The sequence below is a fragment of the Halorubrum sp. B53 genome (genome assembly GCF_059752395.1).
On the sequence record NZ_MWTH01000015.1, the window covers coordinates 594,582 to 652,252 of the forward strand.

The following is a 57,671-nucleotide window of genomic DNA, read 5'->3' on the forward strand; positions in this document are numbered from 1 at the left end:
TAGCGTCTGGGTTCGGTCGTACGATGACCGCCCAGAAGCGAGAAGCGCGGGCAGTAGACGCATCACCGGTTCGCGGGGACCCCCCGGCGATAACGGGCGTCGGCATGACGGCGTTCGCGAGCGCCGACGACCGATCGCTCCTCGACCTGCTCCTCGTCGCGGCGGAACGCGCGCTCGGCGACGCCGACCGCGACTCCGCCGGCGTGGACTCGGTCCACGTCGGGAACATGGCCGCCGAGGCGTTCAACGCCCGGTCCGGGTTGGCGAACGCGCTCGTCGGCGGCCTCGGCATGACCGGCGTCACGGCCCGCCGGGTCGAGAACACCAGTGCGAGCGGCGCCAGCGCGTTTCAGAGTGCGGTCGCGGCGGTCGCGAGCGGCCGAAGCGAGCGGGCGCTGGCCGTCGGCGGCGAGAAGATGTCCGCCGCGGACACGGCGACGGCCACGGAGATCATCAGTCGGATCACGCACGACCGGGAGTACGAACAGGGGGTCACCCTGCCGTCGTTCGGCGGGCTGGCGGCGGCCGCCTACCTCCGCGAGACCGACGCGGACCGGCGCGACCTGTCGCGGGTCGCCGTGAAGAACCACGCCAACGCGTACGCGAACGAATACGCTCAGTTCAACAAGCGGATCGACGGCGATGACGTGCTCGCGTCGCCGGCGGTCGCCGAGCCGCTGCGCCTCTACGACTGCTGTCCGACCAGCGACGGGGCGGCCGCGGTCGTGGTCGAATCCGGGTCGGGGGCGACCGACGACGCGGTGACGATCGCCGCCTGCGAGAGCGCCACCGGGACGCACGCGGTCGCGGATCGGGCTGACCCGCTGGAGATCGCGAGCGTGCGGACGGCCGGCGAGCGCGCGTACGACGCGGCCGGCTTCGGGGCGGACGCGGTCGACCTCGCGTGCATCCACGACGCGTTCACGATCCTCGAGTGGCTGGAGATGGAGGAGCTGGGGCTCGCGCCGGCGGGGCGCGCGTGGGAGCGCACCCGCGACGGGAAGACGGACCTCGACGGGGAGCTCCCCGTCAATCCCGGCGGCGGGCTGAAGGCCCGCGGGCACCCGCTCGGCGCGACGGGGATCTCGCAGGTGATCGAGCTCGTGTGGCAGCTCCGCGGCGACCTGCCCGACGAACGGGCGGTCGAGGGCGCGTCCCGCGGCCTCGCCGTCAACGTCGCCGGGTTCGGGAACAACGCCGTCTGCACGCTGCTGGAGGGCGACGCGTGACCGAACTGCTCGAGTGTCGCGACTGCGGGCGCCGGACCTACTACGAGAAGCGCCGCTGCCCGGAGTGCGGCGGGGCGGCGTTCGACGCCGTTCCGGCCGGGACCGGCGAGCTGCTGTCGGTGACGACCGTCCACGTCACGCCGGACGGGGTCCGGGAGCCGAACGCGCTCGGGCTCGCCTCGTTCCCCGGCGGCGCGAACGTCATCGCTCAGCTCGACGGGGAGCTCTCGATCGGGGACGACGTGCGGCTAGTCGGGGAGAGAGCGCTCCGGGTCACAGAGGACGGGCCGCTGTGGGGGGTCCGCATCGTCGCCGCCGAGTGAGTCGCCGCGGGACCCGGCCGATCCGAACGGTCGGCTACGCGTCGTACCGGGCCAGCTCGACCAGATTGCCGTCGGGGTCGCGGACGTACACCGACTCCATCGGGCCGCGCGCACCGACCTTCTCGACGGGGCCGTGGACGACCTCGACGCCGCGGTCGCGGAGGTCCCGGCGGAGCGCGTCGAGGGAGTCGTCGACGACGAGACAGAGGTCCCCGCTGCCGGGCGTCGGCCGGTCGGCGTGGGGCGAGTAGACGGCCTCCGCCGGGTGGAAGTTGATCTTCTGGTCGCCGAACGAGACGGCTCGCCGACCGCCGTCGAACGTCTCGGCCGTGCCGCCGAGGGTCGTCGCGTAAAAATCGACGGCGCGGTCGACGTCCGCGACGGTCAACACGACGTGATCGAGCCCGGTGACGTGCATGCGCTCCGTGGGAGCGGCGAGTACAAAAGCGCTCGCCGGGACGAAGAGATCGCCGGGACGAAGCGCTCACCGGAGGCGACCGCCGCGGGAGCCGATCGCTGGCATAACACTATACGTCGGTTCGTCGTACGGGCCGTATGCGCGCCGTCCGCTTCCACGAACACGGAGACGAGAGCGTACTTGCCCTGGAGACCGTCGATCGCCCCGACCCCGGTCCGGGCGAGGCCCTCGTGCGGATCGAGGCGGCGAGCGTGAACCCGATAGACGAGTACGTCCGGGAGGGGAGCGTGAGCCCCCCGTCCGGGCTCCCGCACGTCGGCGGCTCCGACCTCGCCGGCGTCGTCGAGGCGGTCGGCGACGGCGTGACCGCGGTCGCACCGGGCGACCGCGTGTTCGCGACCGGGCTCGGCCTCTTCTCGCCCGGGACGTACGCGGAGTACACCGCGGCGCCGGTCGAACAGCTCGCGCCGCTCCCGGCGTCGGTCCCGTTTCGAGAGGGGGCGGCGGCCGCGATGGCGTTCGCGACCGCCTGGCGCGCGCTCGTGACCCGCGGCGACCTCCGACTGGGCGACCTCGCGCTGGTCCACGGCGCGTCCGGCGGCGTGGGTCACGCGGCGGTGCAGGTCGCCGCGGCGGCGGGGGCGACCGTCGTCGGCACCGCCCGCGACGGCGAGCCCGCGGCGTTCGCGCGGGGGCTCGGCGCCGACGCCGTCGTCGACTACCGGAGCGACGAGCTCGCGGAAGCCGTCAGGACGGCGGCCGACGGCCGCGAGGTCGACGTGGTGTTCGAACCGCAGGCGGACGCGCACCTCGCGGCGGACCTGGCCTGCCTGACGCGCGGCGGCCGGATCGTCGTCATCGGGGAGAACGAGACGATCGCCGTCGACGGCGGCACGTCGATGGCGGCGAAGCAGGCGGACGCCGACCTCCGGTTCATGTCGATCGTGGCCTCGGCGGGCGATCAGGCGGCGATCCTCGAACGGGTCGGCGAGCGCCTCGACGACGGGACGTTCACCGCGGCGGTCGACTCCGTGTTCGGTCTCGGTTCGGTGCCGGAAGCGCTGGCCGAACTGCGCTCCTCCGGGACGCTCGGGAAGGTCGTCCTCGACACGTCTCGCTGATCGCCGGCGCGCCGGTCAGGGCTCCGGGATCGCGCCGGCCTCGATCAGCTCGTCGATGCGGGCGTCGTCGTAGCCGGCCGCTTTCAGCACGCGCACCGTGTCCTCGCCGAGCAGCGGCGGCGCCTCCGAGAACCCCGAGTCGGCCCGCTCGTAGTTGAGCGGGTGTTCGATGACGGGGATCTCGCCCGCCGCGGGGTGGTCGATCGAGTCGACGACGCCGCGGGCGCGCACCTGCTCGTTGTCCAGCGCCTCGTCGACGTCGAACACCGGGCCCACGGGGAGCCCGCGCTCGTCGGCCAGCAGGTCGACCCACTCGTCGGTCGTCTTGGTCCGCAGGACCTCCGAGAGCTCCTTTTCGAGCGCGTCCATGTTGTTCACCCGCGCCGAGTTCGTGGCGAACCGCTCGTCCGTCGAGAGGTCCTCGCGGCCGATCGCCGCGCAGAACTCCTCCCAGAGCTTCTGGTTCCCGCAGGCGACGTTGAGGTGCCCGTCGGCGGTCGGGTACATCTGGTACGGCGCGAGCACCGGGTCCTTCGTCCCCATCCGGGACGTCTCCTCGCCGACGAAGCTCTTGCCCGCCTGCTTCGTGAGCCACGGGAGCGCGGCGTCGAGCATCCCGAGCTCGACGCGCTCGCCCTCGCCGGTCCGCTCGCGGTTGTACAGCGACGTGACGATCCCGAACGCCGACCACATCGCGGTGATGAGGTCCGTCTGCGGGAGCCCGACCTTCGCCGGCGGCGCGTCGGGGTAGCCCGTGACGCTCATCATGCCGCTCATCCCCTGCACAAGCAGGTCGTACCCGGGCCTGTCGCTCCACGGGCCCGTCTCGCCGAACGCCGAGATCGAACAGTAGACCAGGTCGTCGTTGTGCTCCTGCAGCGTCTCGTAGTCGACGCCGAGCCGCTCGGCGGTGCCCGGCCGGAAGTTCTCGACGACGACGTCCGCCTCGGCGACGACGTCGTACAGCGCCGTTAACCCCTCCTCGGTCTTCAGGTTCAGTTCGATGCTCTGCTTGCCGTAGTTCACCGTCCAGAAGTACGGCGACTCGCCCTCCTCGGACGCCGACTTGCCGGGGCCCTCGTACCCCTCGACGTCGACGAACGGCGGCCCCGAGTACCGGCTGTCGTCGCCGACCTCCGGGCGCTCCACCTTGATCACTTCCGCGCCCTGGTTCGCCAGCATCAACGTGGCGAACCCGCCGGTGACGAACGTCGTCAGGTCGACCACGACGATCTCCTCTAAGAGTCGCTGTCGCTTTTCGTCTGCGCTCATACCTCTACGTCCGACGACGAGAGCATAAAACTTGGGAGATTGCGGGGGTGCGCGGGGATCGTTACAGCCGCATCAACAGCAACACCGCGGCGCCGCCGAGTCCGGCGATCCCGGCGAGGAGGAAGAACAGCACGGCGCTCGTCGCGTGGGTGAGCACGAACCCCGCGAGCGACGCGCCGAGGGCGCCGACACCGAACATCGCGAGGTAGGTGAATCCGTACGAGAGTCCCTGCACGGCCTCGTCGGCGTTGTCGGCGACGACGACCTGATACACCGGCGCCGTGCCGTACACGAAGAATCCGAGCAGGAGGCAGATCCCGACGAGCGGGACGGTGCCGAGCCCTCGGACGAACGGGAACGCCGCAGCGAGGCCGGCCAGCACGGCGAAGAAGCCGAAGAAGGCGGTGGTGCTGGAGACGCGGTCGGTCAGCCGGCCGCCGACGTATTGGCCGCCGATGCCGACGGTCAAGAGGGCGGTGTACACGTACTGCGCCGGTTGGACGGTCTGATCGAGCAGCTGGAAGGGGCGGAGCGCCGGGGACTCGGCGAGGACGTCCGGCAGGAACGTCAACAGCCCGCGGTAGTACATCCCGTACAGCAGCACACCGACGAGCGCGACGGCGAACGCCGTCGCGAACAGAGTGCGGGAGTCGCGGGCGGTCTTGCGGAGCTCGTCGGCGATCGACCCCGTTTCGCCGGCGTCCTCGGCCGCGCCGATCTCGAACTCGATCCGCGTGCCGGCCAGCCCGACGAGCAGAGCGACGGCCGCCAGCGCGCCGGCCGCGAGTCGCCAGTCGACGAACATGAGCAGCAGCGCCGTGAGGAGCGGCCCGAACGCCGTGCCGACGTTGCCGCCCACCCCGTGGTACGCGAACACCGTGCCGCGGGCGTCCGCGGTGCGACTGATGAGCGAGAGCCCCGCGGGGTGGTAGACGCTCGCGAAACAGCCCCAAATCAGCACGGCGGCGGCGAGCGAGACCAGACCGCGCGAGAGCGCCACGATCCCGAACCCGATCCCCATCCCCCCGATCGAGGCCAGGATCAGTCGCCGAGAGCTGAACCGGTCGGAGAGGACGCCGCTCACCGGCGCGCCGAGACCGATGAACGCGTAGCCGGCGCCGATGACGGTCCCGATGACGGCCGCGGAGACGTCGAATTCGGCCATCCAGAGCCCGACGAAGAGCGGTATCGAGAGTTCGTAGGTATGAAACATCCCGTGGGCGAGAGAGGTAAATCGCACGAGGGACCGATCGTTCGCATTCATTGGGTTGACGAGCGCCGAGAAGCCTAATAAACTCTCGGGGGCCGGCGATCCTCACACGGAGTGTTCGATGTGGAGCTCCAGCTCGTTGACCGCGCCGAGGATCCGCTCGGGGAGCGATTCGGTGAAGCGGTCGCCGGTGATCCGGTTGGCGGGTCCGGAGACGCTCAGCGCCCCGATCACCTCGCCGTCGGCGGTCACGGGCGCGCCGACCGCGTGGACGCCCGCGGTCGTCTCCTGTCGGTTGAACGCGTAACCGCGGTCGCGGATCCGGTCGAGTTCCTCGAACAGCTCCTCGCGGGTCGCGATCGCGTCCTGGTCGGCGTCGAGTCCGCGGGCGTCGACGATCTCCTCGACCCGGTCCCGGTCGTACGCCGCGAGGATCGCCTTCCCCGCCGCGCTGGTGTGGATCGCGCCGCGCTTCCCGACGTGGGCGCCGGTCTGGACGGCGCTCTGGCCGACCTCGGTGTAGAGGTACACCCGCTGCCCGTTCTCCTCGACGATGAACTGCGCGCGCTCGCCCGTCTCGTCGGCGAGGGCGTCGACCTTCTCCTTGATCATGGGATAGGCGGTCACCCGGCGCTGGATCTGCCCGCCGACCGTCAGGAACTGGAGGCCGAGCGCGTACACGTCGCCGTCGCTGACGACGTACCCGTGCTTTTTCAGGGTCGCGAGGTGGCGGTGGACCGTGCTCGGGGCCAATCCGAGATGCTCGGATAGATCGTCGATCGTCATCCCGTCCGTCTCCCGCAGCGCGTCTACCACTCGTAACGACGTTTCAGTCGTCTTCGCGACCGATTTGAGCTCCTTTCCCATACAATCTCGATCACGCCTGAGTACTTAACTTCCCGAGTACTCGGATAATAAAGAATATTTGAGCGCTCTCAGTCGTCGAAACCGATCGAGGGTTCGCTGACCTGAGCCGCGATCTACGCTTATGAAACGGCTTGTACGGTAGTATGACGGCTAAACACGGCGAATTAGCGACGAAACGCGCTGTATCTTCGAAAAACATCGATCCGATTCTTTCGGATTTGTCGACCACTGCGGCAGTTCTCGTTACAGACCTACGACTGTAACGTCACGCCGGGACGGACGCAGACAGTCGACGCTCCGCCAGTGCCGCTCTCGGGTTTCGGTACCGCTTCCAGCTGTCGATACCGTTCCCGAGTGTCGATACCGCTTCCGGGCATCAGTCTCGTCTCGACCGTCGACCCCGGGACGGACCCCGTCGCGGCCCCCACGTTTATACCGGTCGAGCGGGACCGGTTCGCATGGACACTCTCGACGACCTCGTCGTGCCCGAGGCGACGGTGCTCGACGCGTGCGGCGCCCGACCGCTCCCGGACCTGGGGCTCATCGAGCGCAGGTGGGACACCGACCCCATCCCGAGCGAGCGCATCGAGGCCGCGGCCGCGGCGGCGGTGGCGTCGCTCGATTTCGACGGCGTACCCGACGGCGGCGAGGTCGCCGTCGGCGCCGGCAGCCGCGGGATCGCTAACCTCCCGGCGATCGTGGCCGGCGTCGTCGGTGCGGTTCGGGACGCCGGCTACGACCCCTTCGTGTTCCCGGCGATGGGGAGCCACGGCGGGGCGACCGCGGCGGGCCAGCGGGAGATGCTCGAATCCCTCGGGGTGACCCCGGACGCGATCGGCTGCGAGATCCGATCGAGCATGGAGGTCGTTCAGGTCGGCGAGACCCCGGACCGTGGCGTCCCCGTCTACGCGGACGCCCACGCCGCCGCCGCCGACGCGATCGTTCCGGTCAACCGGGTGAAGCCCCACACCGATTACGACGGCCCCGTCGAGAGCGGGCTCTCGAAGATGCTCGTCATCGGCATGGGGAAACAGCGCGGGGCGAAGACGGCCCACGAGTGGGCGGTCGACTGGAGCTTCCGGAACATGATCCCGGAGATCGCGGAGAAGCTGCTGGCCGAGCTCCCGGTCGCGGGCGGCGTCGCGATCGTCGAGGACCAGTTCGACGACACCGCCGTGATCGAGGGCGTCCCCCCGTCCGGGTTCCTCGACCGCGAGGCGGAGCTGTTGGAGCTCGCCTACGACCGCCTGCCGACGATCCCCTTCGATGACGTCGACGTGCTGATCCTCGACCGGCAGGGGAAAGACGTCAGCGGACAGGGGATGGACACGAACGTGATCGGTCGCCGCCCGTTCGCGATCAACGAGCCGGAGCCGGAGCTCCCCGACGTCAAGCGGATCTTCGTGCGGGGGCTGACCGAGACGACCCACGGCAACGCCATGGGGATGGGGTCCGCGGACTTCGTCCACCGGGACCTGGCCGCCGAGCTCGACAGCTCGACCACGCTCATCAACGCGATCACCGCGAGCACGACGCGGGGCGTCAGGCTGCCACCGGTCGTCGAGACGGACCGCGCCGGCCTCGTCGCGTCGCTGTCGACCGTCGGCGTCGTCGGCCCGGACGACGCCCGCGTGCTCCGAGCGACGGACACGATGCGGCTCGACCGGCTGTACGCCTCCCCTGCGCTCGTCGAAGCGGCCCGCGAGCGCGACGACCTGCGAGTCGTCGCGGAGCCGACACCGATCGAGTTCGACGACGGACAGTTCGCCGCGCCGACCCCGCACGAGACGGGAGGCGGCGAGTCGTAACGGCGGGCGCGCGGTGAGTCCGTAACGGCGGGCGCGCAGTGAGGCGCACCAGCGCGGCGGACCGACGCGCACCGGCGCGGCGGACCGACGCCTCGTCTGAGAGATAGACTTAAGAGCGTGAGAAAATTCATTAGCATAAATCGATGACTCAGACCTCTCAATCGGTCGTCCGCGTTGACGTCCGGAACGTGGGCGGCATCGACGAGGCGACCGTGACCCTCCCCGAGGGCGTCTCCGTGTTGGCCGGGCGGAACGCGACGAACCGGACCTCCTTCCTGCAGGCGCTGATGGCCGGGCTCGGGAGCCGGCGGAGCTCGCTGAAGGGCGACGCCGACGAGGGGTCGGTGACCCTCGAACTCGGGGACGAGACGTACACCCGAACGCTGACGCGGCGGGGCGATTCCGTCGCGTTCGGCGGCGACCCGTACCTCGACGACCCGGAGCTCGCGGACCTGTTCGCGTTCCTGCTGGAGAACAACGAGGCGCGTCGGGCCGTCGCGCGCGGCGACGACCTCCAAGAGATCATCATGCGGCCGATCGATACGGAGTCGATCGACGCCGAGATCCAAGAATGCAAGCGGGAACGGAGCGAGCTGGAAGACGAGATCGACCGGCTGGACGGGCTGGAACGCGAACTGCCCGACCTCGAGGCCGAGCGCCGGGAGAAGCGGGCGGAGCTCGACGACGCGGAGGCGGAGCTCGAGGCGGTCCGGGAGGAGTTGGCGGACCTCGACGCCGGCGTCGAGGAGAGCCGGACGCGCAAACAGGAGCTCGAGGACGCGTTCCAGCGGGTTCGCGACGCGCGCTCGGAGCTCGACGACCTCCAGTTCGACCTCGAGACGGAGCGGTCGACGCTGACGGAGCTGGAGTCGGAGCGCGACGAGCTCCGGGAGACGGTCGAGTCGACGCGGGAGCCCGACGAGAGCCCCGACGAGCTCGCGGGGCGCATCGACGAGCTGCGGCGTCGCCAGCGCGCGCTCGACGACGCGATCAACGAGCTCGGCAGCGTCATCAGCTTCAACGAGGACATGCTCGAGGGCACGGCGCCCGCCATCGACGTGGACCGGAGCGGCGGCGACGCGGTCGACGCCGCCGGCGCGTCTCAGCCCGACGACAGTCCGACCGACGCGCTGACCGGCGACGACCGGACGACGTGTTGGACCTGCGGCTCCGCGGTGGAGACCGGACAGATCGAGACGACGCTCGACCGCCTCCGGGACCTCCGGTCGGAGCGGCTCGACGAGCGCAGCGAGCTCCGCGCGGAGATCCAGGAGCTGACCGACAGGCAGTCCGCGCTCCGCGAGGCGCAGCGCGAGGCCGAGCGCGCCGAAGAGCGGCTCGACGCGGTCGAGACGGAGATCGCGTCGACCGAGTCGCGAATCGAGGAGCTGGAGGCGGCGATCGAGGCGAAGCGGACGGAGATCGAGGAGCTGGAGGCGGAGGCCGAATCGATCGACGTGGACGGCCACGAGGAGACGCTGGAGCGCCACCGCGAAGCCAACGAGATCGAGCTCCGGGTCGAGCGGCTCGAATCGGAGATCGAGGAACTCGACGCGGAGATCGACGAGCGGGAGGCCGCGATCGAACGGCGCGAGGAGTTGGAGGCGGAGCGCGAAGCGGTCGCGGAGCGGCTGACGGAGCTGCGCACCCGAGTCGATCGGTTGGAGGAGGGGGCCGTCGAGGAGTTCAACGAGCACATGGCGACGGTCCTCGACATTCTCGGGTACGAGAACCTCGACCGGATCTGGATCGAGCGCCGCGAGACCGACGTGCGCGAGGGGCGCCGGACCGTCACCCGAACGCGGTTCGATCTGCACATCGTCCGCTCGTCGCCCGACGGGGCGGCGTACGAGGACACCGTCGACCACCTCTCGGAGAGCGAGCGCGAGGTGACCGGACTGGTGTTCGCGCTGGCGGGATACCTGGTCCACGACGTCCACGAGACGGTGCCGTTCATCGTCCTCGACTCGCTGGAGGCGATCGACTCGGACCGCATCGCGCGCGTGGTCGACTACTTCCGCGACCACGCCGACTTCCTCGTCGCCGCCCTGCTGCCCGAGGACGCCGCCGCGCTCTCCGAGGAGTACACGTACGTCGAGCAGATCGACTGACCGAGCGACCGGCGCCGCGCGACTCGAAAGGGCGGCGTTCCACCGATACGCTTGTAACCTCGTCCCTCCATCGATCGGTATGACCGGCGAGGACGGACCGAACACGAAGGTCGGACGCGTGATCGAGACGTACGACCTCGACGAGCTCGGAGCGAGGCTCGAGGCCGCGTGGACGGGGGAAACGGGCGAACGCACGAGCCTGCGGGACCTCGCCGACGAGTTCAACGAGGCGGTGTTGGCGGCGGCGGTCCGCGAGACCGCCGGCTCGTCGCTCGACGTCGAGGCGTCGAGCACGTACGAGGCGCTGCGGAACGGGACCGGATCGGAGGCGACCCGGGCGCGACGACGCCTCGAACGCGAGGGGGTGGACGTCGACGAGCTGACCGCGGACTTCGTCACGCATCAGGCGGTCCACACGTACCTCACCGAGGACCGCGGGGCGAGCCTCCCGACCGACGAGACGGACCGCGCCGAGCGCAAGATCGAGACGATCGAGAAGCTGCAGGGCCGCCTCTCCGCGGTCACCGAGTCGGCGATCTCGTCACTCGCGAGCGCCGACGAGCTCGACCGTGACGACTACGACGTCCTCGTCGACGTGCGGGGCGTCTGTCCGCACTGCGGGGCGGACGCGTCGGTCGTCGACCTGATCCGGCGAGGCGGCTGCGGCTGCACGAGCGAGGACGAGTCGCCGAGCGACGACTGACCCGGACGCGGGCAGAACGCGGTTTCTCGAACATGTATAACTCTACTGTGATACCTGTATAAATTATACGTAGCGCGATCTCGGAGCCGCAGTCGACGAATCGTAACGATCTACTAATTACGCGGGATAGAATATTCATATAAATATAACGTTCGTTTTATTGCCACGGTGCGAATTCTGAGCGTGATTCCGGCCGACAGAGACGGATCTGTCGCAGTAACGCGTCGGACGGATGCCGCGGATCGAGGCCGTAGAGACGCGATCTCTGCAGGCGTGCACCCGCCGTAGACGTGCGAGTATATTTCAGAGAAGGAGTACATTTGGATATATTTATATACTTATGAATATTCTCCGGGCTGGGGCGGAGCAGGGCGGGGTCCGCGTGCCGAGGTGCTCGTCGGTCCGGCGGGAGAACCGCTTATTGTCCGCCGGCTTCACGGCCCCGTATGGACGAGGCGGCGGTGTTCGACCGGGTGGTGACCGCGCTCGACGAGCGGAACTACGAACCGCTGGTGCACGTGCCGGAGGCCCACAGCGAGACGTACGCGGACGTGCTCGACCGGTGTCGCCGCCACGAGATAACGATCCGGGGGCGGTACCCGGACGTGCTCGGCTTCACCGACGCGGACCGCGTGTTCGCGATCGAAGTGAAGGGATCGCGGAACCTCCTCCGCGGTATCGGGCAGGCGATGACCTACCAGCAGGGCGCGCACGTCTCGTACCTCGCGGGCGACGGCGAGGCCGTCGCGCCCCACGAGACCCTGCTCCGGTCGAAGGGCGTCGGCGTCATCGGCGTCGACGGTGACGGAGCGACCTCGTGGAGCGATCCGCCGAGCGCCGAATCGACCGAGGAGGTCGCGGACATCGAAGGGCAGTTGTCGGTGCGGCTCCGCAGGAACGAGTTCGGCGGCGATATCACGACGCTGAGCCTCGCGCAGCCGCTGAACTACCTCGCGCCGGTCGTCGCGGTCGACCGGTACGGGCCGCTCGCACGCGACGGGCTCGTCGACATCATCGCCGACGAGTACGGGTTCGGCGCCGGCGACGAGGCCGTCGCGAGCGCGCGGACGCTCGGCCTCCTCGCGCTCGGGTCGCCCCACGAGCTGACCTCGCAGGGGGAGTTGGCCGCGACGGTGCTCCGCGGCTACGGAGTCGAGGACCTCGACGACCTCCGCCTGACGAAAGCGGACGTCTCGCGGCGCACGGTCGCGGCGGTCCACCCGCCGCTCGCGGTGCTCCTCCGGAACTCGTTTTCCAGGCACCCGGAGTTCGGCCTGCTGCTCGACGCGCTCCGCAAGGAGGGGCCGCGCGTTCACTTCCTCGATCTCGTCAAGCGGCTGGTCCGCGAGTACCCGAACGTCTTCCTGAGCGCCTTCTGCACGACGCGTGGGGCCACGCGGGCGCGGAAGCTGATCGAGCGGGGGCGGACAGCTCGCCTCTATCGGGACCGTGCGGTGTGGACGGACGTGGTCCGCAACAACGTCCTCTTCAACTTCGTCCAGCAGCTGAAACACGTCGGCGTGCTCGCGCCGGAGACGCGGAGCCACAGCGGGGCGATCGACGAGTACGACCCGGACGAGAAGCCGTGGATCGTCGCCGATCTCGGATAGGTGGCCGAGACCGCGGCCGAGAGCGACGTCATCCCTCGCGAAAGACGCCGAGACGCCGCCTGTTCCTTTTTAAATTACCTATATTTCTTATGAATAAATATGGCGAGACGGCGGCCGCCAGAAGTAACTAATATCATTAACCATGTAGGTTAGCGTGGGATGGTATCACCAGACAGGATGCGCGAGCTGTACGCAGACATGGTAACGGCCCGGCACTACGAGGAACGCCTCCAAGAGGAGTATCTGGAGGGGAAGCAACCGGCGTTCGACATCTCCGCGGGACCGATTCCCGGTGAGCTCCACCTGGCGGCGGGCCAGGAGGCGGCCGCCGCGGGCGTCTGTCATCACCTCCGTCAGGAGGACACCGTGACGGCGCCGCATCGGCCCCACCACGTCGCCATCGCGAAGGGCGTCGACCTGAAGCGGATGACCGCCGAGATCTTCGGGCGGGAGACCGGTCTCGGAAAGGGGAAGGGCGGCCACATGCACCTGTTCGACCCCGACGTGAACTTCGCGTGTAGCGGGATCATCGCCGAGGGGTGTCCGCCGGCGGCCGGGGCGGCGTTGGCGGCGAAAAAGCGGAACGAGGACGCCGTCGCGGTCGCGTTCCTCGGCGAGGGGGCGATCGACCAGGGGGCGTTCCTCGAGTCGCTGAACTTCGCGAGCGTCCACGACCTGCCGGTCGTGTTCGTCGTCGAGGACAACGACTGGGCGATCAGCATGCCCAAGGAGCGCGTCACCGACGTGGAGGACGGGTCGGACAGGGCCGCCGGGTTCGACATGCCCGGCGTCCGCGTCGATCGGGACGACGCCCTCGCCGTCTACGAGGCGGCCGGCGAGGCGATCGGGCGGGCGCGAGACCGGAACGGGCCCACGCTCCTGGAGGTGCAGGTCCACCGCCGGATGGGTCACTTCATGGGCGACCCGCAGACGTACCGCTCCGACGAGGACGAGAACGCGGCGCTCGCCCGCGACTCGATCGACAGGCTCGAGTCCGAGCTCCGCGACCACGGCGTCGACGACGCCGAACTCGGGGCGATCCGCGACGACGCGGAGTCGCGGGTCGAGGAGGCGATCGCGTGGGCGAAAGAACAGCCGCAGCCCGACCCCGAGGACGCCTACGACGACGTCTTCGTGAACCCGCCCTCGGGCGTGACGACGGAGGAGCCGGAGTTCGACCTCGCGGAGGTGAGCGGCGATGAGTGAGACGGAGGGCGTCGTCGACCGCGAGCTGACGATGAGCCGGGCGATGGTCGAGTCGATCGCCCACGAGATGCGCGAGAACGAGGAGGTCTTCTACATGGGCGAGGACGTCGCCGACTACGGCGGCATCTTCGACAGCACCCAGGGGTTGCTCGACGAGTTCGGTCGCGACCGGATCATGGACGTGCCGATCAGCGAGACCGCGTACCTCGGAGCGGCGGTCGGCGCCGCGCAGGAGGGAATGCGCCCCATCGCGGAGCTGATGTTCGCGGACTTCTTCGGCGTCGCGATGGACCAGATCTACAATCAGCTCGCGAAGAACACCTACATGAGCGGCGGCAACGTGAACGTGCCGCTCGTGCTCACGGCCGCGGTGGGCGGGACGTACAACGACGCCGCCCAGCACTCACAGACGCTCTACGGGACGTTCGCGCACATTCCCGGGCTGAAGCTCGTCGTGCCGTCGACCGCCTACGACGCGAAGGGGCTGATGCACAACGCGATCCGCGACGACGACCCGGTGATGTACCTGTTCCACAAGCGGCTGATGGGGATCGGCTGGATGCCGGCGCCCGACGGCCCGAAGACCCCGGTCCCGGAGACCGACTACACGATTCCGTTCGGGTCGGCAGACGTCAAGCGCGAGGGCGCCGACGTCACGGTGGTCACGCTCGGGCTCCACGTCCACCGCGCCCTCGACGCGGCGAAGTCGCTCGCGGCGGAGGGGATCGACGTCGAGGTAATCGACCTCCGCACGCTGGTCCCGCTCGACACCGACACGGTCCTCGAATCGGTCCGGAAGACCGGGCGGCTCGTCGTCGTCGACGAGGACTACCGGTCCTTCGGCGTCACCGGAGAGATCGTCGCGAGCGTCGCCGACCGCGACCTCGGCGCGCTCGAGGCCGTCGAGCGGGTCGCCGTCCCCGACGTGCCGATCCCGTACGCCCGGCCGATGGAGAACGAGGTGATCCCGGACGCCGACGACATCGAAGCGCGCGTCCGGGCGGTCGCGTCCGAACAATGAGCGGCCGACGGGGCGCGACCGACGGCGGCTCGGGGATGCGGGTCGCGATCCGCGCGACCGGCGACTGGGAGGACGACGTCGACGAGACCGAGGGGATCCTCGTCGACTGGTTCGCCCGCGAAGGCCGGTCGGTCGAGGCGGGCGACACGCTCTGCGAGATTCAAGTCGAGAAGGTGAGCGTCGACGTGCGAGCGTCCGTGGCGGGGACGCTCGACGAGATCGTCGTCGGCGAGGACGACGCGTTCGAGATCGGCGACACGCTCGGGTGGCTCCGCACCGAGTGACGCCGCTCGCCCTCCTCCGCCATCCGCGGTTGCCCCCGAGTCGCTCCGCGACGGCGGCCGATCGACGCGACGGCCGTCGCGAGCGCCGTCAGCGGGCGCCGAGCAGCGAGGCGAGCCGCTCCGGGAGCGCCGCCCTGCTCGCCCGCTCGGTCGACACCGACGCGTCGCCGGCACCGAGCTCCTTGAATCCCGTCCCGGTCGGGACGAGGACGACGGCGTCGTCGACGGCGATCTCGCCGCGCTCCGACAGTCGGGTCGCGCCGGCGAGCGACGCCGCCGACGCCGGCTCGACGCAGAAGCCGCCGTCGACGGCGAACCGCCGCTTCGCCGCCCGGAGCTCGTCGTCGGTGACCGAGACGACGGCGCCGCCGGTGTCGCGGACCGCCGCGAGCGCGCGCCCGCCGCTCGGCGGGTCCGGGTTCCCGATCGAGTGGGCGATCGTCTCGCCGGTCTCGTCGGGCCCGAGTGGCGTCGGATCGGTCTCGCCGGCGTCGAACGCCCGCGTGATCGGGTCCGACGCGGCGGTCTGGACGAGGTGCAGCCGCGGCGGGTCGTCGAGCAGGCCGGCGGCCTCGAGGTCGCGGATCCCGCGCCAGATCCCCGAGGCGAACCCGCCGGAGCTCGTCGGCAGCACGATCGCGTCGGGGGCGTCGGGCACGTCGGGCGCGTCGAGCGCGAACGCCTCGCAGATCTCGAAGAGGGCGGTCTTGTAGCCGCTGATCCGGGCCGGGTCGTCGCTGACGAGGAACCGGACCGGGAGCGTCGCGGACAGCTCGAGCGCGTCGCCGTACAGCGCCCCGTAGTCGCCGTCGACCCGCACGATCGTCGGCTCGTACTGACCGATGAGCTCCAGTCGGACCGACGAGATGTCGTCGGGAACGAGCACGGCGCACTCCCGACCGAGGCTCGCGGCGTGCGCGGCGGTGCTCATCGCCATGTTCCCGTACGAGACGGTGCCGACGGCGCCGTCGCCCGCCGCGGTCGCGCGCGGGACGGCGACGGCGCTGCCCCGGTCCTTGTAGGCTCCGGTCGGGTGTTCGCCCTCGTCTTTGACGTACACGCGACAGCCCGCGGCGGCGTCGAGCCCCTCGCTCCTGACCAGCGGGGTACCGCCCGCGGCGCGAGCGAGCCCGGCGGGGCGGTCGATCGGCAGGAGCGGATCGTAGCGCCATACGCCGTCGCGCTCCCGACGGTCCGCCCAGGCGAATTCCGTCGCGTCGGTCTCGAACCAGAGCGGCTCCCCGCACTCACAGCGGACGCGGGTCGCGCCCTCGTACCGTTCCCCACACCGGTAACACCGCAACGCGGGAGACATAACGCGTGCTGTGGCGCGCGGCGACGTATACCCACCGACCGCGCGGTCGCTCCCGAAGACCCAGCGTATCAGTTGTCGTCCGAATCGTTTCGTTCCGGTACGGCGTCTCGATCAGACAGGGAGGTCTAAACGTAGGGGTTCAGTTGACGTCGACGATCTCGACGTCGAACGTCAGCGTCTCGCCGGCGAGTGCGGGGTTGAAATCCACCCGGACGACCTCCTCGTCGACGTGGACGACCTCGCCTTGTCTGCCGTTCTGGGCCTCGAGATAGGCGCCCTCTTCGGGCGTCTGGCCGCCGAGCATCTCGCGGAGCTCCTCGGTTGCGAACTCTTGGACCTGGTCGTCGCTGGGCTCGCCGTAGGCCTTCTCCGGCGGGATCGTCAGCGTGTCCGTCTCCCCGGCCTCGAGGCCGATGAGCCCCTCCTCCATCCCCTCGATGACCTGTTCGTCGCCGATTTCGACCGTCAGCGGCGCGTACTCTCGGTCCGGTTGGGCCTCGGCGAGGCCCGCCTCCTCGGCGACGGATTGCCGAGAAGTGTCGAACACCGTGTCGTCGTCCAGTCGTCCCGTGTACTCGAGCGTCACAGAATCGCCGGTATCTATCGTCATACGTATATAACGAGTGCCACACGGAAAGTCTATTCCATCGAGGGTGCGGTCAGTTCGACCGCGCCGCGAACACGCTCGCGACGAGGGACGCGTAGCCGACCGCCCCGAGGAGGGTGAGCCACCGCCCGAGAGCGGTCGCTCCGGCCGAAAGCGACGTCGCCACGGGGCCGAACGCGGTGGCCGCAGCGACGCCGAGGACCTCGATCGCGAGTCCGCAGGCGAGCGCGGCGATCGCGACGCTCGCCGACCGGTTCGACGACCCGGGAAACGCGCCCAGTCGGGGGGGATAGAACTGGAACGAGGTGCCGACGATCATCAGGCCGAGAAAGCCGAGCAGGTTGACCCTGAGGTGCGTCTCGATCAACGCCGGAGCGGCGCCGCCGACCGCGAAGAGCCCGCCGAACAGGACGCCGACGACGCCGAACGTCGCGCTCGGGACGAGGGCGTACAGCCCGATCCGCCGCGTATCCGACTGGAGCCACATTCGGAAGACGACGAGCGCGAAGCCGCCGACTCCGAACACCATCAGGGCGGCTCCGACCGGGAGCAGTCGCCGGTCGGCGAATCCCCCGGCGATGAACGCGGGGGCGGTCGCGGCCGCGGGCAGAACGAGCGCGGCCGACAGTCGCGTCGGGTGGGCGCCGAGGAACCGCGGCAGCAGTCGGAATCCGAGCGTGACCACGAGCAGCGCCGCGGAGCCGGCGGCCAAGAGGTGCGTCGCGGCGGCCTGTACGCCTATCAGCGGCGGGAACGCGCCGATCCGCAGGGCGGCGGTCTCGTAGGTGCCGGCGAGGAGATACAGGAGCACGACCGGCACGAAGCGGTTCGCGAACCGGTCGAGCGACCGGCGATCGGCGTTGTGGTCCCCGGTTCCGGTCGTCCCGCGGCGGAGCGGGCCGCCGATCGTCACCGCGATCGATCCGACGAACACGGCGACGCCGATCGCCCAGAGTCCACCGCCGAGAGCACCGAGATCGACGCGGAAACCGCGAGCGAGAAGCGGGTCGATCGCGAGACACGCCGCTCCCGCAGCGACGAAGGGGAACTGGACCGCCGGCGCGCGCTCGGAGACGAGATCGGCGTCGAAGTACGCCGGGACGAGGGCGTAGGCTTTGCCGAACACGACGTGGAACACGAACCCGTACACGGCCAGCGCGACCGTCGTGCGTCGCGGGAGACCGGCGACGGTGGCCACCTGCCAACAACAGAGCGCGATGGCTCCGGTGAGGACGTATCGGCGAGACCAGCGTGAGATTTCGGCGGCCATGTTTCCTTCGTAGCGATCGCGTGTCAATCGTAATAACGATCGTGTGTCGGGTGATCCGCCTGTCCGAGCGCGTCGGGGACCGCCGAGATCGACGATACGGATTTACCGTCCGGGCGTCTACGCCGAGCGATGGCACAACGATCTCTCCTCGTTCGGGCGCTGTGGTTCGTGTTCGTCGGCTGGTGGGTGACACCGATCGTCGTCAACACCGCGTGGCTGCTCAACGTCACGGTCGTCCTGCTCCCGCTCGGTATCAAGCTGATCAACCTCGTGCCGACGGCCCTCACGCTCGCGGAGCCGCGGTCGCTCTCGGAGCCCGAGTCGGCGCGCGGGCAACGATCGCTCGCCGTCCGAGCGATCTACTTCGTCCTCGTCGGCTGGTGGCTGAGCCTGCTGTGGGCGAACGCGGCGTCGTTCCTCGCGATCACGGTCGTCGGGCTCCCGGTCGCGATCTGGATGCTCAACCGGCTGCCGTACGTCACGTCGCTGTACCGGTTTCACGGGTGACCCCGGCGGTCGCTGTCCGATCAGCGATCGCCGAGGCGGACCCGCGAGTCGCCTCAGGGGGTCGGCGGGCGGTATGCTCGGCGCGAGGCACTCCCGACGCTCACGGCGAGGCGGACGTCCCCGTCCCGTCGAACAGCGCCTCGAAGAGTTTCTTCTCCGCTGCCCGGAGGTGCTGGGTGAACGTCGTCTGTGAGATGTCCATCATCGACGCGACCTCCTCGCCGCTGTGTTCGCGGGGCCAATCGAAGAACCCCGAGAAGTACGCGGTACGCGCCGCCTCTCGTTGGCGCTCCGTCAACACGGCCGTCAGCTGTTTCCGGAAGGCGGCTTCGGTCTGGACGTCCCGCTCGCGCTCCCGCTGCGCGACCAGCGTCAATCCGTCGTAGGTCGTCCGAAGCGCGTTGACGACGCTTCGGATGTCGTTCGAGCTGGCGACCCGCGCGACCAGCCGTCCGGTGGTTCCGGTGAGCGAGAACGACTCGATGCTGGCCCCGTACCGCGCTAACGTCGTGACGACCGACGGTCCGCCGACCGAGAGCCGGTACAGCGCGCGGTCGTCGTACGTGTAGACGTGCTGGACGGTCTCGATGCACTCGGCGTCGGCCCCGTACTCGGCGACGACGTCCGGATCGGGCTCGTCGACGGTAACGTACTGGATCTGATTCTCGTCGCCGTCGTCGACGACGTGCTCGACCGTGACGGTACAGTCGAGCCGCGCCGCCATCGTTGCCAGCGGCTCGTCGACTCCCGTCAGCCGGAACTCCAGCTCGGTGACGCTGTCGGAGATGAGCGTCTGCTTGCTCTCGACGGCGCTGATGGCGTCCGCGATCGTTCGACCGAGTTCGAGGAACACGTCCCGGTCGATCAGGTCGAACGCCTCCGGGTTGCGGGTGACGACGCCGAGGACGCCGTACTCCGCGTCGCGGTAGGCGAGCGGAACGACGACGCATCGCTTGTTGTCCCCTGACTCCGACCCGTCGTCCTCGACGTCGGTAAACACGGGATCCCCGCCCTCCAGTGCCCGTTCGACCGGAGTCGGATCGGCGCTACACATGGCTTCGATGTGGCTCTCGAGCGGTCCGCGGTCGCTGCCGGCCCACGACTGCGGGCTCACCGTGCCGTCGACGAGTCCGCGACTCCCGATCCAAGCCGCATCGAAGAGGTCCGACGAGGCGAACTGCTCGCAGACGGCGGCCTCGATCTCGTCGCGCGTCGACGCGGCGACGAGTTCGCGGTTGATATCGCGGAGCACTTCGTTCGTGTTGTTCAGGACCGTCAGGCGCTCGTTCTGGTCCTCGATGCGGAGTTCGCGCTCCTTTCGTTCGGTGACGTCGCGCTCGATCGCGACGAAGCGGTCCACGTCTTCGTCCTCGGTGATCGGGGCGATCGTCGCGTCTATCCACAGCAGCTCCCCCGACTTCCGACGGTTCGTGAGTTCGCCTTCCCAGACCGACCCAGACGTGATCTGCCCCCAGAGATCCGCGTAGAAGTCGTCGCCGTGTTTCCCGGACTGCCAGAGCCGGGGGTTCTCCCCGATCACCTCGTCCCGCTCGTACCCGGTGACCGACTCGACGGCCCGGTTCGCGTACTCGATAGTCCCGTCGGAGTCGGTGAGAAAGATCGCGTGTCCGGCGTGTTCGATCGCCTTCCGAAAGCTCCTGAGGCGCTCGTTTGCCGTCCGAAGTTCCGTCTTGAGGGCGTCTTCCTCGGTGACGTACTCCGAGAGGTAGTACACCGTCAGCAGGGTGAGCGCGCTCACGACGAGGCCGGGAAGCTCTTCGAGCCCGGTGCTCGCCGTCTGTGCGGTGAGCAGTTGCCGGAGCGTCATAAAGGAGAACAGCAGCGTCAGGAAGCCGAACCGGCGGTCGCGGGTGCGAGCGAGCAGCAGGACGGAGTACCCGACGCCCAGCAGCCGCAGTCCGATCGAGAGGGCGATAATCCAGTTCATGCGGTTCGCGGGGTCTTCCGACAGCGGAAAGACCCTCGGCCGGGGAGCGTTCGTCCACTTCGACTCGACCAACTCATACGCGGGTGTAACCGGTCTCTTCGAATAATCCCTGTGGTCGGGTCGTCGCCCGGGACGCGGGCCGACGTGGCCCCGATCGACCCCGATCCAAACAGTATTGGTACCCGCGATATGGGGTGTCTCTCCGGTTTCGGGGCGACTCAGAGTATATTGGTATCACCCTCTCCACGGGGGACCGCGTACGAATACGTGTATGACCTCCAGGACTAACCGGCCGACGCGGGGGAAACCCCTCGTCGACGGGACGAACGGTGGCGGGTGGTCGCGATGAGCGCCGCGGACGACGACGCGCTCCCGGGGATCCCGAACGTCGGGAAGGCCGACCTCGACGCGATGGTGGAGAACGAGCGACCCGATCCGCGGGAGGAGCTCGCGGACGTCGAGGCGGACACGGACCTCGGCGTCGCGATGGCCGACGACGCACAGCGCGTCGCACGCGGTGAACTCTCCGGCGACGAGTACTGGGAGAAGTACGACGAGGCCGCGGCCGCCGAGTTCGGCGAGGCGTATCGGGAGACGCCGAACCCGGCGGTCGACGCCGGCGACCAGACCGTCTCGACCGAGACGGCCGAGTCGCTGAGCTGCGCCGTCGGCTCGATGGACACGGTCTCGACGGAGTCGGCGCAGGTCGAGGGCGACGAGCCGGAGGGCGGGATCGGCGCGGGCGACCAGAAGTGGGGGATGGTGATCGACCTCCAGAAGTGCGTCGGCTGCGACTCGTGTACGGTCGCCTGCAAGTCCGAGAACCGGACGCCGCCGGGCGTCTCGTACAACGTCGTGATGGAGGAGGAACACGGCGAGTTCCCGAACGTCACGCGGACGAACGTGCCCCGGCCGTGCATGCAGTGCGACAACCCGCCCTGCGTGCAGGTGTGTCCGGTCTCGGCGACGTACAAGATGGACGACGGCGTGGTCAACATCGACTACGACCGCTGTATCGGCTGCCGGTACTGCAACATCGCCTGTCCGTACGGCGCGCGGTACTTCGACTTCGGCGAGAACTACGACGACGAGGTCGACGGGGCCGGCGAACTGACCAGCCCCGAGTACGGCGTCGATCGGGGGTCGCGCGAGGAGGGGAAGTCGCCGATCGGCAACATCCGCAAGTGCAGCTTCTGTACGCACCGGCTGGAGCGGGGCGAAGAGCCCGCGTGCGTCGAGACCTGCGTCGGCGACGCCCGGAACATGGGCGACCTCGAGAACCCCGACAGCGACGTCGCGAAGATGGCCGACTCGTCGCGCGCGTTCCAACTAAAAGAGGACGAGGGGACCGACCCCAACGTCTACTACCTCAAATAAGCCAATGGCGACACAGAGTTCACGCTTCGAGTTCGACCCGGGCTTCGAAGACGACCGGCTGCGCGTCGCCTGGTACGCGGTCGTCGGCGTCCTCGTCGCCGTCGGCGCGTACGCGACGTACCTCCGGATCACGGGGGGGATGGCGACCACCAACCTCACGAGCGTCGTCCCGTGGGGCGCGTGGGTCGCCTTCTACATCTACTTCGTCGGCCTCTCCGCCGGCGCGTTCCTCGTGAGCACGATGGCCAACGTCTTCGAGGTCGAGGGGATGCACCGGATCGACCGCGACGCGCTGTTCGCGGCCGTCATCAGCATGGCGGTGGCGCTGCTGTTCGTCTGGATCGACCTCGGACGGATGGACCGGATGTACTTCCCGTTCATCTGGCGCCAGCTGACCTCCGCGCTCTCGTGGGAAGTGCACGCCTACGTGGCCTACATCGGGATTCTGGTCACGGAGCTGTACTTCTCGATGCGGATCGACCTCGCGCGGGTCGCCGAGCGCACGTCGGGGCTCAAAAAGCGGTTCTACGCGGCGCTCGCGCTCGGCCGGCTGGACACGAGCGAGGGGTCCGAGGCGTTCGACCAGCGCTGGCTCAAGCGGGCCGGCATCGTCGGGATCCCGCTGGCGATCTTCATGGTCCACGGCGGGACCGGCGTGCTGTTCGCCGTCTCGAAGGCCCGTCCGTACTGGAACAGCGGGCTGTTCCCGGTGATCTTCGTCATCTCGGCGCTGCTCAGCGGGACTGCACTCGTGATGGTGATCTACGTGCTCCGGACCCGGCTGTTCGACGGCGACTCGGTCGACCCGGACCTGCTCGACCGGCTCGCACAGCTGCTGATCGGCTTCATTATCATCGACGCCGCTCTGACCGCCATCGAGACGTTCATCGCGATCGCCAGCGTCCACCCCCACGAGATCGAGACCTGGAACGTCATCATGTACGGTCCGATGTCGTGGTCGTTCTGGTGGTTCATGATCGGCTTCAGCTGGGTGTTCCCGATGGTCCTGCTGAGCAATCGGTCGTGGCGGCGCACGCCGGCGGTGATGGTGCTCGCCGGATTGAGCGTCGTCGTCGGGATCGTCGCGGTGCGGTTCAACATCGTCGTCCCGGCGCAGGTCATGCCGGTGATGGAGGGGCTTCCCCACGGGTCGTACTTCCCGACAGTAGTCGAGTGGGGGACGAGCGTCGGCATGATAGGCGTCGGACTGCTGCTGTACACGGTCGGCGCGGAGACGCTGCCGTTGACGCCGCTTACCGGAGGTGACCACGAATGAGTACCGACGATTCGGGCGATGACGGCGCGAGGGTCTCGCGCCGCGACTTCGTCAAGGCGGCCGGGAGTATCGGAGTCATCGCGGCGGCGAGCAACGCCGCGGTCGACGTGGACGTCGACGACCTGTGGACGGACGACGAACACCACTACGTCGGAGACGAGTACGGCGAGTACGGCGCGAGCGACGTGATACACACCACCTGCGGGCAGTGTAACACGTTCTGTCCGATCAAGGTCCAGCTCGCGGACGGGAGCGGGACCGGCGAGTACAGCTCGCTCGTCCGGAAGCTCGCCGGGAACCCGTACTCGTTCCTCAACACGCAGCCGTTCTCGCAGGTGCCCTACGAGAGCGACCCGGAGGACGTGGCGATGGGCGACGTCGAGGGGAGCGGCGACGTCGACACCGACCGCTGGTCGCTCTCGGGCGGCCGGATCTGTTTAAAAGGGCAGGCGGGCATTCAGACGGCGTTCGACAGCTACCGCGTCCGCCAGCCGATGAAACGGGTCGGCCCGCGCGGGTCGGGCGAGTGGAAGACCGTCTCGTGGGACCGGGCCATTCGTGACATCGTCGAGGGCGACGACGACCTCGGCCACCCCGGACTCGAAGACATCTGGGGGTACGCCCCGCAGGAGACGGTGATGAGCGACTGGGAGGCCGTCCAGAACGGCGAGCTGTCCAAGTCGGCGTTCGACGAGAAGTACGCGGACGACCTCATCGACACCGACCACCCCGACCTGGGACCGAAGTCCAACCAGATCGTCGACGTCGGCGGATTCCGGCGAAACTTCATCCGCAACCGGCTCTGGCATCAGGGGTTGGGGTCGATAAACAGCGTCCACCACGCCGGGACCTGCGGCGTCTCGAGCGTGATGGGCAACGTCCGCTCGCACGCCGCCAAGAAGAAGCGGCAGTACCCCGACATCGAGAACTGCGAGTACCTCATCGCGTGGGGGACCAACCCCATGGTCGCCAACAAGGGCCCGACGTGGCTCGCGCCGAAGCTGACGAACGCCATCGAGGACGGGATGCGGATGGACGTGGTCGACCCGCGGCTCTCGAAGACGGCCGAAAAGGCCGACACGTGGGTCCCCGTCGAACCCGGCGCGGACGGGGCGCTCGCGCTCGGGATGGCGCGGTGGATCATCGAGAACGACCGCCACGACCTGACGTACCTCCAGAATCCCTCGCGGTCGGCCGCGAGCGACGACGACGAGCCGACGTGGAGCGACGCGACGCACCTCGTCCTCGTCGACGAGTCGGCGGGGCCGAAGGCGCGCGCCGCCGACCTCGGGCTCGTTCCGGAGGGCGCCGAGACCGCCGGCGACTTCGTCGCCGTCGACGCCGCCACTGGCGAGCCGCGCCCCGCGAGCGAGGTCGACACGGCCGTTCTCGACGTCGACGTGACAATCGACGGGACGGCGGTCCGGAGCGTCTGGAACCAGTACCGCGAGCGTGTCTTCGAGCACACCGTCGAGGAGTACGCCGAGATGGCCGGCGTGCCGGCCGAGCAGATCGCGGAGATCGCCGACGAGTTCACCAGCCACGGCAAGCGCGCGGCGATCATGGCCTACCGCGGTCCGGCGAAGCACACGAACGGCTTCTACAACACGCGGGCGATCGCCACCCTCCAGCACCTCATCGGGAACTACGACTGGAAGGGCGGCCAGATCACGCCGTACGCCGGTTACGACACGATGTCCGGCCGGTACGAACTCGGTTCGGTACCCGACGGCCACTCGCCGTGGGGGATCCCCCTGCTCCGCGGCGGCGTCAACTACGAGGACACCTCGCTGTTCGACCGCGACGACGGCTACCCGGCAAAGCGGCCGTGGTTCCCCGTCGCACCGCCGCAGGCGACCCAGGAGCTCTACGGGAGCGCCGCGGACGAGTACCCGTACGGCGTCGAGGCGCTGTTCATCCGCCCGTACTCGAACAACCACGTCATGGCGGTCGCCGGCGGCGACGAGATCCCGGCGATCCTCAAGGACACGGAGACGATTCCGCTGATCGTCGCCTCGGACACGGTCATCGGCGACACGAGCCAGTACGCGGACTACATCCTGCCCGAGCCGACGTACCTCGAACGGTGGGAGAACTTCGGGACGTACCCGAACAAGCGGCTGGCCGACGAGAAGATCAGCCAGCCGGCCGTCTCCGTCGTCCCCGACGCGCGCCCGTTCGAGGACGTGCTCATCGAGCTGTGGTCGGAGATGGACCTGCCGGGCGTCGGCGAGGAGGCCATCCCGGACGCGGACGGCGACCTGTGGCCGCTCGAGCAGGCCGAGGACTTCTACCTGAAGCTCGCGGCCAACATCGCGCACGGTCGCGATCCGGTCGCGGACGCGAGCGAGGACGAGCTCCGGGTGTTCCGCGAGAGCCACGAGAACGGGCTCGGCGATCAGTTCGACCTCGACCGCTGGAAGGCGGCGGTCACCGACGAGGAGTGGCCGAAGGTCGTCACGGTGTTGAACCGGGGCGGCCGCTTCGAGGAGCCGACCGAGGGCTACGAGGAGGCGTTCGCCGAGCACGGTCACGGGTACGACTACGCCGAGCGCGAGGACGACTCGAACGCCTACGACGGCGAGCACATGCGGTACAAGCTCGAATCGCGCGTCGACTTCTACAGCGAGGTCGTCCCGAAGGGGAAACACTCCTTCACCGGCGAGCGGTTCGACCCGCTTCCGCGGGTCGACGACGTCGAGCACTACGACGGAACCGTTCAGGCCGCGGTGAGCGGCGACGACGACCGGGAGCGCCCCCTCCGGCTGATCAACTGGAAACCCCGGACGCAGGGGATGCACCGCACCCAGAACAGCCCGTGGCTCCGCGAGACGCGCCCGGAGAACCCCGTGTGGATCAACCCGCGGGACGCCGACGAGCGCGGCATCGAGAACGGCGACGACATCGTCCTCGACGCGGGACGCGAGACCGTCGACGCCGTCGCCATGGTCACGAGCGGGATCCGCCCCGGCGTCGTCGGCGCGATGTGGGGGTGGGGCCGGACCGGCGGCGGCGCGACGGCCGAGACGGTCGACGGCGAAACGCGCCCGGCGGTCGAGGCCGACGGCCACAGCGACTACCAGTTCGACGAGCCGATGACCGAGGAGGCCGGGTACGCGAAGGGCCGGGACGCCGGCTTCGCGATCAACCACGTCCAGCCGTTAGACGAGGTGCTCGGCGACACCGGGCTCTCGGACCTGGTCGGCGGGAGCAACGCGCAGTACGACGCCTTCGTCGACGTGGAGCGGCGGTGATTCGCGTGTCCGAACACACGGACACGGACGACGGCCGCGAGGAGGCCGCGATGGCCACGGCCCGCGCTCGGCTGTACGGGCTGTTGGCCGCGACCTTCGACGGCGAGACGGAGACGACCGCCGCCGCGCTCGACCGGGGGGCGTTCGCGGCCGTCGCCGACGTGTTCCCGATCGACATCGAGACGGCGGACCTGCGCGGCGACGGCTACGACGCCGACGCGTTGGGCGTCGGGTACGACAACCTGTTCGTCGTTCCCGGGACCCACTACGTTCCGCCGTTCGCGTCCGCTCACGCGACCGACCCGAGCGAGGCGTTCGAGTCGGACTCGCGGTACCACACCGCCGGCGAGGCCGGCGAACTCCTCGGCGATCCGGCGGCCGACATGGCGAAGCTGTACGCAGCCGCCGGGTTCTCGCCCGAGCGCGGGGACGAGATCCCCGACCACGTCGCCGCCTGCTTCGAGTTCATGCGCGCGCTCTGCGAGCGAGAGGCGGCTCTCCTCGAAGGCGAGGGAACCGAAGCGGACCTCCGTGCGGTCCGCGAGCTGCAGTCCCGGACGCTCTCCCGTCTGGGCTGGATCGACCGGTTCGAAGCCGCCGTCGCGAGCAGCGACACGGTCGAAGGCGTCTTCGCCGCGATCGCTCGGCTCGCCCGGACGTTCACCGCGTGGGACGCGCGAGAAGTCGTACAGACCGAGCCGCAGCCGTCCGAAACCACACCCTCGTAACCACTCAACAGATGCCACCAACAACGACAGACATCGCAGACGACGACCTCCGTGATCGCCTCCGCGCCGTCGACGACCCGGCGCTCGATACCGACATCGTTAGCGCCGGACTCGTCACGGACATCTCCGTCGACGACGGGACCGCCGCCGTCGAGCTCGCGCTCGGCGCGCCGCACGCCCCGGACGAGGCCGCCATCGCGGAGCGCGTCCGCGAGGTCGCCGACGAGGCGGGGATCGACGTCGAGCTGTCGGCGAACGTGCCGCTGTTCGATTCCGCCGAGTCGTCGGTTCTGCCGGGGGTTAAAAACGTGATCGCCGTCGCCTCCGGAAAAGGAGGCGTCGGGAAAAGCACCGTCGCCGTCAACCTCGCCGCCGGCCTCGCCGACCGCGGGGCGAACGTCGGGCTGTTCGACGCCGACGTCTACGGCCCGAACGTCCCGCAGATGCTCGGCGCCGACACCGACCCCGACGTGACGACCGTCGACGGCGAGGAGCGGATCGAGCCGCCGACCGCCCACGGGTTGAAACTGATGAGCGTCGGGCTGATGATCGAAGACGACGATCCGGTGGTCTGGCGCGGCCCGGTCGCCCAGAACACCCTCACCGACCTGTTCGCCGACGTGTCGTGGGGGTCGTTAGACTACCTCGTCGTCGACCTCCCGCCGGGAACCGGCGACGTCCAGCTGACGGTGCTTCAGCACTTACCCGTCACGGGGACCGTCGTCGTCACGACGCCGCAGTCCGTCGCGGTGGGCGACACCCGCAGGGGTATCGAGATGTTCGGTGAGTACCAGACCAACGTGTTGGGCGTCGTCGAGAACATGAGCGGCTTCGTCTGTCCGAACTGCGGAGACGCGCACGAGATATTCGGCGAGGACGGCGGCCGTGCGCTGGCCGACGCGGTCGACGTCCCGTACCTCGGGTCGCTTCCGCTGGACCCGGCGATCCGCGCGGGCGCCGACGCCGGCGAGCCGATCGTCGGCCGGGACGCCGGTGAGACCGCGGAAGCGTTCCGAGACCTGTCGGCGACGGTCGCGAACAAAGTCGGCGTGCTGCGACGCCACCACCGCCGAACCACGACCGACGAGAGCGGGTGAACGTCCGCTGAGCTCGGGTGAACGTCCGCTGCGCTCGGGTGAACGTCCGCTGCGCTCGGGTGAACGTCCGCTGCGCTCGGGTGAACGTCCGCTGCGCTCGGGTGAACGTCTGCTGCGCCCGGGTGTCCACGCCGTCTCCGAAGTTCGAGCGAGTGGGGTTGAATACTAAATAACAGGGGTTTTAGTTGTCTATCGAGTACCTGATGGCATCGACAGCCCATCGCGCGTGGTACCGAACTCCGTGATTGGCGCCTTCGACTCACCACATGAACGCCGAGACACGTAGCGTCCTCGACACGTCCGCCGTCGTCGTCGTCGGCGACACGCCGTGGATAACGTCGTACGCCGCCGCGCTCCGAGAGGAGTTCGACGCGACGGTCCACGAGGTGTCGACGGGGTCGGCGGCACAAGAGAAGCTCCGCGAGACGACCGTCGACTGCGTGGTCACGGACGACGGCCTCGCCGGAACGACGGGGGTCGACCTCGTGCGCCGCATCCGCGATACGTCCGCGTCGCTCCCGGTGATTCTGGGGACGGCCGACGGCAGCGAACGCCTCGCCAGCGAGGCGATCGAGGCCGGCGTCACCGATTACATCGCCGTCACGGATCCGTCGGACGACACCGTCACCGACGCGCTGCGGCGAACCGAGCGGGCGCTCCGGCGGGCCCAGCGCTCGGCCACGCAGCGAGAGCGTGCGCGACAGTTCGACGCCATCTTCCACGATACCAGGTCCGCGACGTGGGTGCTCGACCCCGACGGGACGCTGACACGCGTCAACCAGGCCGCCCGCGACATGGTGGACACGGACGCCGACGCCGTCGTCGGCGACCCGTTCTGGACGCTTCCCTGGTGGCCCGACGACGGCCAGACGAGGGACGACGTCCGCCGGCTCGTGGACGCGGCCGGAGACGGCGAGTTCGGGCACGCCGTCGTCATCCAGGACGCCGCGACGGGCTCCAGCGTTCTGGAGCTCTCCGTCCAGCCGGTCACCGACGGGCGCGGCGAGCTCGTCTCGATCATCGTCGACAGCGTCGAAATCACCGACCGCGTCGACCTCGAACGGGAGCTCCGACGCTCCGAGGAGCTCCACCGCGTCACGCTCAACAACATGACCGATACCGTCCTCATGACCGACGAGGGCGGTGAGTACACGTACGTCTGCCCGAACGCGCACTTCATCTTCGGGTACACCGCCGACGAGATCCGGGAGCTCGGAACGATCGAGGACCTGCTCGGCGAGGACCTCTTCGACCGCGAGCGGCTCGCTGATGAGGGAGTCTTGAAGAACATCGAGACGACGGCGACGGACAAGGCCGGCCGCGAACACACGCTGTTGGTGAACGTCCGCGAGGTCGCTATTCAGGACGGGACGCTGCTGTACAGCTGTCGGGACATCACGAAACGGAAGCAGCGCGAACGGTCCCTGGCCGCTCTCCAAGAGACCGCACGGGACTTCCTCTACGCCGAGACGCACCAGGAGATCGCCCAGCACGTCGTCGACGACACCGCGGACGTCCTTGGCCTCGACGCGAGCGCCGTCTACCTCTTCGACGCCGACGACAACCATCTCCAGCCCGTCGTCCACTCGCAGGCGATGCGGAACGCCCACGGTCCGCTGCCAGCCGTTCACGCCGACGGGAACGACCTCGTGAGCCACAGCTTCGTCGAGAACGACGCCGCCTTCTTCGCGGACGTCCACGACGCGGACCGCCTCGCGAACGTCGCGACCGACCTCCGGAGCGCGGCGTACGTCCCGCTCGGCAACCACGGCGTGTTCGTGGTCGGCTCGACGGAGGTCGGCGCGTTCGACGAGGTCACGCGAGAGCTCACCGACCTCCTCGCCGCGACCGCGGAGGCGGCGCTCGACCGCGTCGACCGCGAGTCGCAGCTCCGCGAACAGGACCGCGAGCTCCAGCGACAGAACGACCAGCTCACCGCGCTCAACCAGATCAACGAGACTATCCGCGAGATCGATCAGGCGCTCGTGCAGTCCGAGACCCGAGAGGAGATCGACCACACCGTCTGCGACCGCCTCACCGCCGACGGCCGCTTCCAGTTCGCCTGGATCGGCACGCTCGACGGGCCGAGCGAGACGGTGACGCCGCAGGCGTGGGCCGGAACCGATCAGGGGTATCTCGACACGCAATCGTTCCCCGTGGCCGCTGAGAACGTCGAGCCCGCGGGCCGGACCGCGGCGACCGGAGCGATGACGCTCGTCTCGAACGTCGCGGCCGACCTCCGCGCGGCCTCGTGGCGCAAGGACGCGATCTCGCGCGACCTGCTCTCCGCGCTGAGCGTCCCGCTGGTGTACAACGACCTCTCGTACGGCGTCCTGACGGTGTACGCGACCACGCCGGACGCCTTCGGTGAGACCATCCGGTCCGTGTTCGCGGAGCTGGGAGAGACGATCGCCGCCGCCATCAGCGCGAGCGAGCGCAAGCGGGCGCTGCTCACCACGTCGATGACCCGGGTCGAGTACGCGGTCACCGATCCGTCGTTCGTGCTGACGCAGTTGGCGGCGGCCGCCGACTGCACGCTCACCTACGAAGGCGGCGTCCAACAGACCGCCAGCGGCAACTACGTCTTCGTCACCGTCGACGACGCGCCGCTCGACGCCGTCGTCGACGCGGCGAACGGCTTCCGGGTCGTTGAGGGCGTACAGCGCATTCGCGGCGGTGACTCCGGCGGCGTGGTGCGACTCCGGTTGTCCGAGCCGTTCCTCGCGACGGAGCTCGCCGATCACGGCGCCGTCCTTCGGGGTGCGACCGCTACGCAGACGGACACGGAGCTGGTTATTGACATCTCCCAGGGCGTCGAGGTCAGGCACGTCACTCGGTTCGTCAGCGAGCGGTTTCGCGACGTCGCGCTCACGTCGAAGCAGACGCGGGAACAGGCGTCCGAACACGGGCTCTACGCGTCGGTGCTCGACCAACTGACCGACAGACAACTAGAGGTGCTGGAGACGGCGTACTACAGCGGGTTCTTCGAGTCCCCGCGGGAGGCGACCGGGGAGGCCGTGTCGGACTCGCTGGACATCTCTCCCCAGGCCTTCTATCAACATATCCGAACCGCACAGCGGAAGCTGTTCACGTCGCTGATCGACGACCACTCGCCCGTCGTTACGCAGTCCGCCGACGGCACCTGACGGAGACGAAACACTGCCGGCCGGCGGGTGGATGATTGCCTCCTCGGTACCTATGGGTTGAATTATAAACTCCTCATCGAATCGCTTTGCTTCATGCTCAACTACCGAGTATTCCCCCGTACGGCCACTCTGTGTGAGTAGAGTGCCCGGCGAGAGACCGCCGGCGTTCTCGGTTACCATGAGAGACGCCACCCAAAATTCGGCCGCGGAATCGCCCTACGAGTGTTTCGAGTGCGGAAACGTCGTGCTCTCGGAAACGAGTCCCGGCACGTGTCCCGACTGCGGCGGCGAGATGCGAAACCGCCGCATGCCGGTCGAATGACGATGGCCTCGACATCAGCGACACGGGACGAGGAGCCGAGCGAACCGGAGTCCGCGTTGCAGACGGCGCGCCGCCAGCTCCGGCAGGCCGCCGATCACCTCGACGTCGATCAGAACATCATCGAGCGGCTCGAGCACCCGAAAACCGTCCACGAGGTCACCGTTCCGATCGAACGCGAAAGCGGCGAGGTAGAGCTGTACACGGGGTATCGCGCCCAACACGACAGCGTCCGGGGCCCGTTCAAGGGCGGGCTTCGGTATCACCCCGACGTGACGCGCGAGGAGTGCGTCGGACTCGGGATGTGGATGACGTGGAAGTGCGCCGTGATGGATATCCCCTTCGGCGGTGCGAAAGGCGGGATCGCGGTCAACCCCAAGGACCTCAGCGAGTCCGAAAAGGAACAGCTGACGCGCCGGTTCACCGACGAAATCCGGTCCGTCATCGGCCCGACGAAAGACATCCCCGCGCCCGACATGGGGACGGATCCGCAGACGATGGCGTGGCTGATGGACGCCTACTCGATGCAAGAGGGCGAGACGATCCCGGGGGTCGTCACGGGGAAACCGCCCGTCGTCGGCGGGAGCGAGGGACGCGATTCGGCGCCCGGCCGGAGCGTCGCTATCATCGCCCGCGAGGCGATCGCGTACTACGACAAGGAGATCGCGTCGACCTCGGTCGCCGTGCAGGGCTTCGGGAGCGTCGGGGCGAACGCGGCGAAGTTACTCGACGACTGGGGGGCGAGCGTCGTCGCCGTGAGCGACGTCAACGGCGGCATCTACGACGCGAACGGGTTGGACACGCACGCGATTCCCTCGCACGACGAAGAGCCGGAGGCGGTGCTTGGGCACGGCGCCCCGGAGACGCTGACCAACGACGAGCTGCTGGAGCTCGACGTGGACGTGGTGATTCCGGCGGCGATCGGAAACGTCCTGACGGCGGAGAACGCCGACGACGTCGCGGCCGACATCGTTATCGAGGGAGCGAACGGACCGACGACGAGCGCGGCGAGCGCGGTCTTCGCCGAGCGGGACCTCCCGGTGATCCCGGACATTCTGGCCAACGCCGGCGGCGTGACGGTGAGTTACTTCGAGTGGCTCCAGGACATCAATCGGCGCGCGTGGTCGCTGGACCGCGTTCACGACGAGCTCGAAACGGAGATGCTGGCGGCCTGGCAAGACGTCCGCGAGGAGTTCGAGACCCGTGACGTGACGTGGCGCGACGCGGCGTATATCGTCGCGCTCGAACGGGTCGCGGAGGCCCACGAGATTCGCGGTCTCTGGCCGTGACCGACGCCACCGGGCGTCGGTATTCGACCCGGTACTAGGGCGGCGAGCGGCCGCGAGACGAGGTGCCGAACTCGGTCTGCAGGGTCGGGACCCACGTACTTTTGTCCGTTCTGACTAATGTGAGTACACTGATGAACCGGCGAGAACGATGGGGGCGGATCGGCGGCTAAGATGGACCGCTTACCGACGGCGACGCTGTCGCCGCTTGCCAGTCGCGTCGACGCGGTGCTCGCGTTACACGAGTACGAGATACGGCCCGCGATCGACGCGATCGATGCGGCCGTCGCCGGGTTCGGTGGACTGTTCGACCCGGAGACGACTGACGGCGAGATCCGAACGGCAGTCGACGAGATACTCGCCGGGGATCCGCCGTCTGTCGGAGAACGGTGCTGCGATTCCGGTGGGAGCGACGTCGTGCTGTACGTCGACGGGAGTTCGCGCGGGAACCCCGGACCGGCCGGCGCGGGAGCCGTCCTCCGGGCCGACGGCGAGTCGTTCGCGGAGTTGGGGCGGCCGGTCGGGGCGAGAGCGGAGAACAACACCGCGGAGTACGCCGCGCTTCACCTCGGATTGGAGGCGCTCGTTTCGCGGTGTGACCCGACCGCGGTGGAGATACGCATCGATTCGATGACGGTGATCAACGATATCTGGCGGGACGGCGACGGCGTCGCCGCGGCGGCGCCGTATCGACCGGCGATCCTGGATCACCTGTCCGCGCTGTCGGCGTGCGAGTGGACGCACCTCGCCGATCACGAGCCGAATCCGGCCGACGCTCGGGCCGCTGTCGGAGCCGACATCGCCGCGCTCGGCCCGGGATAACGGGGTCCCTCGTCGCGCGATCGCCGGTCTCGGGCGAAGCGAGGTCGTCCGTTTCCTCCGGCCCCTCGAGGTGCACGGCGTGTCGCGTGCGGCGTTCGGGGTAGTCGCCCAGCGTCGTGCCTGGCGTTCCGGAGGAAACCGGTCGCCGTTCGGACGGTGCCGGGAACGGTGTTTAGATCACTATAGCGCTCTATACCCCTCAATACCGGTCCCAAGCAACGATTATGGTGATTCCTCCTGCATACCCACTCGTGACCAATCACAGCGCTCAGCCGGACCACCGGATCGCGTTCGTCTGCGTCCAGAACGCAGGACGGAGCCAGATGGCGGCGGCGTTCGCAGAGCGCGAACGTGACGACCGCGACGCGGGCGATCGGATCGAGATCATCACCGGCGGGACACGGCCCGCCGACCACGTTCACGATGTCGTCGTGGAGGCGATGCGTGAACTGTCCGTCGAACTCGGCGATCGAACGCCGCGAGAGGTGACGCCCGACGAACTGCGGGCGGTCGATCTGGTCGTCACGATGGGGTGTTCGGCGTCGGACGTCTGCCCGGCGACGTGGAACGGCGAGAGCCGCGATTGGGGACTCGACGATCCGCACGGGCAGTCGCTCGAGGACGTACGCGAGATTCGCGACGAGATCGAGAACCGCGTCGTCGCCCTGTTCGATGAGCTCCTGTCGGAAACCGCGTCCGCGGAGTGACGCGAATGCGGAGTAACTCAAACGACGAGTGCCCGATGCCGGCAGATCTCTACCGAACCACCACGCAAAAATGGGACGCATGACCGAAGCGGAATCCGACGACGACTCGGTGAGCCTCGACGGACTGCCTGTCGAACGAGCGGCTACCGGCGTTACTGGTGGCGAGGAGCAGTCCGACAAGGTCCGAGAGACACTCGCGATCGTTGCGCAGGATGGCATCGTCCGCCGGACAGCCGTCGATGACGCGGTCGCGAACGCGTCGATGGTGGTGACGACCGCCGAGACGCGAGTCGAGGTCGCGGCCGACAAGCTGGAGAGCGCACGGGCGACGGCCACTCCGGTCTCGGATCTGGATCTCGTGGCGGCGCGCATCGACGACTTCGATGCACGGCTCACCGCGATCAATAATAGGGCAGACGACCTCGGGGAGGCCGTACAGGAGGTACTCGCGATGAAGGCGGACGGCGATCTCTACGAGATTGCCCGACGGATCAGACGGGTGACGAACGCTGCTACCGAGGTCCAACGCGCCGCCGATGACCTCCAGTTCGAGCTCGAGTCGTTCGAAGAGTGGCTCGGTGACGCCGATCGGCGCATCGAGGAACTCACCGCCGACATCGATGCACTCGCAGAGTCTGTAAACGAGCTCGACGACGTCGCCGAAATCCTCGCTGGCGACCACAGCGGTCCCGAGCACGATTCGGCACGGACGTGGGCCACAGCGATGGTTCGGCACCGCGTCGTGGCGTTGATGATCGCGGATCTCCAAGCCGAGCTGGAGACGCTTCGAATCTGGGCCGAGCGCGTCGGTGAGACGCCGCCGTCGGACATCGATCACAGGATCGAAGCGGCTCAAGCCAGCCACGAGGCGGTCGGCGAGCGACTCACCGCGTGCGCCGAACCGGCGTGGATCGATCGGTTCGACGACCAACTAACGGCGCTCGACGAGGCGCTCGAAGAGATGGAGCCGCCGGTCCCATGGGCCGAGGTCGAAGCCGTTGCCGAGAAACACCGGCCGGCGATCGAGTAGCGACCGCCGTCCCCGAAGCGAGATTATCGGTTGTCTCCCTCGAACCGTCAGATGTCGATGTTTTCGGCCCGGATCGCGGTTCTCGCAGCGATATCGGCCATGTAGCGACCGCAGTCAGCCGCCCGTTGCAGGTGAGAGAGCGCGTTCGACAGCGCGACTGCCGCGGGCACCGAGTCGGAAACGGACTCGTTATACAACCGTTGTTCGACCGTCTCAATACGCTCGACGGCCTCGTCATACTGATCTCTCGCCCGTTGCGCCGTCGTTCTGTCCCTGTCGAGGACAGCGGTTACCGCGTCGTCTACAGCGCCCGCGACGTCGTCGGCCGCGGTGCATACGTCTGCGGCCACCTCGTCTGCGGGCGGCTCGGGGTGTTTTTGCCCGGTGGTGGCGATCCCGACAGCCTGATCGGCGACGGTTTCCAGGCGATTGGCGAGAGCGTAGTAGGCGAACAGCTCGGGGCGAGCGACGCCCAGCGCGTCGAGCTCGGCGTGCGAGACCAGTGACCGCGAGAAGTGTCGCGTGACCATCTCCGCGGAGCGGCGCGCCTCGTCAGCGCGGTCACGGATTCGTGCGTGTGTGTCGGGGGCGTCAACGAACGCGGCGGTCGCGTCACGGAGGAGTGAAACGACTACGTACTGGAGCTGGACTATCGACTGCCGGACTGAGACGGACGACGTGTCCAAGAGGTGTCTGATCGTGATCTCCGCGTTCGATTCACTGAGGATGTTCGTCCCGACCAGATCCCGAACCGTCGACCGCACGGCGTTGCGCTCCGCGTCGGAGAAGCTGTTCGCCCGACGCAGCGTTATCGTCTCGAACCCGATCGCGTGAGCCGTTCGGACGGCGCGCCTGACGGTTTCGGTACCGTCGCCGTCGGTTTCGACCGATGCTTCGTCCAGACAGTCGACGTCCGCGTCCGAGGATCGAATGAGGATCGACCCGTCGCGATGCGTGTACAGCTGCAGTTCCATCCCGACCTCGAAGCCGTGGTTCGTCGCCCAGCCCTTCGGAATCGAAACGGTGAACGTGCCGCCGCCGACCTCCTGTAGCTTCCTGGTCTCCATGGTCAATAGATCAGCTCTGGATCGCCGTCGCTCATGTACAGCGCGCGCGCAGCGATGTTGACGGCGTGATCGCCGACTCGTTCGAGGTCGCGGATCGTGAGCAGCAACCGTGACACGTCGTCGAGCAGTCGTTCGATCTCCCAGCGGTCGGATTCGCCGGCGATCAGCTCGCGCACGACGGCTTCGCTGGCGTTCTGACACGCCGCATCGAGTTCGTCGTCGCGGTCGGCGATCGCTCGGCACGCCTCGGAATCGGCGTCGACGTACGCGTCGATGGCCTCCCGGACCTGCGTATAAGCGGTCTCGCCGATCTGTTGAATGCGGACTTCCGCGATGATTTCCGAGCTGCCGGCGAGGGTGTAGCGAGCGAGGTTCGTCGCGAGGTCGCCGATCCGCTCTAGGTCGGTGAGGATCTTGAACGACGCAGCGACGAAGCGGAGGTCCGAGGCGACGGGCTGTTGGAGCGCGATCAAGTCGATACAGTCGCCTTCGAGCTCGAGGTATCGGTGATTGATTCGGTCGTCGCCCTCGATCACCTCGCGAGCCAGCCCGTGGTCGTCGCGTTCGAGCGCGTCGAGGGCCCGCAGGAGCTGACCCAGCACGTCGTTCGCCATCGACTCGATATCGGCCCGCAGCTCGTCCAGCGACTCGCGGTACGCTTCGCGGGGCACGTCGATCACCCGAACTTCCCGCTGACGTAATCCTCGACGCGTTGGCTCTCGGGGTTCTCGAAGATCTTGTCCGTGTCGTCGTACTCGACGAGCTCGCCGCCGGTCAGGAAGACCGCGGTCTGGTCGGAGACCCGGGCGGCCTGTTGCATGCTGTGGGTGACGACGACGACCGTGTAGTCCTGCGCGAGGTCCTCGATGAGGTCCTCGATCTTCGAGGTGGCGATCGGGTCGAGCGCCGAGGCCGGCTCGTCCATGAGGATCACCTCCGGGTCGACGGCCAGGCATCGGGCGATACAGAGGCGCTGTTGCTGGCCGCCGGACAGACCGAGCGCGTTATCCTCCAGCCGGTCGCTCACCTCCTCCCACAGCGCGGCCCGTTCGAGCGACCGCTCGACGAGCGCCTCCTCGCGGTCGGGCTCCGCGCGGCCGGTCAGCTTGGCGAGCAGTCCGGTCTCGATATCGCCGTGTTTCCGCGGTCCGTAGGAGACGTTCTCGCGGATCGACTTCGGGAAGGGATTCGGACTCTGGAACACCATCCCGACTCGCTTGCGCAGCTCGACGAGATCGACGCCGTCCTGGTAGACGTCCTCCCCGTCGAGCTCGACCGTCCCGTCGACGCTGGCGGCGCGGATACGGTCGTTCATCCGGTTGAGACACCGGAGGAACGTCGACTTCCCGCATCCGGACGGACCGATGAGCGCTGTGACGCTCCGCTCGGGGATATCCATCGAGACGCCCTTCAGCGCGTGGTCGTCGCCGTAGTGGACGTCGAGGTCCTCGACGGCGAGTTTCGTCTCGCCGCCGGCCTCGTAGCGCGTCCACTCGGGACGCGTCTCCTCGACGGTCTCGCCGGCGGTCGTGGAGACCCCCTGGCCGTCGGTGCGGTTCGCCGCGATCTCTGCGGTGTCTGTCTGACTCATTGGTGGAGTTTCCGTCTGAAGTAGTAACGCGTCGCGATGCCGATGGCGTAAAAGACCAGCACGACGAGCAGCAGCGTCAGCGCCAGTCCCCACGCGTACTCCTGCGGGCTCTGGATGTTCCCGCTCAGGCCCGCCGTGATGAGCGCGTACAGCTGGTACGGCAGCGCGCTGGTCGCCTCCAGCAGCGCGGGATTGCTGACGAACGGCGGGGACCCGCTCAGTTGGAAGCCGCCCAGCACGTCGGGCGCGGCCGACTTCGCCGGGAGGACGCCACCGCCCATCGTCAGCAGGATCGGTGCAGTTTCGCCGGCGATACGGCCGACGCCGAGGATGACGCCGGTGGTGATTCCCGGGATCGCCGCGGGGAGGACGACGCTCCGGATCGTCTGCCACTTGGAGACGCCGAGCGCCGCGCTGGCGTCGCGGTACTCGTCGGGCACCGCGAGTATCGCCTCTCGGCTCGTGATCAACACCAGCGGCAACAGCATGAACCCGAGCGTCAACATCCCGGCGATCAGCGATTTCTGATTGCCGAAACGCGGGATCAGGAAGGCGGCACCGAACAGGCCGAACACGATGCTCGGCGTGCTCCAGAGGCCGTTGGTCGCCACCTCGACGGCGCCCGTGAACCGCCCCTGCTCGGCGTACTCGCTGAGGAACACGGCGGCGCCGACGCCGGTCGGCACGGCGAAGAGGACGGCGCCGATGACCAGCCAGACCGTTCCGACGAGGGCGGGGAACACGCCCGCGACGTCGGCTAACAGCCCGGCACCGTTGGTCAGGAACGGCCAGCTGATGAGAGCCCCACCCCCGACGCCGAACCCGTTGAACAGCCCGGGGAGCCCTTTCACCGTGACGAACGCGACGAGCCCGACGAGCACGGCTAGTATCGAACAGACCACGAGGTAGATGAGCACGTACGCCCCGACGTTCCGCCCGCGAGCGCCGAACCCGCCGTACGCTTTCGCGGCGCTCCAGCCGCTCACGAGCGAGGCGAACAACACGACTGCGGGAACGACGGTGTCGCCGAACAGCGTCGCGTTGTACCCGGTGAGCGCCCGCTCCCATCCGGGGCCGACGACGCCGGTGACGAGCGCCAGCCCGCAGAGGCCGGCGACGGCCCCCGCGGGGACCGTCGATCCGATGTCTTCGCGGGGGAGCGCGGTCGCCGCGAACGCGATTCCGCCGAGGACCGCTCCGGCCCCGAACCGGGCGCCGATCCCGAGCCCGGCGGCTCCGGAAACGACCGCGCCCACGGCGAACCAGATCCCCGTGAACGCGGCCGCAGCGACGAGTCCCGCGCTGGGCTGGGGCGCCGCGTCGACGTATTCGAGCCGTGATGCGACCCCGAAGCCGACGACCGCCAGTCCCAGCGCGAGCAGCGTCGCACCGAACACGACCGACAGTTCGAGGCCGGCGACCGGATCGTCGATCGCGACGACGCCCAACAGCGCCGCCAGACCGGCCGCGAACGCGACGCCGGAGAGCCCGACCGCGGCCCCGGCGGCGGCCTCGTACAGCGTGCGGTCGTCCCGGACGAGCGCACTCCGGGTCGCGCGGCTCATTCGACACCCCCGAGGCGGCGACGCATCCGCGCCTCGATGTACTGCGAACCGACGCTCAGACACAGCACGGTCACGAACAGAACGACGCCGGCGGCGAACAGCGCGCTCTCGTGGACGCCGTTCGCGCTGCCGTAGCCGCGGGCGATGAGCGAGGTGAGCGTCTCGTAGCCGTAAAAGACGTTCACGAGCGGCTCGCTGATCCGCGGAATGCCGGCCAGCATCACCGTCGCGGCCATCGTCTCGCCGATGGCCCGCCCGACTCCGAGGAGGACGGCCGCCGACACGCCCGAGAAGGCCGCGGGAAGCGTGATCGAGGTCATCGACTGCCAGTCGGTCGCCCCCAAGGCGAGCGACCCGTTTTTCATCACGTCCGGGACGCTCGTCAGCGCGTCCTCGGCCACGGAGACGACGGTCGGTAACGCCATTAGCCCGACGACCATCCCGACGAACAGGTACGTCGAGCCGCCGTTGAGCGCGAACGCCCCGCTCGCCCACGGGTTGATGACGGTGAATCCGATGAAGCCGTAGACGATAGAGGGAATGCCCGCCAGTATCTCGATGCCCGGCTTGACGAGCTCGCGGACCCGCGGCGGTGCGATCTCGGCGATGAACAGCGCCGCGGCGACGCCGAGCGGGGCCGCCACGAGCGTCGCGATGGCCGTCACCATCACCGTCCCGTGGATCATCGGGAGCAGCGAGTAGCGCACGGGCTCCGAGACGGCGTCCCAGCGCGCCTGTGCGAACATCCCGAGTCCGGGCACGGAGACGCCGAACACGCTCGCCGTCTCGTACTGAAACGCCGGGATCGATTCGGCGAAAATGAAGGCGACGATGAGCCCGAGCGTCACGAGCGTCACCGTCGTCATCGCGAACGTGACCGCGCGGGCGACGAGCGCTTGGTGGCGCGCCCAGCCGTAGCCGGTGGCGATCAGGAACGCGCCGAGCGGAACGGCGGTCCACGGCGACGCCAGCAGGAACCCGACGAACGCGGCGAGTAGCGACCCCATCGAGGCGAGGACCACCGCCAGCGCCTCCGGGTCCGTATCGTCGACGAACTCCCGCGTTCTCGTCAGCCGTCGCTCGATGCTCGCGCGCCAATCGGTTTGAGGGGTAGTGAGTGACATATAATGGGGTCGGGCCGCGAAGCGAGCGTCTGCGCGACCGCAGACCTAGGCCTGATCGGGGAGCTTCTCGCGCTCGGCCTCGATGTCGGACGTCGGCAGCGTGATGTAGTTGACGTCCTCCACGAACGTCTTCTGGCCGAACTCAGTCAGGAACATGTTGAGGAACGCGGCCTCACGCATGTCCGTCCCCTCGGGCGTCTCCTCGTTGATCCGAGTGTACATGTGCAGGTCCCGGTTCAGCGGGTACTCGGAGTCGAAGATGGTGTTCTCGGCGTCGGGGTCCGGGCGGAAGACGGTGCCTTCGAAGTCGATCGCGATCGCCTGGATCCCCGACCCGGAGAACGCCAGCGCCATGTAGCCGATGGCGTTGTCGTTGTCTTGGAGGACCTGTTGGACCTGCTGGTTCTGCCCGAGGCGCGTGTCGACGTCCATCGGGGCGTCGGCGTCGCCGAGCATGTTCAGGCGGAAGGAGGTGTCCGTCCCGGAGCCCTCGGCGCGGCCGACAACGTAGATCTCCTGATCGGGCCCGCCGACCTCGCTCCAGTTGGTGATATCGCCCTGGTAGATGCCGCGGATCTGCTCGCCGGTGAGCTGTTCGACGCCGGCGTCGTAGATCGCCTGACTGACGAACACCGGCTGGCCGTCGCGGCCGACGACGTGGTCGACGTAGTTCTCGTCGCGCTGCTCCTCGCTGATGTCCAGTTCGGCCGTGATCGGCCCGGAGGAGTTCCCGATGTCGACGAGCCCGTCTCGGACCGCCTCGCAGCCGGTCCCCGAGTGGCTCAGCGCGACGCGGGTCGCGAACGGCGGATTCGACCGCTCGCCGGTCGGCTCGAAGCCGTACAGGCTGGCGAAGTAGTCGGCGATGTTCTGGTCGGTCTCGATCTGGTCCCACCCGGCGACCGACGACTCGTCGTTGGCTCCCCAGTACTCGCCGTCGCTCGCCGGCGAGTTCGAGTTCCAGTAGGAGCTCCCCTTGTTCGAGATGGGGTACACCGTTGACGACCCCTCGGCCGTCACCGTCGCCGGAGCCGACGAGCCGGAGTCCATCGTGTTCCCCTCCTCGCCCCCGCTGCCGCCGTCGCTGCCGTCGCCGCCGTCGCTATCGTTATCCCCGGTACCGCTGCACCCAGCGAGACCGGCCGCCCCAACGGCGGCCGTCGTGAGCAGATACTTTCGGCGTGATACCGCGTCCGCCTGACGCCCCGAAGCACGTGACATCAGGTGATTCCAGGTACAGCTCAATTAAACAGGTTTATAATAGGTTAGTGTACTGATACGTTCTACTCCCGTGGTGGCACTATCGAGCGGTAGCAGTTGCTACCGTTATAGACCGGTATATAGCCATACGCCGTCGGACGACGCTCCCGATCCGTAACCGCTGTGTCCCGAGGGCAACCGAACTCACCGGACGGTAACCCGGTGACTCGTCCGTCTCCTCGTTCATGGACGCGTTTGAAAGCGGGATACGGCGACGACGAGTTGCGCGAGTCGCCGATCGCGGCCAAGTTGAACGGGTACGCCGCCGGACACGATGTTGGTATCGCCGAGGAGTTTCCGACACCCGATCGCGGGAGGGCCTAGACACCGCGAATGTGGTGAAGCGGCAACCGCCGCGAGAAGCCGCGCGGCATCGATCGACCCGTAGGCTTTCACCTGTCACGCGGTAACGGACCGGTGTGTCTCAAGACCAGTCTCATCAGTCCGTTTCCGGTCTCGATGTGCTCATCTCCGGCGGATCGATGGGCGGGCTCTTTACGGGGATTTCGCTCGCGCGGTCGGGCCACTATCCGACGATCTACGAACGGTCGGCAGGGGCGCTCAAAAGCCGCGGCGGCGGGATCGTCGCCCAACAGAACATCCGCCGGTTTCTCAGCGACCACGGCATCGTTGACCCCGAGGCTATCACGACGCGGTCTCACGAGCGCCGGTTTCTCACGGAGAGCGGGGACGTCGAGCGCGCCGTGTCCGAGACGATGGTGTTCACGTCGTGGGACGCGCTCTATCGACAGCTCCGCGACGCCTTCCCCGACGAGCGGTACCGGACGGGGACAGCGGTCACAGGCGTGACGCCCGAGACGGCGACCGTCACGATCGATGACGGGACGGAACGGACGGCGGACGTAGTGGTCGCCGCGGAGGGCGGTCAGTCGACGACGCGTGCGCAGCTACATCCCAGCGTGGAACCGGAGTTCGCGTCCTACGTCGCGTGGCGTGGCGTCGTCGACGAAGCGGGCCTCCCGGCCGCGTGTGTCGAGACGTTCGACGAGACGTTCACGTTCTACCAGGGGGCCGATCAGCTCGTTCTCGCGTACTTTATTCCGGGCCCGGACGGCGAGACGGCACCGGGGTCGCGTCGGCTCAACTGGGTGTGGTACGACACGCTCGACGGGCGGGACCGGCGCGCGATATTCACGGACACGAGCGATACCGAACGACGGTTCTCCGTGCCACCGGGTCGGTTGCGCGATCCGATTCGCCACCGACAGCGCGAGCGCGCAGCGACGCTCCCGCCCGTGTTCGAGACCCTGGTCAACGAGACGCCGGATCTCTTCGTGCAGGCGATTTACGACCTGACGGTACCGAAGATGGTCACGGATCGGGCGTGTCTGCTCGGTGACGGCGCGTTCGTTGCCCGCCCGCACACGGCGGCCGGGACGGCGAAGGCGGCCGGCGATGCGACCGCGCTCGTCGACGCGCTTGCGAGCCACGGATCGGTCGACGACGCGCTCGCGGCGTGGAGTCGAACACGCACCGAGTACGGCACCACGCTCGTCGCCCGCGGGAAGCAGATGGGTGACGTGCGGCTGAATCTGGACTGATCGGGGCTCGACTGACCGCCTGAACGAGTGCCGCGTGGTACGGCCGTCGAGCGGGCTAGCGACCGGTTGGAGTTGAGATATCTCTCAGCTTTCGACAGAGCCGGAATCGGATGTCGACACGGCTGCTCACGTGCCGCTTTGCTGGGCGATCCGCTCGTGAGCTATGCGGGGTCCTTGTTGGATCCTGAGTCGGGAGTCACGACGACAGTTCGGAGAAAATCACGTCGGTTCTCGGAGTAGTGGTCGGTGTCTGCTGAGCGTACTTCCGATCAGCGTGAGTATGACGAACAACCCGAGTATGACGAGCAGGCCGCCGACCACCGGTTCAGAGAAGCGGTAGAGGACCCAGCCTAGAGCCAGGTTCGCGGTGGCTATCGCGAGCGGGTAGATGGTTTCCAGCAGGTACATCGTTCTCGGGTCAGCCTACACCAGGGTTTGTTAAAGAGACTACTAAAACACAAAGAGCTGGTTAAGCTTGAGAGCCGGTCTCACAAGGCTCGGTCGGTACGCGGGGTTTGATCCCGTGGGCGAGGGTTAGGGGCGCTGTAACGTCTACCCAGAGCAGTTCCGTGTTGGTCTGATCGAGGAACGACGAGGAGCGCCGGTCGGTGGACCGTCGGTTTCTTGTCGGTCTGGTTGTATAGCGATTCTCGATGTTTTCGCCCTCCACCCCGTCTCGGCGTGCCGTTCTCGCCGGTATCGGCAGCGGGCTCGCCGCGTCGGTCGCCGGTTGTAGCGGGTCCGAAAGCCGTCAATCACCGCCAGCTGATGGGACGATCGTCACCGACCACGCGGCCGTCATGACGCGTTCAACGAGCGACCGGCCGCCGATCGTCGCTCCGCGTGAGTCCACCGATACCGACGAGAGTGCCGACGACACCGCGTCTGACCCGCTCACTTCGCACGTTATTGGGAGCGAGAGCGGGAGTGAGGCAGTTGCGTTTGCCGGCGACGCCACGAACGTCGCCGCCGTCCGCCGCCTTATTTCGGAGACAGCGTACGCGAGCGAATCGGTCCTCCTCTACCAGACCCGCGTTCGTGACTGCTACACACTGCAGTTGAACTACGTCGCCAGAGACGATGACGGCAGCCCCGACGTTCAGTTCTGTCACGTGATCCGCGACGCCGAGGTTGACTGCGAGCGCGACGCCTGGGGTCACGTCGCGGCCGCCGTTCGACTTCCGTTTCCTGACGACGAGTATAGCGGGCTCTCCATCGGTACCGGTGGGAGCTGTGGCCGGATCCCGTCGCGGTACAACGAGAGTGAGCCGGCATGAGTCGGGAGACTCGTCGCTCGGTGCTCGCTGGCGTCGGCACCGCGCTCACGGGCACGCTTTCGGGGTGTAACGGTCTTACTCCGCTGTCGGGCGAGACGACCGTCGAGTACGACGAGTCGGCCATCGCCGCGCTGCCGGGCGCTATCCCGCGAGTACCTCCGGCGACACCGGTTCAGCCGACGGATGCACACCTCACGAGTGCACGCGACCGCATCCGCTTGCTCCTCGACGGGACGGATCTCTCGCAGATCCCGAATGCCGTCGTCCGAGACGAGCTCGCCCGCGAACGCGAGTCCGCGCGATCGGCGCTCTCCCCGGAGGACTCCGGAGAGAGTCGGAGTGAGGCGCTTGAGGGGCTCACGCATCCGCGCTCGGAGGCTATGTTCGTCGATGCCGGCCTCGCCGCGTTCCGTGATGAACTCACCGCGGAAGACGTCAGCACGCGTCGAGAGCGGGACCACGCTGACGCCGAGTCGTTCCTCACCGACTACTCACACGTCGGTCCACCGGACGACCCGACGGCGGCGTTCGTCGAGCATGCCCGCATTACCGACTGGGGGTATACGGGTGTCAGACTCACCGACCCGGAGTCGCGCCGCGAGTACGAGAACGCAGTCTTGCACGTCGCCGAGCTCGCGCAGAACGCCGAGTGGGGGCGGGCGTATGCCGCTGACGCCCGCCGGCTCTACAAGCGGTACGCATCGACGCTTGACGACCCGCGTGAGTACGGAGCGCACTTCGCGAGCGTCGCGGCGACGCTCACCGACGACATCGCGTCGCACGCGACGCGGCCCGACTGGGAAGCGCTGACGAGCGATATCAAGCGGGAGCTCTCGAACACTCCCGGCGAAAAGCTACTCAGGGAGCTGTCAAAAAATCGGTGGGCGAGCGCGCAGAACGCCGTCGAGCGCCGCGATGCCGGCCGCAAGGTCGGCGCCGTTATCCCCGCGTTAGGTGCGTTGACGGCGGACCGCGCAGTCACTGACGCGAAGAACGCCGTCTCGGACGGCGCGTACGGCGTGCCGGAGTCGGTGGACCCGATCGCCGCCGAACGGGCCGCTGCGGTAGACGGGCTCCGGGCGCTCCTCGGTACGTCCCCGGAACCCATCGCGCGTCGCCTCGCCGGCTCCGTTCACACCCCGATCCGGAACGCCGACAGGATCGCCGACGAGAACCCCAGTGGCGCCGACGGATCTGATCTCTACGCGCAGTACGCCGTCGCAAACCGCCTCGCGGCCGCCGCACCACCTGTCGTCCGGCGTGCTGGTGAGCTCCTCCGCACCTGAGTCGGCGACGCAGCGACTGTCGACACAGAGACTCGGACATAATTTCGGCGTCGGAGAAGCAGCCGGAAGCGTTCCCGAAGCGCTTTCGGAAACCCACGGTGACCGGTTGATCTTCGTGCACGAAGCTGACGTGACGAGCGCGATGATACGATCCGCACAGGTGCGATGGGACTTGCGAGTAGCGACACACGAGACCGAGTCCGAGCTCGTTTCGAAACTTCGGCTGTTCACCGGCATCATGCATCGGGAGCGCCGCGGCGATCTCGATCTGGTAGACTAGTTTGGCCCCAGCGATTCCGTTGGTCACACCGAGGCGGGAGGCGTCCCGCAATTCTGCCAGTAAGGGAAGCTTTCTTTCCGCGGACTGTCGCGGTAACCGTATGAGCGTTACGGGCGGAATTTCGCGGGCGGCACAGGTCGCGAGCAAGTACTTCGTCGTCTGGGTGATCGCGGCGGCGGGCCTCGCGCTCGTCTACCCGACCGCGTTCGTCCCGGTGCTGGACTACGTCAACCCCCTGCTCGGCATCATCATGCTCGGGATGGGGCTGACCCTCCAGCCCGAGGACTTCCAGCGGCTCGTCGAGCGCCCCGTCGACGTCGGCATCGGCGCGATCACGCAGTGGCTCGTGATGCCGCTGGCGGCGTACGCGCTCTACCTCCTCTTCGACCTGCCGGACGCGATCGGGGTCGGACTCATCCTCGTCGGCGCGGCGCCCGGCGGCACGGCGTCGAACGTGATGACGTACCTCGGCCGCGGCGACGTCGCGCTCTCCGTCGCCATCACGACGGTGACGACGCTCGCGGCACCCGTCGTGATGCCCGCGTGGACGCTGTTCATCCTCGGGGAAGCCGTCGACGTGACGTTCATGGAGATGTTCACGAGCATCGTCCAGATCGTCATCATCCCGGTCGTGCTCGGGTTCGGGATTCGGTACGCCCTCGACCGCTATTCGCCGAAGGCCGCGGCGGTCGGCGTCGACGTTTTCCCCGTGATTAGCGTCGTCGCCATCGTCGCCATCGTCGCGGGCGTCGTCGGCGCGAACGTCGACAACATCCTCACCGCGGGCGCGCTCGTGCTGGCCGCGGTCGTCCTCCACAACGGCATCGGTCTCGGCGCGGGCTACGGCGTCGGCCGCGCGTTCGGCATGTCCGAGGACCGCGTGCGGACGACCACGTTCGAGGTCGGTCTCCAGAACAGCGGGCTCGCGGTGGCGCTCGCGGCGTCGCTGTTCGACCCGGCGGCCGCGCTCATCCCCGCGCTGTTCAGCGTCTGGCACAACGTCAGCGGCCCCGCGCTGGCGAGCTACTTCACGTGGAGCGACGACCGGACCGCGAGCGGTCCCTCGGCATCCTCCCCGCGCTAAACGCGAGGCAGTTGCCTCGATTCTCCGTAATCGGTTCCTACGGCTGCGACTCGCTGGCCCCGGACGAAACGACGTCGTCCGTTTCGTCTGGGCCTTCGAGGTGGACGGTATGACGCGTGTGGCGTGCGTGGGTGGTCGCCCAGCGCCGAGCAGGGCGTTCGGAAAGGAACTGTTCCCCGTCCGGACAGTGCTGGCACCGAACGGTCCACGGGGTCACGTCGTCCGGGTAGTGACCGGTGTGCCGTTCGTGGTCGAGCGCGAACTGTTCGACCGCGCGGTTCCCGGCGTGGAGGTCGTCCAGTTCGTGGTCAAGCTCCCACTCGCGGCCACACCGAGCACAGGAGACGGTCGGGACACCGGAGTTCTCGGGAGCGGACGCGTCGTCAGTCACGGCTTCACGTTGCGTGCCACGTACTTGAACGCTGGACACGAGTTCGGTCTACGGCTTCGGATCCGCGTGGGCTGCGAGTCGAGTCGAACAGACGTGACAGCGCTGGCGTCGTCGGTGGGTGTGTAGGCTATTGTCCGCTTGACCCCCGCCTAAAGACGGGGGTATGCGCTCGTATCTTTATCATCCACCGAGGAACCGCTCGCGGACTTCTTGGTCGTGTAGTAACTCTTCGCCCGGCCCCTCGTACGCGTTTTCGCCGTTCACGAGGACGTACCCTCGATCGCAGCGCCGTAACGCCTTCTTCGCGTTCTGTTCGACCATCAGAACGGCTGTGCCCGCATCGTTGATCTCGTCGATCCGGTCGAACATGTCCTCGACGAGCTCGGGTGCCAACCCCGCGGACGGCTCGTCTAGTAACAGGATGTCGGGGTCAACCATCAGCGCCGACCCCATCGCTAACATCTGCTGTTGGCCACCGCTCATGGTCCCGGCGCGCTGCCGTTGCCGCTCTTTCAGAATCGGGAATCGGTCGAGAATTTCCTCCAGCCGCTCTTCGGGGACCTCCGGCAGGCTGAACGCGCCCATGAGGAGGTTTTCTCGAACCGTCATCGAGGGAAAGAGGTTGTCGCTCTGTGGTACGTAGCTGATTCCTCGCTCGATGACGGCGTTCGTGTCCATCCCCTCGATGGATTCCCCGTTGAGCGTGATCGACCCGTCCATGTACGTCGTCAGCCCGAGGACGGATTTCATCGCCGTGGACTTCCCCGCGCCGTTCGGCCCGACGATGGTCACGTATTCATCGTCGTCAACAGTCATATCGACGTTCGAGAGGATCTGGAGGTCCCCGTACCCGGCGTCTAACCCCTCGATTTCGAGCACCGTCATACGTCATCACCGCCGAGGTACGCCTCGATAACGCGCTCGTCTGACTGGACCGCTTCCGGAGAGCCCGTCGTCAGGACCGCGCCTTGGTGCATGACCACGACGCGCTCGCAGTTGTCCATGATGAGATCGATGTCGTGTTCGATGAGGAGGAACGAGTAGCCGTCCTCGACGAGGTCTTCGATCCGACCGAGGATCTTCTGTTCAAGGGTCGGATTCACTCCGGCTAACGGCTCGTCCAACAGGACGATATCGGGGTCGGTCAACAGCGCACGGGCGATTTCGAGGAGTTTCCGCTGGCCTCCCGAAAGGCTGCCGGCGGGCTCGTCGAGTAGGTGGTCGATCTCGAAGAACGCCGCGATTTCGCGGGCCCGGTCTCGGATCGTCTGCTCTTCCTCGACGAACTGGTCTCCCCGGACCCACGCGCCACGGAGCCGTTCACCGTGCTGGTTCATCGGGGCCAGAAGCAGGTTCTCGAACACGGTCATGTCGGCGAGCTCACGCGGAATTTGGAAGGTCCGAACCATGCCGTGCTGGGCGATGGCCGGCGGCTCCTCGCCGGTGATGTCCGTCTCGTAGAGGCGGGCCCGCCCGTCGTCGGGCTTGTGGAAGCCGGTGAGACAGTTGAACAGGGTCGTCTTCCCGGCACCGTTCGGGCCGATGAGTCCGGTGATGCCGGTATCGACGGTCAGATCGACGCCGTCAAGCGCCGTGATGCCGCCGAACTGTTTGGTGATCCCTTCGATTCGAAGAATCGGGTCGCGGTCATCTCCCACCGCCGGGCTGTCTGTTGGCGTTGCGTCGGGCGTCGGGGTCGGTGTGTTCCGTTCAGACATCGTCGGTCCCTCCGGAGGCGTCCCGCGACGGCAGCGGGATGTCGTAGTCCTGTTCGCCGAGGAGGCCCTCGGGCCGGTAGTACAGGATGAGTATCAGCACGACGCCGATCAGCATGAGGCGGGCCGCTGCGAGTTGAATGGAGTACTGAGACGGGACGTCGATGAACCGCGTTCCGTTGCGGATGCCCCAGAAGAACGCGGTGCCGAGAATGACGCCCTTGTTGTTGGCGGTGCCGCCGACGATGACGGCCGTGAAGGCGTAAAACGTGATCGTCGCGGCGAACTGGTCGGGAGCGATAAACCCGATATTGATCGCCCACAGCGCCCCGGCGGCCCCGGCGAGCGCCGACCCGAGCATCAGCGCTTGCAGCTTGTACTGGAACGTCTCTTTCCCGAGCGCTCGCGGGACGTCCTCGTCTTCGCGGATCGCTCGCAGGACCCTGCCGTACGGGCTGTTGATCGTTCGCTCCGTTATCCAGTACCCGCCGCCGAGCGCCGCGACCGACAGCAGGAGGACGAACCGATCGTAATCCATTCCGCCGTTAGGGCCGGCCGTCGGGTCGAACAGCCAGAGCGTGTTCCGGGTGAGTTCGACCATGCCGCCGCTCAGCGTCGGGAGGACGAAGTACCAGACGGCGACGAGCGGGACTAAGACGCCGAGGACGAGTCTCCCGCGGCGACCTCGGTGTTGGAACACCCTCACGAGCCAGTAGCCGGTGAGCCCGAACACGGCGAGTGACAGGATACCGAAGACGGCCATGTTCAGCGTGAAGCCGCCCAGGCTGAGCGGGAAGACGTCACGAAGCGGTGTGTACACGGTGTTGATGCCGAACGGCCCGTTGAACAGCCATTCCTCGTCGTTCACCACGGTGGTGAGGATCGTGGCGATTCCGAGCGCCGTGATAGCCAGGTAGTCTTCCCGGAGGCGCAGCGTCGGCACGCCGACCGCGAGAGAGACTAGCGCGGCGGCGATCATACCGCCGAGGACACCGAGGACCCACCCGAAGAGACTCCCGAGCGGGCCGAGAACACCGAATAGCTCCGGAAGTGCGAAGCCGCCGATGCCGCTGTACCCGGCGGCACCGGCGGGCATCGTCAGGACCACGGACACGTACGCGCCGATCATGAAGTACGCGACGTGGCCGAAGTCGATGAGGCCGGTAAACCCGAATTTGAGGTTCAGGCCGATACCGAACAGGCTGTAAATCGCGATGAACGTCAGGAGCGAGATGATGAAGTCAGCGACGGCCATTAGACATCACCCCAGATGCCTTCGGGTTTGACGAGCAGGACGCCGATCAGGATGACGAACGCGATCGCCACCCTGTACGTCGACGAGCCGGGTATCAGGTAGACGCCGACGTCCATGCTCAGTCCGATGATCATCGCGCCCGCGACCGCCCCGTACGGCGAGGAGATCCCGCCGAGGATCACGGCCGCGAAGATGGGGAGCAACAACGCGAACCCCATGTTCGGCGTGAGGTTCGTTGCGAACCACCCGGTGAGGATCCCGGCGAGCGCGGCGAGCATCGCGGCGACGACCCACACGACGAGCTGCACCCTGTCGGCGTCAACGCCGCGGACTTCCGCGAGATCCATGTTGTCCGCGGTCGCGCGCATCGCGCGCCCCAGTTTAGTGGTTTTCAAGATCACGTTGAGGACGAACATCGCGGCGATGACCACTGCGAGTATCGTGATGTGCTTGACGTTCAGTCCGATCTGTGTGCCGAGAATGTAGTCGGTTCCCTGCGGGCCGAGCCGTGCGAACACGCCCAGGAGGAGGACGGTAGCGATGCTCCCGGCGGCACCCAGGATTTTCGGCGGGATGAGGTAGACCGTGGTGAAATCTTCCTCTTGACGGTAGAGCGCGAAGACCGCGTACCCGACCGCGACGGCGGCGAGGATCCCGGCGACGATGAGCCACCACGGGTACCCCCACGCCCCGGTCGTGACGAGTTCACCGGCCTGTCGTTGGGTCGTGATGACGGTGAGTCCGCCCCCCGTGACGAGGAAATCGAAGTTCGTGGTGATGACGCGGGGCGTCTGGTACTGGATGTTCTTCGAGCCGACGAGGAACAGCACGGCGTTCCGTAACACGAGTGCGAGACCCAGCGACACGATCACCATGGTGATCAGGTCCGCGTCTTTCTCGCGGAATTTCCGGAAGATAGCGAGTTCGTACACCGCGCCGAGGACGCCGGCCAGCACGACTCCGATGACCGCTGCGAGCGCGAACGGGGCGGATCCGAAGTCCGGAAGGAACGGTATCTCGCCCGGGTTGTTGAAGACGAGCGCGAGGTACGCGCCGATCGTGATCATGTCTCCGTGTGCGAAGTTCGGGACCTCCGCGATGTCGTAGATGAGGGAGAGTCCCAGCGCTCCGCCGGCGATCACTGCACCGGTGATCAGCCCTTGGACCGTCGCGTCCAAGAGACCGGCGCTAACCATGGAGTGCACCTCCGCGAGCGGGACGACTCCGGTGTGGCGGCGAGTGTCGTGTCATTAGTGTGTTCGCGTGATGAGGACCGCTGCACCGATTGCGAGCGTGTTCAGTCCGACCAGTATCATAAATGCGCCCTCGTACCCCCCGGTGGCGTCCCGGATGGAGCCGGTGACGACCGGTAACACGAGTGCGACGAGGTTGCCGACCGCGATGACCATCGCTAGCGCGCTGCCTTCGGCGGCAGTCGCGCCCGCGGCGACGTTGTATATCGCGCCGAACGGAACTGATACCGCCAGCATGACGAGGAGCGGGAGTCCGACGCGAAGCGGGCCCGACGGCGCTGCGGCGAGTGTGCCGAACCCGAGTGCGGCCACTGTCGAAGCTCCCGCGATGATTTTCGGGTCGGTTATCCGAAAGCCGACGACCGCGCTCCCGCCCGCTGCCCGGCCGAGGGTTGCGACCCCGAGAACGAGCGCGTTCAACGGACCGAGGAGTCCGAGGTCCTCGAAGTACGAGGTGATGAACGCCGAGAGCGTCAGGTACGATCCGATGGCGGCGACGTAGCAGAGCGACGCGAGAACGACGACCGGATTCGTCAGTACCGATGCGCCGGCGGCGTCGGACGCCGTTTCCGACGGGGCCGTCATTCGATCGGCGCGATTGAGATACAAAATACCGACGGCAGGAATCGCAATAAGCGTGCCGAGCGCGTGGATACCGATCCCGTTCGTCGCGGTCACGAGCCGCGGCGTGATCAGGAAGCCGAACGCCCCGCCGAGCGTCAGCATCCCGCCGTACACGCCTTGTTGCCGGCTCGCGGCGTCCCCCCTGTAGAGGCGAGCGACGTGTGTCGCACCGACGCTGAGAACCAGTCCGGCGGCGATTCCCCACAGGAACCGGAGGCCGAGCACCGCCGGAAACGTCGGGGCGAAGTCCACGGTCACCGCGAGCCCCGCTTGGACGACCGTCGCGGTGATCAGCAGTCGGGTCGTCGTGGTTCGCTCCACGAGTTTGCTCGCCGGCCACTGCACCAAGACGAACGGAAGCAGCGTCGCTGAGAGCATGAGGCCGAACGACGCGTAGCCGATGTCGTACCGGTTCAGGTAGAATTCCGGGACGCCGGCGTACCCGAACATCACGTAGCCCATGCTCACGACGGCGAGATGCGGCGCAATCCGCAGGCCAAGCGGGGAGTTGGTGTGACTCATTCATCGGATTGTCCACCGTCGCTCACGGCGTCTGTGTCCGACCCGGTGATCTCGTCGATCACCGCGTCACCGTACAGGTCTCGGGCGTGCCCGATCGAGAGTTTCTCCGTACGGAGGTCTCGTTCGATCGCGGCCTTCGATCGGGCGGTCGGGTCGCCGTACCCGCCGGCGCCGGGCGTTCGAATACTCACCGTCGTTCCGGGGGGCAACGAGTGCGTGGATTTCTGCGGCAGCCGCTCGGTGTCGCCGTCGGGATCGATACGGACCGCGCTCCCGGAGTCGCCGTCGGTGCCGCCCAGCAGCCCGTACGGACGATGCGTCTGCCGGTCCGCGAGGAGGCTGAACGTCGCCGTGTGGTCCCTGACGGTGATGTCACGACGCAGGCCGAGTCCACCGCGGAACTCGCCCGCCCCGCCCGAATCCTCACGGAGTTCGTACCGCGCAACGCGGAGCGGGTAGGCGGTTTCGAGCACCTCCGCGGGCGTGTTCATCGTGTTCGACATGTGGACGTGCACGCCGTCCAACCCGTCTTTCCCGGCGCGTCCACCGAACCCACCGCCTTGGGTCTCGTAGAACGCGTACGGTTCGTCCGACCGGGGATCCTCCCCGCCGAACGTGACGTTGTTCATCGTGCCCTGCGAGCCCGCGACGACCTTCTCGGGAACGACCTCGGCGAACGCGCCGAGCACGACGTCCGTCACGCGTTGTGACGTCTCCAGGTTCCCGCCGACGACGGCCGCGGGCGGGTCCGGGTTCACGATGCTCTGCTCGGGCGCCTCGATCGTGATCGGCCGATAGCACCCGTGATTCGGGGGTATCTCCGGGTCGGTCACGCAGCGAACCGCGTAGTAGGTCGCGGACGCGGTCACGGCGAAGACCGCGTTGACCGGACCGGCGGTCTGATCCGCGGTGCCGGTGAAATCGACGAGGATCTCGTCGCCGTCGATCGTCAGCGTGACCTCGATCGGAAGGTCAACGTTTCCAGCGCCGTCGTCATCGAGCACGTCCTCGAACGAGTACTCGCCGTCGGGCAGCGACTCGATCTCCGACCGCATCCGGCGCTCGGAGTAGTTTTTGATCTCCTCGAGCGCGACTCCCAGCTTGTCGGCCCCGTACCGGTCCGCGAGCTCGCCGAACCGCCGCCGTCCGGTCTCGTTCGCGGCTTCCTGCGCCCGGAGGTCGCCGCGACGTTCGTCCGGCGTCCGGACGTTCGAGAGGATCATCTCGAAGACGGCGTCGTTCGGGTCGCCCCCTTCGAAGAGTTTCACCGGCGGGATCCGGAGTCCCTCCTGATAGATCTCGGTCGAATCCGCGGAGACGCTCCCGGCGTGCGAGCCGCCGACGTCCGCGTGGTGCGCGCGGTTCGCGGTGAACGCGATGAGCTCGCCGTCGTGATACACCGGCGTGACGAGCGTGAGATCCGGGAGATGCGCCCCGCCGTAGAACGGGTCGTTGAGCAGTATCGCGTCGCCGGGGTTCAGCGATTCGCGCGGGAACCGGTCGACTGCGGCTCGAACCGAGAACGGCATCGAACCGAGGTGCACCGGCATGTTCTCCGCCTGTGCGATCATCTCGGCGTCTGCGTCGAACAGGGCACACGAGCAGTCGCGCCGCTCCTTGATGTTCGGAGAGTACCCCGTCCGGATCAGGTTCGCGTTCATCTCCTCGCAGACCGCCGCGGCCGCGTTCCGGGTCACCTCGAGCGTTACCGAATCGATGGCTGAAGAGTCGCTCATGAGTGGACCTCCACGATGAGACTGCCGTACTCGTCCACCTCGACGGACTGCTCCGGGCGGACGACGACCGTGCTCTCCGCGCCCTCCACGATCGCCGGCCCGGTGAAACTGCCGGCGGGCGGCAACTGCTCCCGCCGGTAGACGCGCGTGTCACGCACCTCGCCGTCGAACTGAACCGGCCGCTCCTCGACGATCGCGTCCGCGACGTCCCCCGTGTTCGTGTCCTGCCGGAGGTTGGGCGTCTCGACGACGCCGCGAGCGCGCGTGCGAAGCGTGACGAGCTCGATCGGCTCGTCGTCGTAGGCGTGCCCGTAGCGTTGTCGGTGCTTGGTGTGGAAGCGGTCTCGGATCGTGGCCTTCGTCTGGGAATCGAGCGGCCCGTCAGGGATCGGGACGGACAGCTCGAAAGACTGCCCGGCGTACCGGAGGTCGACCGACCGTTCGAACTGCATCTGTGACTCGTCTAAGTTCTCGTTCGCTAACTGCTCGCGGCCGTTAGCGACGAACTCGTCGAAGGTCGCTTGGAGGTCGCTCGGCTCGACACCCTCCCAGTTCCGAACGCGAGAGGTACTGTAGTCGTACAGGATGTCGCTGATCAGTAACCCGAGCGCGGAAAGCACACCGGCGGTCCGCGGGATGAGCACCCGCGGAATATCGAGTTCGGCGGCGAGCGTCGTCGCGTGGAGTGGCCCGGCCCCGCCGAACGCGACGAGCCCGAAGTCTCGCGGATCGTACCCGCGTTCGACCGACACCACCCGAAGGGCCCGCTCCATGCTCGCGTTGGCGACGTCGAGCACGCCCTGCGCGGCGGCCTCGACGGACTTCCCGAGCGGGTCGGCGAGCTCCCGTTCGAAGATCTCCTCGACGCGGTTCACGTCGACAGACAGGTCGTCGGAGAGGAACGCGTCGGGATTCAGCCGCCCCAAGAGGAGCTGCGCGTCCGTGATCGTCGGGCTGGTGCCGCCGCGACCGTAACAGATCGGTCCCGGGTCGGCGCCCGCGGACCGCGGCCCGACGCGGAGCGCGTCGCCGTCGTCGATCCACGCGATCGAGCCGCCGCCGGCGCCGACCGTGTGAATATCGATCATCGGCACGTTGACCGGGTAGTCGCCGACCTCCACGTCGGTGGCGACCATCGGATCGCCACCTTCGACGAGCGAGACGTCACACGACGTGCCGCCCATGTCCATCGTGATCAGATTCTCGATGCCGGCGAGCCCGGCCACGTAACTCGCCCCCTGGACGCCGGCTGCCGGGCCCGAAAGCAGCGTGTTGACCGGACGCGTCCGCGCGATATCGGCGGTGATGATACCGCCGTTCGATTGCATGATCTCGAGGTCCGGGCGAATCCCGAGGTCGGCGATCTGTGTCTCGAGATTCCCGAGATACCGGTCCATTACCGGCTTTAGCGCCGCGTTGAGCGCGGTCGTCAACGTCCGTTCGTACTCGCGGATCTCGGGCAGCACCTCGCTCGACAGCGAGAACGACGCGTCAACGCCTTCTGCCTCCAGTATTTCTTGGATGCGACGCTCATGCTCGTCGTTCTCGTACGAGAAGAGGAGGCTGATCGCAACGCTCGAAATATCCGCGTCCACGAGTTGCGCTGCGACGTCACGAGCGGCCGCTTCATCGAGCGGTGTCGACACGTCGCCCCGTTCGTCCAGCCGTTCCGGGATCTCGTACCGGTGGTTTCGGGGAACGACGGTCGCCGGTTTCTCCGTTTGGAAGTCATAAATGTCGGGACGCGCCTGCCGCCCGATTTCGAGCACGTCGCGGAAGCCGCCGGTCGTGACTAACGCGGTGTCCGCCCAGTCTTCCTCGAGTACCGCGTTCGTCGCGACCGTCGTCCCGTGCGCGAAGAAATCGACGTCCTCGAATTGAACCCCCGTCTTCTCACGCGTTTGTTCGAGTCCGTCCGTGACGCCGTCTTCCGGCGCTTCAGGCGTCGAAGACGTCTTCGTAACGTCGAGCGTTCCGTCCGAGATCGTGACAAGATCGGTGAACGTACCCCCGATATCGACGCCGACACGGATATCGCTGCTAGTCATTAGTCCTCCCACCGCGGAGAGGCCGATGCACCCGTTGAGTGTAGCTGCCAATCATGGATGAGTTGGTGATAGAGCGCGGGCATCCCGTAGTTCGGCTACAGGATGCGAAATCGTTAGATCAGGTCACCGGCCGGAATCGTTTCCTGATCGACGAACTCG

The 57,671-nt window shown here is 67.8% G+C and carries 50 protein-coding genes and 1 pseudogene (1 of these 51 only partly in view); 27 read left to right on the top strand and 24 right to left on the bottom strand.

All coding sequences use genetic code 11. The features are described from left to right. Nucleotides 1-104 precede the first annotated feature (104 nt). Nucleotides 105-1,229: a thiolase C-terminal domain-containing protein gene (locus B4V06_RS15600; RefSeq protein ID WP_123112897.1), complete on the top strand. Its 1,125-nt coding sequence runs from the start codon at nt 105-107 to the stop codon at nt 1,227-1,229. Beyond that, nucleotides 1,226-1,552 carry a Zn-ribbon domain-containing OB-fold protein gene (locus B4V06_RS15605; protein ID WP_123112898.1) on the top strand — a complete coding sequence of 109 codons (327 nt, stop codon included), beginning with the start codon at nt 1,226-1,228 and terminating at the stop codon, nt 1,550-1,552. Before B4V06_RS15600 ends, B4V06_RS15605 begins: the two co-directional genes overlap by 4 nt. Nucleotides 1,553-1,586: 34 nt before the next feature. On the opposite strand, the gene B4V06_RS15610 is transcribed toward B4V06_RS15605, so the two are convergent. Then, complete coding sequence (locus tag B4V06_RS15610; RefSeq protein ID WP_498170549.1) at nt 1,587-1,970, bottom strand: VOC family protein; 384 nt, start codon at nt 1,968-1,970, stop codon at nt 1,587-1,589. Nucleotides 1,971-2,107: 137 nt separating this feature from the next. On the opposite strand from B4V06_RS15610, the gene B4V06_RS15615 reads away from it, so the two are divergent. Next, on the top strand, nt 2,108-3,091 hold the full coding sequence (locus B4V06_RS15615; RefSeq protein ID WP_123112900.1) for an NADPH:quinone reductase: 984 nt from the start codon (nt 2,108-2,110) through the stop codon (nt 3,089-3,091). Between the two features lie 15 nt (nt 3,092-3,106). On the opposite strand, the gene B4V06_RS15620 is transcribed toward B4V06_RS15615, so the two are convergent. From B4V06_RS15620 to B4V06_RS15630, 3 genes are all read right to left on the bottom strand, one after another. Next, nucleotides 3,107-4,363: a CaiB/BaiF CoA transferase family protein gene (locus tag B4V06_RS15620; RefSeq protein ID WP_123112901.1), complete on the bottom strand. Its 1,257-nt coding sequence runs from the start codon at nt 4,361-4,363 to the stop codon at nt 3,107-3,109. A 61-nt stretch (nt 4,364-4,424) separates the two neighbouring features. Beyond that, nucleotides 4,425-5,627 (bottom strand): MFS transporter, encoded by a 1,203-nt coding sequence (locus tag B4V06_RS15625; RefSeq protein ID WP_123112902.1) that lies wholly within the window; start codon nt 5,625-5,627, stop codon nt 4,425-4,427. A gap of 51 nt (nt 5,628-5,678) precedes the next feature. Continuing rightward, a complete protein-coding gene (locus tag B4V06_RS15630) occupies nt 5,679-6,440 on the bottom strand; it encodes an IclR family transcriptional regulator (RefSeq protein WP_123112903.1) in 762 nt (253 codons plus the stop codon). A 458-nt stretch (nt 6,441-6,898) separates the two neighbouring features. Here B4V06_RS15630 and B4V06_RS15635 point away from each other — a divergent pair, with 458 nt between their 5' ends. The 7 genes from B4V06_RS15635 (at nt 6,899) to B4V06_RS15665 (ending at nt 15,183) form a co-directional block, all read left to right on the top strand. Next, entirely contained in the window at nt 6,899-8,248 is a 1,350-nt protein-coding gene (locus B4V06_RS15635; RefSeq protein WP_123112904.1) for a nickel pincer cofactor-dependent isomerase, group 22, read from the top strand. Between the two features lie 143 nt (nt 8,249-8,391). After that, nucleotides 8,392-10,359 (top strand): archaea-specific SMC-related protein, encoded by a 1,968-nt coding sequence (locus B4V06_RS15640; RefSeq protein ID WP_123112905.1) that lies wholly within the window; start codon nt 8,392-8,394, stop codon nt 10,357-10,359. Nucleotides 10,360-10,438: 79 nt separating this feature from the next. Further along, the gene (rdfA, locus tag B4V06_RS15645) at nt 10,439-11,062 is read left to right on the top strand and encodes a rod-determining factor RdfA (RefSeq protein ID WP_123112906.1); all 624 of its coding nucleotides are present in this window, start codon (nt 10,439-10,441) and stop codon (nt 11,060-11,062) included. A gap of 446 nt (nt 11,063-11,508) precedes the next feature. Further along, nucleotides 11,509-12,672 (top strand): hypothetical protein, encoded by a 1,164-nt coding sequence (locus B4V06_RS15650; protein ID WP_498170551.1) that lies wholly within the window; start codon nt 11,509-11,511, stop codon nt 12,670-12,672. Between the two features lie 186 nt (nt 12,673-12,858). Continuing rightward, nucleotides 12,859-13,878 carry a thiamine pyrophosphate-dependent dehydrogenase E1 component subunit alpha gene (locus B4V06_RS15655; RefSeq protein ID WP_123114852.1) on the top strand — a complete coding sequence of 340 codons (1,020 nt, stop codon included), beginning with the start codon at nt 12,859-12,861 and terminating at the stop codon, nt 13,876-13,878. Then, nucleotides 13,871-14,899 carry an alpha-ketoacid dehydrogenase subunit beta gene (locus B4V06_RS15660; RefSeq protein WP_123112908.1) on the top strand — a complete coding sequence of 343 codons (1,029 nt, stop codon included), beginning with the start codon at nt 13,871-13,873 and terminating at the stop codon, nt 14,897-14,899. The genes B4V06_RS15655 and B4V06_RS15660 overlap by 8 nt, the downstream gene beginning before the upstream one ends. Further along, nucleotides 14,896-15,183, top strand: a complete 288-nt coding sequence (locus B4V06_RS15665; RefSeq protein ID WP_123112909.1) for a lipoyl domain-containing protein — start codon at nt 14,896-14,898, stop codon at nt 15,181-15,183. Before B4V06_RS15660 ends, B4V06_RS15665 begins: the two co-directional genes overlap by 4 nt. Nucleotides 15,184-15,271: 88 nt before the next feature. Here B4V06_RS15665 and B4V06_RS15670 read toward each other — a convergent pair whose 3' ends face one another. The 3 genes from B4V06_RS15670 to B4V06_RS15680 all read right to left on the bottom strand — a co-directional run bounded on the left by B4V06_RS15670 (nt 15,272) and on the right by B4V06_RS15680 (nt 18,375). Continuing rightward, complete coding sequence (locus B4V06_RS15670; RefSeq protein WP_498170553.1) at nt 15,272-16,498, bottom strand: threonine synthase; 1,227 nt, start codon at nt 16,496-16,498, stop codon at nt 15,272-15,274. A gap of 139 nt (nt 16,499-16,637) precedes the next feature. Then, nucleotides 16,638-17,108 carry an FKBP-type peptidyl-prolyl cis-trans isomerase gene (locus B4V06_RS15675; RefSeq protein WP_123112910.1) on the bottom strand — a complete coding sequence of 157 codons (471 nt, stop codon included), beginning with the start codon at nt 17,106-17,108 and terminating at the stop codon, nt 16,638-16,640. 49 nt (nt 17,109-17,157) lie between these two features. Further along, nucleotides 17,158-18,375, bottom strand: a complete 1,218-nt coding sequence (locus B4V06_RS15680) for a hypothetical protein (protein ID WP_498170555.1) — start codon at nt 18,373-18,375, stop codon at nt 17,158-17,160. Between the two features lie 129 nt (nt 18,376-18,504). On the opposite strand from B4V06_RS15680, the gene B4V06_RS15685 reads away from it, so the two are divergent. Further along, a complete protein-coding gene (locus B4V06_RS15685) occupies nt 18,505-18,882 on the top strand; it encodes a YccF domain-containing protein (RefSeq protein ID WP_498170556.1) in 378 nt (125 codons plus the stop codon). 100 nt (nt 18,883-18,982) lie between these two features. On the opposite strand, the gene B4V06_RS15690 is transcribed toward B4V06_RS15685, so the two are convergent. Next, nucleotides 18,983-20,830, bottom strand: coding sequence for a bacterio-opsin activator domain-containing protein (locus B4V06_RS15690; RefSeq protein ID WP_498170557.1), 1,848 nt, complete (start codon nt 20,828-20,830; stop codon nt 18,983-18,985). A 345-nt stretch (nt 20,831-21,175) separates the two neighbouring features. Between B4V06_RS15690 and B4V06_RS15695 the strand changes: the two genes are divergently transcribed. The 11 genes from B4V06_RS15695 (at nt 21,176) to B4V06_RS15745 (ending at nt 35,872) form a co-directional block, all read left to right on the top strand. After that, nucleotides 21,176-22,207 (top strand): 4Fe-4S dicluster domain-containing protein, encoded by a 1,032-nt coding sequence (locus tag B4V06_RS15695; RefSeq protein ID WP_176329402.1) that lies wholly within the window; start codon nt 21,176-21,178, stop codon nt 22,205-22,207. A gap of 4 nt (nt 22,208-22,211) precedes the next feature. Beyond that, on the top strand, nt 22,212-23,483 hold the full coding sequence (gene nrfD / locus B4V06_RS15700) for an NrfD/PsrC family molybdoenzyme membrane anchor subunit (RefSeq protein ID WP_498170559.1): 1,272 nt from the start codon (nt 22,212-22,214) through the stop codon (nt 23,481-23,483). Next, nucleotides 23,480-26,737 carry a molybdopterin-dependent oxidoreductase gene (locus B4V06_RS15705; protein ID WP_498170560.1) on the top strand — a complete coding sequence of 1,086 codons (3,258 nt, stop codon included), beginning with the start codon at nt 23,480-23,482 and terminating at the stop codon, nt 26,735-26,737. Before nrfD ends, B4V06_RS15705 begins: the two co-directional genes overlap by 4 nt. Before the next feature lie 50 nt (nt 26,738-26,787). Continuing rightward, the gene (locus tag B4V06_RS15710; RefSeq protein ID WP_123114854.1) at nt 26,788-27,465 is read left to right on the top strand and encodes a TorD/DmsD family molecular chaperone; all 678 of its coding nucleotides are present in this window, start codon (nt 26,788-26,790) and stop codon (nt 27,463-27,465) included. Nucleotides 27,466-27,476: 11 nt separating this feature from the next. Then, entirely contained in the window at nt 27,477-28,562 is a 1,086-nt protein-coding gene (locus B4V06_RS15715; RefSeq protein WP_176329401.1) for an Mrp/NBP35 family ATP-binding protein, read from the top strand. Between the two features lie 266 nt (nt 28,563-28,828). Beyond that, nucleotides 28,829-31,708 (top strand): bacterio-opsin activator domain-containing protein, encoded by a 2,880-nt coding sequence (locus B4V06_RS15720; RefSeq protein ID WP_498170561.1) that lies wholly within the window; start codon nt 28,829-28,831, stop codon nt 31,706-31,708. 178 nt (nt 31,709-31,886) lie between these two features. Continuing rightward, on the top strand, nt 31,887-32,030 hold the full coding sequence (locus tag B4V06_RS15725; RefSeq protein ID WP_123114856.1) for a rubrerythrin-like domain-containing protein: 144 nt from the start codon (nt 31,887-31,889) through the stop codon (nt 32,028-32,030). Next, on the top strand, nt 32,027-33,316 hold the full coding sequence (gene gdhB / locus B4V06_RS15730) for a glutamate dehydrogenase GdhB (RefSeq protein WP_176329400.1): 1,290 nt from the start codon (nt 32,027-32,029) through the stop codon (nt 33,314-33,316). The genes B4V06_RS15725 and gdhB overlap by 4 nt, the downstream gene beginning before the upstream one ends. A gap of 171 nt (nt 33,317-33,487) precedes the next feature. Further along, nucleotides 33,488-34,135, top strand: a complete 648-nt coding sequence (locus B4V06_RS15735) for a ribonuclease HI family protein (RefSeq protein WP_498170563.1) — start codon at nt 33,488-33,490, stop codon at nt 34,133-34,135. Between the two features lie 251 nt (nt 34,136-34,386). Then, entirely contained in the window at nt 34,387-34,842 is a 456-nt protein-coding gene (locus B4V06_RS15740) for an arsenate-mycothiol transferase ArsC (RefSeq protein WP_498170565.1), read from the top strand. A 79-nt stretch (nt 34,843-34,921) separates the two neighbouring features. Beyond that, entirely contained in the window at nt 34,922-35,872 is a 951-nt protein-coding gene (locus tag B4V06_RS15745; RefSeq protein WP_498170567.1) for a halo transducer protein, read from the top strand. Nucleotides 35,873-35,919: 47 nt separating this feature from the next. On the opposite strand, the gene B4V06_RS15750 is transcribed toward B4V06_RS15745, so the two are convergent. From B4V06_RS15750 to B4V06_RS15775, 6 genes are read right to left on the bottom strand one after another with little or no spacing between them, the layout of a single operon-like run. Then, complete coding sequence (locus B4V06_RS15750; protein WP_498170568.1) at nt 35,920-36,939, bottom strand: phosphate uptake regulator PhoU; 1,020 nt, start codon at nt 36,937-36,939, stop codon at nt 35,920-35,922. Between the two features lie 2 nt (nt 36,940-36,941). Then, nucleotides 36,942-37,619 (bottom strand): phosphate signaling complex protein PhoU, encoded by a 678-nt coding sequence (gene phoU, locus B4V06_RS15755; RefSeq protein WP_498170569.1) that lies wholly within the window; start codon nt 37,617-37,619, stop codon nt 36,942-36,944. Further along, nucleotides 37,616-38,530, bottom strand: a complete 915-nt coding sequence (gene pstB / locus B4V06_RS15760) for a phosphate ABC transporter ATP-binding protein PstB (RefSeq protein ID WP_498170570.1) — start codon at nt 38,528-38,530, stop codon at nt 37,616-37,618. Before pstB ends, phoU begins: the two co-directional genes overlap by 4 nt. Continuing rightward, nucleotides 38,527-40,095 (bottom strand): phosphate ABC transporter permease PstA, encoded by a 1,569-nt coding sequence (gene pstA, locus B4V06_RS15765; RefSeq protein ID WP_498170571.1) that lies wholly within the window; start codon nt 40,093-40,095, stop codon nt 38,527-38,529. The genes pstB and pstA overlap by 4 nt, the downstream gene beginning before the upstream one ends. Then, nucleotides 40,092-41,219 (bottom strand): phosphate ABC transporter permease subunit PstC, encoded by a 1,128-nt coding sequence (gene pstC / locus B4V06_RS15770; protein WP_123112924.1) that lies wholly within the window; start codon nt 41,217-41,219, stop codon nt 40,092-40,094. The genes pstA and pstC overlap by 4 nt, the downstream gene beginning before the upstream one ends. A gap of 45 nt (nt 41,220-41,264) precedes the next feature. Further along, nucleotides 41,265-42,440, bottom strand: a complete 1,176-nt coding sequence (locus tag B4V06_RS15775; protein ID WP_176329399.1) for a substrate-binding domain-containing protein — start codon at nt 42,438-42,440, stop codon at nt 41,265-41,267. 458 nt (nt 42,441-42,898) lie between these two features. On the opposite strand from B4V06_RS15775, the gene B4V06_RS15780 reads away from it, so the two are divergent. Further along, a complete protein-coding gene (locus B4V06_RS15780; protein ID WP_498170574.1) occupies nt 42,899-44,041 on the top strand; it encodes an FAD binding domain-containing protein in 1,143 nt (380 codons plus the stop codon). Nucleotides 44,042-44,260: 219 nt separating this feature from the next. Here B4V06_RS15780 and B4V06_RS15785 read toward each other — a convergent pair whose 3' ends face one another. Continuing rightward, on the bottom strand, nt 44,261-44,449 hold the full coding sequence (locus tag B4V06_RS15785) for a hypothetical protein (RefSeq protein ID WP_123112926.1): 189 nt from the start codon (nt 44,447-44,449) through the stop codon (nt 44,261-44,263). A 245-nt stretch (nt 44,450-44,694) separates the two neighbouring features. On the opposite strand from B4V06_RS15785, the gene B4V06_RS15790 reads away from it, so the two are divergent. The 4 genes and pseudogenes from B4V06_RS15790 to B4V06_RS15805 all read left to right on the top strand — a co-directional run bounded on the left by B4V06_RS15790 (nt 44,695) and on the right by B4V06_RS15805 (nt 47,968). After that, entirely contained in the window at nt 44,695-45,318 is a 624-nt protein-coding gene (locus B4V06_RS15790) for a hypothetical protein (protein ID WP_123112927.1), read from the top strand. Further along, nucleotides 45,315-46,604 (top strand): hypothetical protein, encoded by a 1,290-nt coding sequence (locus tag B4V06_RS15795; RefSeq protein ID WP_498170576.1) that lies wholly within the window; start codon nt 45,315-45,317, stop codon nt 46,602-46,604. Before B4V06_RS15790 ends, B4V06_RS15795 begins: the two co-directional genes overlap by 4 nt. A 31-nt stretch (nt 46,605-46,635) precedes the next feature. Then, nucleotides 46,636-46,884: pseudogene (locus B4V06_RS15800) on the top strand (DUF7509 family protein); the annotation flags it as partial. Nucleotides 46,885-46,984: 100 nt separating this feature from the next. Then, nucleotides 46,985-47,968, top strand: coding sequence for a bile acid:sodium symporter family protein (locus B4V06_RS15805; protein WP_123112929.1), 984 nt, complete (start codon nt 46,985-46,987; stop codon nt 47,966-47,968). Between the two features lie 37 nt (nt 47,969-48,005). On the opposite strand, the gene B4V06_RS15810 is transcribed toward B4V06_RS15805, so the two are convergent. The 9 genes from B4V06_RS15810 to B4V06_RS15850 form a co-directional block, all read right to left on the bottom strand. After that, nucleotides 48,006-48,359, bottom strand: coding sequence for a DUF8062 family protein (locus B4V06_RS15810; protein WP_123112930.1), 354 nt, complete (start codon nt 48,357-48,359; stop codon nt 48,006-48,008). Nucleotides 48,360-48,539: 180 nt separating this feature from the next. Then, on the bottom strand, nt 48,540-49,244 hold the full coding sequence (locus B4V06_RS15815) for an ABC transporter ATP-binding protein (protein ID WP_498170578.1): 705 nt from the start codon (nt 49,242-49,244) through the stop codon (nt 48,540-48,542). Continuing rightward, entirely contained in the window at nt 49,241-50,077 is an 837-nt protein-coding gene (locus B4V06_RS15820; RefSeq protein ID WP_498170579.1) for an ABC transporter ATP-binding protein, read from the bottom strand. Before B4V06_RS15820 ends, B4V06_RS15815 begins: the two co-directional genes overlap by 4 nt. Continuing rightward, nucleotides 50,070-51,329, bottom strand: a complete 1,260-nt coding sequence (locus B4V06_RS15825) for a branched-chain amino acid ABC transporter permease (RefSeq protein WP_498170580.1) — start codon at nt 51,327-51,329, stop codon at nt 50,070-50,072. The genes B4V06_RS15820 and B4V06_RS15825 overlap by 8 nt, the downstream gene beginning before the upstream one ends. Beyond that, on the bottom strand, nt 51,329-52,525 hold the full coding sequence (locus B4V06_RS15830; protein ID WP_498170581.1) for a branched-chain amino acid ABC transporter permease: 1,197 nt from the start codon (nt 52,523-52,525) through the stop codon (nt 51,329-51,331). Before B4V06_RS15830 ends, B4V06_RS15825 begins: the two co-directional genes overlap by 1 nt. A 54-nt stretch (nt 52,526-52,579) precedes the next feature. Continuing rightward, nucleotides 52,580-53,728: an MFS transporter gene (locus B4V06_RS15835; RefSeq protein ID WP_498170582.1), complete on the bottom strand. Its 1,149-nt coding sequence runs from the start codon at nt 53,726-53,728 to the stop codon at nt 52,580-52,582. After that, a complete protein-coding gene (locus B4V06_RS15840) occupies nt 53,725-55,464 on the bottom strand; it encodes a hydantoinase B/oxoprolinase family protein (RefSeq protein WP_123112936.1) in 1,740 nt (579 codons plus the stop codon). The genes B4V06_RS15835 and B4V06_RS15840 overlap by 4 nt, the downstream gene beginning before the upstream one ends. Beyond that, nucleotides 55,461-57,512, bottom strand: a complete 2,052-nt coding sequence (locus B4V06_RS15845) for a hydantoinase/oxoprolinase family protein (RefSeq protein WP_498170583.1) — start codon at nt 57,510-57,512, stop codon at nt 55,461-55,463. The genes B4V06_RS15840 and B4V06_RS15845 overlap by 4 nt, the downstream gene beginning before the upstream one ends. 113 nt (nt 57,513-57,625) lie before the next feature. After that, nucleotides 57,626-57,671 carry the final stretch of an ABC transporter substrate-binding protein gene (locus B4V06_RS15850; protein ID WP_176329396.1) on the bottom strand. Its footprint extends 1,307 nt past the window's final position, so only the last 46 of its 1,353 coding nucleotides appear in the window; its start codon lies beyond the right edge, outside the window; its stop codon occupies nt 57,626-57,628.

Bases quoted from the DNA above. Each gene is read 5' to 3' on its own strand.
- pstB (WP_498170570.1), bottom strand. From the start codon at position 38,530: ATGAGTCAGACAGACACCGCAGAGATCGCGGCGAACCGCACCGACGGC.
- B4V06_RS15625 (WP_123112902.1), bottom strand. From the start codon at position 5,627: ATGAATGCGAACGATCGGTCCCTCGTGCGATTTACCTCTCTCGCCCAC.
- pstC (WP_123112924.1), bottom strand. From the start codon at position 41,219: ATGTCACTCACTACCCCTCAAACCGATTGGCGCGCGAGCATCGAGCGA.
- B4V06_RS15650 (WP_498170551.1), top strand. From the start codon at position 11,509: ATGGACGAGGCGGCGGTGTTCGACCGGGTGGTGACCGCGCTCGACGAG.
- B4V06_RS15685 (WP_498170556.1), top strand. From the start codon at position 18,505: ATGGCACAACGATCTCTCCTCGTTCGGGCGCTGTGGTTCGTGTTCGTC.
- B4V06_RS15835 (WP_498170582.1), bottom strand. From the start codon at position 53,728: ATGAGTCACACCAACTCCCCGCTTGGCCTGCGGATTGCGCCGCATCTC.
- B4V06_RS15680 (WP_498170555.1), bottom strand. From the start codon at position 18,375: ATGGCCGCCGAAATCTCACGCTGGTCTCGCCGATACGTCCTCACCGGA.
- B4V06_RS15630 (WP_123112903.1), bottom strand. From the start codon at position 6,440: ATGGGAAAGGAGCTCAAATCGGTCGCGAAGACGACTGAAACGTCGTTA.
- B4V06_RS15735 (WP_498170563.1), top strand. From the start codon at position 33,488: ATGGACCGCTTACCGACGGCGACGCTGTCGCCGCTTGCCAGTCGCGTC.
- B4V06_RS15665 (WP_123112909.1), top strand. From the start codon at position 14,896: ATGAGCGGCCGACGGGGCGCGACCGACGGCGGCTCGGGGATGCGGGTC.
- pstA (WP_498170571.1), bottom strand. From the start codon at position 40,095: ATGAGCCGCGCGACCCGGAGTGCGCTCGTCCGGGACGACCGCACGCTG.
- B4V06_RS15725 (WP_123114856.1), top strand. From the start codon at position 31,887: ATGAGAGACGCCACCCAAAATTCGGCCGCGGAATCGCCCTACGAGTGT.
- B4V06_RS15690 (WP_498170557.1), bottom strand. From the start codon at position 20,830: ATGAACTGGATTATCGCCCTCTCGATCGGACTGCGGCTGCTGGGCGTC.
- B4V06_RS15820 (WP_498170579.1), bottom strand. From the start codon at position 50,077: ATGTCTGAACGGAACACACCGACCCCGACGCCCGACGCAACGCCAACA.
- B4V06_RS15695 (WP_176329402.1), top strand. From the start codon at position 21,176: ATGAGCGCCGCGGACGACGACGCGCTCCCGGGGATCCCGAACGTCGGG.
- B4V06_RS15795 (WP_498170576.1), top strand. From the start codon at position 45,315: ATGAGTCGGGAGACTCGTCGCTCGGTGCTCGCTGGCGTCGGCACCGCG.
- gdhB (WP_176329400.1), top strand. From the start codon at position 32,027: ATGACGATGGCCTCGACATCAGCGACACGGGACGAGGAGCCGAGCGAA.
- B4V06_RS15635 (WP_123112904.1), top strand. From the start codon at position 6,899: ATGGACACTCTCGACGACCTCGTCGTGCCCGAGGCGACGGTGCTCGAC.
- B4V06_RS15640 (WP_123112905.1), top strand. From the start codon at position 8,392: ATGACTCAGACCTCTCAATCGGTCGTCCGCGTTGACGTCCGGAACGTG.
- B4V06_RS15840 (WP_123112936.1), bottom strand. From the start codon at position 55,464: ATGAGCGACTCTTCAGCCATCGATTCGGTAACGCTCGAGGTGACCCGG.
- B4V06_RS15790 (WP_123112927.1), top strand. From the start codon at position 44,695: ATGTTTTCGCCCTCCACCCCGTCTCGGCGTGCCGTTCTCGCCGGTATC.
- B4V06_RS15845 (WP_498170583.1), bottom strand. From the start codon at position 57,512: ATGACTAGCAGCGATATCCGTGTCGGCGTCGATATCGGGGGTACGTTC.
- B4V06_RS15785 (WP_123112926.1), bottom strand. From the start codon at position 44,449: ATGTACCTGCTGGAAACCATCTACCCGCTCGCGATAGCCACCGCGAAC.
- B4V06_RS15775 (WP_176329399.1), bottom strand. From the start codon at position 42,440: ATGTCACGTGCTTCGGGGCGTCAGGCGGACGCGGTATCACGCCGAAAG.
- B4V06_RS15610 (WP_498170549.1), bottom strand. From the start codon at position 1,970: ATGCACGTCACCGGGCTCGATCACGTCGTGTTGACCGTCGCGGACGTC.
- B4V06_RS15805 (WP_123112929.1), top strand. From the start codon at position 46,985: ATGAGCGTTACGGGCGGAATTTCGCGGGCGGCACAGGTCGCGAGCAAG.
- B4V06_RS15720 (WP_498170561.1), top strand. From the start codon at position 28,829: ATGAACGCCGAGACACGTAGCGTCCTCGACACGTCCGCCGTCGTCGTC.
- B4V06_RS15675 (WP_123112910.1), bottom strand. From the start codon at position 17,108: ATGACGATAGATACCGGCGATTCTGTGACGCTCGAGTACACGGGACGA.
- B4V06_RS15710 (WP_123114854.1), top strand. From the start codon at position 26,788: ATGGCCACGGCCCGCGCTCGGCTGTACGGGCTGTTGGCCGCGACCTTC.
- B4V06_RS15660 (WP_123112908.1), top strand. From the start codon at position 13,871: ATGAGTGAGACGGAGGGCGTCGTCGACCGCGAGCTGACGATGAGCCGG.
- B4V06_RS15815 (WP_498170578.1), bottom strand. From the start codon at position 49,244: ATGACGGTGCTCGAAATCGAGGGGTTAGACGCCGGGTACGGGGACCTC.
- B4V06_RS15620 (WP_123112901.1), bottom strand. From the start codon at position 4,363: ATGAGCGCAGACGAAAAGCGACAGCGACTCTTAGAGGAGATCGTCGTG.
- B4V06_RS15705 (WP_498170560.1), top strand. From the start codon at position 23,480: ATGAGTACCGACGATTCGGGCGATGACGGCGCGAGGGTCTCGCGCCGC.
- B4V06_RS15750 (WP_498170568.1), bottom strand. From the start codon at position 36,939: ATGGAGACCAGGAAGCTACAGGAGGTCGGCGGCGGCACGTTCACCGTT.
- B4V06_RS15670 (WP_498170553.1), bottom strand. From the start codon at position 16,498: ATGTCTCCCGCGTTGCGGTGTTACCGGTGTGGGGAACGGTACGAGGGC.
- rdfA (WP_123112906.1), top strand. From the start codon at position 10,439: ATGACCGGCGAGGACGGACCGAACACGAAGGTCGGACGCGTGATCGAG.
- B4V06_RS15745 (WP_498170567.1), top strand. From the start codon at position 34,922: ATGACCGAAGCGGAATCCGACGACGACTCGGTGAGCCTCGACGGACTG.
- B4V06_RS15825 (WP_498170580.1), bottom strand. From the start codon at position 51,329: ATGGCCGTCGCTGACTTCATCATCTCGCTCCTGACGTTCATCGCGATT.
- B4V06_RS15600 (WP_123112897.1), top strand. From the start codon at position 105: ATGACGGCGTTCGCGAGCGCCGACGACCGATCGCTCCTCGACCTGCTC.
- B4V06_RS15830 (WP_498170581.1), bottom strand. From the start codon at position 52,525: ATGGTTAGCGCCGGTCTCTTGGACGCGACGGTCCAAGGGCTGATCACC.
- B4V06_RS15715 (WP_176329401.1), top strand. From the start codon at position 27,477: ATGCCACCAACAACGACAGACATCGCAGACGACGACCTCCGTGATCGC.
- B4V06_RS15615 (WP_123112900.1), top strand. From the start codon at position 2,108: ATGCGCGCCGTCCGCTTCCACGAACACGGAGACGAGAGCGTACTTGCC.
- nrfD (WP_498170559.1), top strand. From the start codon at position 22,212: ATGGCGACACAGAGTTCACGCTTCGAGTTCGACCCGGGCTTCGAAGAC.